Genomic DNA, 57,671 nt, shown 5'->3' with positions numbered 1-57,671 from the left:
CGCGACCTCGAAGAGGACTTCGCGATCACCGAACGGTTGATCAAGGAGGCCCGCGAGCAGGAGGTACGGCTCCTCGCCCTGCCGGAGGCCTGCCTCGGCGGATACCTGCTCAGCCTCGACGACGACAGCGAACTGGACGAGGGCCCGCCCGCGCTCGCCCTCGACGGCCCCGAGATCCGCCGACTGGCCTCCCTGGCCGGGGAGATGACCGTGGTCGCGGGATACTGCGAGGCGGCCGGCGACGCCCGCTACAACAGCGTCGTCTGCGTCAACGGTGACGGTGTGCTCGGCAACCACCGCAAGGTCCACCAGCCGCTGAGCGAGGACGCCAGTTACGCCTCAGGGGACCGCTTCCACGCCTTCGACACCCCGGTCGGCCGGATCGGCATGATGATCTGCTACGACAAGGCGTTCCCCGAGTCCGCGCGGGCGCTGGCCCTCGACGGCGCCGAGATCGGCGTGGTCGTCTCCGCCTGGCCCGGCGCACGGACCAACGCCGTGACCGATCTCGCGGGCGACCGCTGGAAGCGCCGCTTCGATCTCTTCGACCGGGCCCGCGCCCTGGAGAACCAGATCGTATGGATCTCCGCCAATCAAGCGGGTACCTTCGGGTCGCTACGCTTCGTCGGCAGCGCCAAGGTCGTAGACCCCGGCGGCGAGATCCTCGCCGACACCGGCGTCGAAGCCGGCCTGGCGATCGCCGAACTCGACGTCGCCGAGGCCCTGGAGACCGCCCGCCGCTCCATGGGGCACCTGCGCGATCGGCGCCCGGAAACCTACACCTACGCAGGAGCAGTCACCACATGAGCACGATCCGGATCGCGGCCGCCGCCGCCCACTTCGGTCGCGACCTGGACTTCGACCTCGCCCGCATCGCCAAACTCATCGACGACGCACGCAAGTCGGGCGCCGGACTGCTCGTGCTGCCCGACGCCGCGCTCGGCGGCTACCTCGCCGACCTGCGCCACCCCGACCCCGAGGCGCTGCCCCCGGCCCTCAAGCCGGACGACCCGCTCATCCTCCAAGTCGCCCGCCTCGCCGCCGAGATGGTGGTCTGCGTCGGCTACTGCGAGGACGGCGGCGACGAGCGCTACAACGCCGCGGTCTGTGTCAGCGGCGACGGCGTCCTCGGCCGCCACCGCAAGGTCCACCTCCCGGCCGGGGAGACGGCCGCGTACGCGCCCGGCGACCGCTTCGACGCCTTCGACACGCCGGTCGGCCGGATCGGCATGCTCATCGACTACGACAAGACGTTCCCGGAGTCCGCCCGTTCCCTGGCCCTGGACGGCGCCGAGATCCTCGCCTGTCTGTCCGCCTGGCCCACCAGCATCACCAACCGCGCCCCGCGCATGGCCCAGGACCGCCAGGCCAAGCTCTTCGACCTCTACGACCAGGCCCGCGCAGCCGAGAACCAGGTCGTCCTCGCCTCCTCCAACCAGACCGGCGCGATGGGCGGCATGCGCTTCCTCGGCCAGTCCAAGGTGGTCGGCCCCGGCGGCGACATCCTCGCCCGCACCTGGGCCAAGGCCGGCCTCGCCGTCGCCGAGGTCGACGTGGCCGCCGAGATGGACCGGGCCCGCCGCGTCCTGCGTCACCTGGACGAGCGCTGCCCCGCCGCCTACCGGGAGACTCCCTCGTGAAGATCGCCCTGCTCAGCTACTCCACCAAGCCGCGCGGCGGTGTCGTCCACACCCTCGCCCTCGCCGAAGCACTGGCGGCGGCAGGCGCGAACGTCACGGTCTGGTCGCTGGGCCGGGGCGGCGACGACCGCTTCTTCCGGCCCGTGGACCCGGCCGTGCGGGTCCGGATCGTGCCGTTCGCCGACGGATGCGAGGACGAGACCGTCGGGGAACGCATCCTCCGCTCCATCGCCACGTTGCGCGATGCCTTCGACCCCTCCCCGTACGACATCGTCCACGCCCAGGACTGCATCAGCGCCAACGCGGCGGGCCGCTGCGTCCGTACGGTCCACCACCTCGACCACTTCACCACCCCCGAACTGGCCGCCTGCCACGAACGGGCCATCGTCGAGCCGTATGCGCACCTCTGTGTCTCGCGGTCGGTCGCCGACGAACTCACCGCCGGCTGGGGCATCAAGGCCGAGGTCATCCCCAACGGCGTGGCCTACGAGCGCTTCGCGGGCACCGACCCGGTGGCCCGCGACGCCTGGCGCGACCGCCTCGGCCTGTACGTCCTCACCGTGGGTGGCATCGAGCCCCGCAAGGGATCACTGGACCTGCTGGAGGCGTACGCGCTCCTGCGCACTCGGCGGCCGGACGTACGCCTGGTGATCGCCGGCGGCGAGACCCTCTTCGACTACCGCGACTACAGGGCGAGTTGGGAGGCACGGGCCGTCGAGCTGGGCGTGGATCCGGTGGTGCTCGGGCCGGTGGGGGAGGAGGAGTTGCCGCCGCTCGTGGCGGCTGCCGACGCGTTCGCCTTTCCCTCCGTCAAGGAAGGCTTCGGGCTCGCGGCGATGGAGGCACTGGCCGCCGGGGTACCGCTCGTCGTCCGCGATCTGCCGGTCCTGCGCGAGGTGTTCGGGCCCGCCGCCTGGTTCGCGGACACGCCCGCGGACCTCGCCACCGCGCTCGAACGGGCGCTCACCGAAGCCGACCCCGCCCGACGGGCCGCTGGCCGTGAACTCGCCGCCCGCCACACCTGGGCGGAGGCCGCCGAGCGCCACCTGGACTTCTACCGCTCCCTGAGGTGAGCGCCACCTCGCCGGGATCAGACGCCGCCCGGATATGACGCGCTCGGCCGTGGCCGACGCAGCCTGCCATGCGCGCGGAGACATGCCGTAGGCAGCCCGGAACGCCCTGCTGCAGTGAGCCGGACTGGCACCGGCGGTGCTGAATCCAGCGGCTCGCGGTGGTGCCCTGGCTCTGGAAGAGCGGTGCGAACGTGGAGGTTCGGGCGCTGGTTGATGGTAGAGACATCCTGGCTGACGCATTTACAGAGGGTCCGGGCGAAGATCCCCAGTACCTCTTGGTGTCCGGCGGACCTCTCACTGCTGCGTCGGTACCACACGAGGTACGGCTGGCCGAGGCATCCTGCACCGAAGGCTGCTGCGGCGCTCTCTACGTGACCATCCGGCGCGACGGCGATGACGTGCTCTGGGACAAGTGGCGTAATCCCGACGAGGACGAGGTTGCCCTGCCTGCCTTCCGTTTCGAGGCTCAGGAGTACGAGAAGTCGAGCGGGCGACCACGGACCGCAGCTGGGAATGGCCGGCGCGGACCGTTGCACGACTACTGGAGCAATGTCTGCGAGAACGCCCTGACTGGCTCGCACGGTGGGAATGCGAACTCGGCGCCGTGTCCGCCTGGCCCTGGGAACCAGACCAGGTCAACGTCTTCCTCTTCCATCCGGGCCGCTCGGCTATCAGTGGAGGTCGTCCTTGGCTGCAGTTCCGGATGATCCTCGCCGTCTCCAGTGACAACCCGGCAGACCAAGCTGAACGGCTCGCTGAGCAACTCGTCGCAGCTGACCCGCGCCAAGCCGCCGACGTCTGCGGTGGCTCACCAAAGTTTGCCAGGCAACTCGGTTACCTCTGGCCGCAGCGTCGCAGAGCCTGAGCACAGGGGAATACCGCGCGGGAGAAACATGTGGCTTCCGCCAGTAGATCAGGCCGAGGTGCTCGTGGCCGGATCAGGCGTATTTCGCGACGGCTACCTTTGGTGACCGGCCGAGGGTCTGTACGGGCTGCTTGGAGGGCTTGGCTGAGACCTGTCCCGTCGGGGTTCGTAGTAGCCGTCGCCGATCCGGATCGGGTTGCCGCTGTCGGGTGGCACGGACCTGGCGACAACCTCTCAGCGTCGTCTGCGGGGATGTTGCAGGTCCCGTCTGGTTCGTACGCCTCGCGTCCCGTGGCGGTCGTGTCGACTGTCGAACTGATGTGGATAAAACGCGCATGTAATGACTGTTTCGCGTGGTTTCTTCTGGCAGAGTCGCCGTGTGTTCAGAGGGCGTGAGGTGAGGCGTCCCAAGCGCCCAGTGTCAGGGAAATGCCATGAGTGATGAAGGAGGCCTCTCCGGCGGGTGCGCCAAGGGGGGTAGGGGCTCCAGTGAGCCTGATCGCCCCGGCCGGCACCCCGCTCACCGTCGTCTTCTGGTTCGACAGCCCCTGCGCCGAAGGAGGCAGCGCAGCCGCCTGCCTGCCGGTCTTGTGACGCTGCCTTGTTCCTGTCCTGCCTTCGTGGATCGGGTCAGCTCTGATAGGCAGCGTGTGGCACGGCGCCACATGAGGCCCGCCCGTCAGCCCCGGGGGAGAGGGCGGTGTCGCCGCCATCGCGTCCACATCGACCGGCCATGGCGCGCATCCCGCCGCCGAGAGGGGGCCGGCGGGGCACCCTGCCGCTCCTGCGCAGCCCGTGGCGGTGGTGGCTGGGCAGGACGGCGTCACGTCTCTCCTGCCGTTGCACCTGAGGTTATCGGCTGGGCCTGTGGCACAGTCTGAGCAGTGCGCCGAGGGCGCGGGACCGTTCACCACCCGGCTCACCTGGCGCCCTCCCGGCGGCGGTAGCGCCGTGTGGGAGTCGCGGCTCGCCCGCCGGCGCGGAGTACTGGCCCTGCGGCCCCACGGTGCGGCGGCCGCTCGGTACATCCGTGCCGACGCTGTTGCCATCGCGCGCCTGAACTGGCTCAACACCATCGCGGCGATCGCTTTCGTCATCGGCGGGGCACTCTTCGCCGCTGGCGCGGCGCTCGCCCAGTTCGGCTCTGGCGATGCCACCGAGTGCGCGTCGATCTACTTCGCGGGTGGGCTGTTCTTCAACACCGGCGGATACGTCTCACTGCTCCAGGTGATCAACGCGCCCCGCCACGAAAGCGGCGGCGAGGGCCGGCTGGTCACCGGCGGCTGGCGGTGGTGGAGTTATGAGCCGATGCGGGTGGACTGGGTGTGCACGTTCGTTCTGTTCGCGGGCACACTCGTCTTCGCCGTCGACTTGCTGGATTCCTTCCTGCAGGGTCTGGACGTCCAGCAGGTCAACCGGCTGATCTGGGTGCCCGATGTGATCGGCTGCGCTCTGTTCCTGGTCTCCGGCCACTTGGGCTTCGTGGAGATCTGTCACGGCCGGTTCTGTTTTTGCCCGCGCAGTCTCGGCTGGTGGATCGTTGCCGTGAACCAGTTCGGCTCCGTCCTTTTCATGGTGTCCGCGCTCGCTGCCTACACTCGCCCCGCCACCGACAGCCTCGTCAACGCTGATATCGCCAACTGGGGCACCCTCACCGGAGCCCTCTGCTTCTCCCTGGCTGGGCTCCTCCAACTCGGCGAGCACCCCTAGAGCTGGGAGGCGAGGTGACGCTGAGCATGACCGCCCCGTCATGGGCGCAGGATGCTTCGCGCAACTGTCAGGGGCCGTAGGTGCAAGAGAGCTCACACCGGGTCGGAAGGCTCTTCGCCGGCTGGGGGACGGCGAAGAGTCCGTCGTGTTGCCTCCCCAATGCCCAGCCGCCGAGCCGGCCTCCCCTCCACGCCCACACCCGCTTCGTAGGGCCAACGGTCGCGTTCGGGACACTCTGCGGGGTGCGCCACCGGGGCGTGCTCTCAAGAAGCTCTGGGAACAGGCCGTTGCGGCTCATCGGTGCGGGTCGGGTCTTGTTCCGGCCGGCCGACGGCGATTGCTGTGCCAGTCCAGTATCAAGACCGTGGCGTCGTCCTTGAGGTTGCCATGGCAGGCGTCGAGCACCGCGGCGGTCAGGCTCCGGACAGCTTCTCGCGGGTGTAGTGCGCGGGTGTCGTGAACGACCGAGGCCAGGTCGACGGCCGCGGCACCGCGCTCCTGCATGCCGTCGGTGAGCAGGACCAGGCGGTCTCCGGGACGCAAGTGCAGTTCCTGTAGGTGGTAGGGGGCGGGTGCCGCCACACCGAACGGCAGGTTGACGGCGAGTTCCACCTCTTCGACGGCGTTGTTACGCATCAGCAGCGGCCGGGGGTGGCCGGCGTTGACCAGTTCGCACAGGCCCGTTTCGAGGTCGACGCACAGCAGTTGTCCGGTGGCCAGGCTGCTGCTGTGGCTCAGCAGGGCCTGATGGGCATGGTTGGCCTGTTTGAGGGCGTCGCAGCCGCTGCGGCGTGCTCGCCGCAGCGCGCCGACCAGCAGGGTGGCAAGCAGCGCGGAGTTCGTGTCGTGGCCCATGGCGTCGGTGATCGACAGGTGCAGGGTGTCGCGGTCGAGGGTGTAGTCGTAGGTGTCGCCACCGATGTCGTCGGCCGGGACCAGCCCGGCGGCCAGAGTGAACTGGGCGGACTCGCAGCAGGGGGCCGAGGGCAGGAGTTGGTGCTGGATCTCCGCGGCCAGGCTGGTCTCGGTGGTGCGCCGGCCCAGGTGGTACAGGTCGGTGAAGCGCCGGTCTGTGACGATGATGTAGGCCAGTGCGTGGGCCGCGTCGCGGACCTGCCGCAGCACAGCGTCGTCCGCGGACTGCAGGGTCACCTCCAGGACGCCGATGCAGTCGCCGCGGTTGGTGACCGGCGTGATGACGCGCCGTCCGCCCTGGCCGTCCGGCTCCACATGCTGGCGCTGGCTCTGCAGCACGCTGTCGTAGACGCTGCCTTGCAGGTCGATCGGCTCGCCAGGGTCGGTGGGCTCATCGCCGGCCGCGGCGAGGCGTACCAGCCGCTGGCCGATGAGGTCGACAAACAGGAAGGACACGCTCTCGGCACCGAACCGCTTCTGCAGGTCGTGTGCCACCACGTCGACGGACTCACCGGGCGGGGCCGCTTCCGCAGCGGCCAGCAACTCGCCCAGTTCCAGGTCTCCACCCTTCACAGCAACCTCCTGTCGGTTGCCGCACCTTCTTCCCCGAGTCTGCGCAACCTCACCTCATCGGCCCATTTTGCCTGGTCAGGCCAGCAGGCCAGATCGGTACGAACAGGTCCCGGGACCGTCAGGCGGCGGGAACGAGCGCTTAGACTGTCCTCCTGGGCTACCGCCCGGTCGCTGCCTGAACCGCGCCGACGGCCGACGGTCTCGTCCGCGGCCACGTCAGGAAGACCCTGCGGGGCAAGCCCCAGCCCAACGAGCCCCGGCCGACGTCGGCCCGTGCCGTCGCCCGCTGCCCTGGTCAACTGCCCTGAGCTGGCAGCACTCACCGAGCACGTCCGCTCCTTCGCCCGCATGGTCACCGAGGTGGAGGGCGACCGACTGCCGGAATGGATCGAGTCCGCCCACGCTGCCACCGAGCTGCCCAGCCTCAGCCGGTTCGCTCAGCACCTCGAACGCGACCTCGACGCGGTCATCGCCGGCCTCATGCAGCCCTGGAATGCGGGCTTTGTCGAAAGCAGCGTCAACCGGATCAAGATGTTCAAGCCTCAAACGTTCGGCCGCACAGGTTCAAGGGCGCCAGAACCCGCTTCCATCGACGAAACCAGCAGTTGATACCCAGCAGCGGAAACATCATTTCCCCCGCTGGCTGAACGCCCTGAACAAGGGGATCCGCAAGGCCGAAGTTGCACTGATGCGACCGCGGCTCTGGCGGGCGAGCTGGGCCTCCTCGCCTTCAAGCGGGGATACGCCAGATGGTCCGAGGGCGACCGTGACGGCAAGGACGAACTCGCCGGGTACACCCTGGCGGCCCTGGACGAACTGCGTGCAGCCAGCGCCTTGCTGGGCTGACCGGCGCCCTCACTCGCCCTTCACGAAACCACGGACAGAGACGTATTCGAAGATCTCTATCGACCTCGCCGATGGCGCGGGCAATGGTGGAGCGGCCCACGCCGAACCGTCAGGCCAGCACGTCTTGAGTGCTGAGCCGGGGCCCGTGGCACCAGCCGAAGACTGCGACGTCTGTTTCGATCTGGCTGGAGTTACAGACTGCTGCGGTGGATCAGCGTGGGTCTGTGCTTGTCCCTTGCGCGGCTACCGCGGCGGCAAGCGCCAGGATCGCCTCGACCTGGGCGACCGCGATGACTGCCTTGGCGTCGTACACACGCTTCTTGACCACGGACTTGGCATCAAGCGCTTCGAGCAACTCGCGGGCGTTCTGAGCGTGGGTGGCGTAGTCAGCCATGAGACCTCCCGTGTCGGTGGCTGCACCATAGCGATCATGCAAGGTCGGCGGAGTCTCAATGGGCCAGTCAAGCGGGCTGAGCTCGATCGCTGCTGGGGAGGGCCCATTGGGCGTCCAGGTCCTGGCAGACGATGCGGATGCTGCCGGTCGTGAGTCTCAGCTCGTGTCGGCAGCCGGACTCGTGGGGCAAGAGTTCGTCCAGGCGGACGGTGTTGAAGTCGGACAGTTCAAGCACGCCGCCCCCGTCGGCTTCCACCTGGACGCTGGTGACGCCGTAGTAGTGAACTGTCAGCACGTGGTCTTGGCTGGCTGGCCAGGTGAAATGGAGCTGGAACTGATCTGTGGCGCCGGCAGTCGGGGGCAGCGCGGTGAGTCTGAGGTCTTTCACACACCGCGGGGCCGAGAAATCGTCGTGCTCAGGGTGTGTGGCAAAGGCGCGCGCCCCGGGCGGGAGGGCCGGCGCGAGTCGGGGCAACTCGGCAAGGTATGGGTGGGGATCGTGCCAGTAGGTGCCGCGAGCTCGCTGTTCGATGATCACGTATCTCAAGCTCTGCCCCCTGTGTCGACGGCTCAAAGTACCGAACTGGCCACCTACGGGCAGAGCAAGGCCTGGGGAATCTTGAATGGGCTGAGTCAGGCCGCCGCTCTGGCCACTGCCGCACCGGTGCTGATCCGGTGTACAGGCGCGGGTGGGCCTGGTTTTGCCGACGGGAGCTGGCACCAGAACCGGCAGTGTGATCTTGAGCAGCAGACATTTCCGGTGTACGGACTTTCCGGGGTGCCCGCCCGAGGCTCAGCGGACGCGGTTCGCCAGTCCGGTGGTGGTGTTGAGGAGGTACGCCAGCGGTCCGCGGTGGAAGAAGCGGGATCAGGTCGCCGCGAACAAGGTGGCTCCGACGACGAAGCAGAGCAGCAGTTCGAAGGAGGCGCGTGTGCGAGGAGTTGCAGGAGCTACCTCCGGGTGCTTTGGCACCCAGTAGCGGCTGCACCTCGTCGACCGTCAACTCCGGGATCCCAGCCGCTGTGAGAGCTGCTTGCGACCCTTGTCCCGCCCGTCGGCCCCCTCACTGCCGTTGGCACTCGCGTGCGCGTCTGCCTCCCTCGTCCGCACACGGACGCTCCATCATGTGGCATGCCGCTCCTGGCAGTTGAGGGAGCCACGGCAGGAGCAGCCCCTCTTCCAAGCCTTCATGTGCTCCCCGCGCCTGCGGGGCGCCGCTTGGCTCTCCTCGCTGACCCCCGCAGGGGCCGGCCGGCCAGGGGCTCAGCCGGTGGCGGTCGTCTGGGGCCGGACGGTGGTGTCCTGGAGGAGGACTAGGGCGGTCACGAGCGCGGCCAGCAGGGTCAGGGCGACGAGAGAGGGGACGAAGGTGACGGCGGGTCCTGCGACGAGGCAGACGGCTCCGCCGGCGAGGAGGAGCGGGGAGCGGTGGCTCGTGGTGCGGAAGAGCAGGGCTGCCGAGGCGAGGAGGAACACGCCGACGCCGCCGGGCAGGGCCCAGGCAACGAGACCGTGGAGGGGTTCGGTCAGGTCGTAGTGGCCGGTGTCGGCGATCTGCGTGAGGGCCTTCTTCATGCCGAGGGCGGTGATGACGATTCCGGCCACGAGTGGAAGGTGGAGGAAGGTGTACGCGTCACGGGCCAGCCGGGTGCGGTCGTCGCCGGTCACGGTGGTCAGCCGATGCTCGACCGGCTCGGCGAGTTGACGGAAGTACAGGCGCCACAGCCCTGCGGAAACGAGTAGCCCCAGGGCGGCACCGGCCACGACCGGGGTGCTCAGCGCGAAGCCGGAGACGCCGACGCCGATGGCGACGATCGACTCGCCGAGGGCGATGATGACGATCAGGCCATGGCGTTCGGCGAAATGGCCGGGTGAGGCGACCCGCCAGCCCGATTTTCCGGTGAGGAAGATGCCCAGGTAGTCGATGACCACGGCAGCGAGCCAGATCAGGATCTGGGTGGTGCCGGTGAACGCCGCACCGATGAGGAGCAGGGCGAACGGCGGGGCCACCGAGAGCAGGGCGGTGCGGCGCAAGACGCGGTGCAGTGCCTGATCGGTGGGGTCGGACAGCCAGTACGTGACCAGGTGAAGGACGCGGACGGCGCCGTAGCACAGGACGAAGACCAGGGGGGCGGGCAGTCCGCCGGGCGCGTCGTCGTAGATCTCGGGCACGGTCAGCGACACGATCAGGACGACAGCCATGACGGACACCAGCACGGTGAACATCGCGCCGGAGTCGGCCCGTACGACGTTGCCCAGCCAGGCGAAACAGCACCAGCACCACCACAGCAGCGCCAGCGCGACCATCCCGCCGAGCAGCCGCAACCCCCTCGGGTCGGCCGCCATCAGTGCTGTGACCTGAGTGATCGCATACACGAACACCAAGTCGAAGAAGAGCTCGGCCGGTGTCACTCGGTGGCCGCCCTCGGTCGCGACCAGCCGCGACCCCTCGCCATTCGCTACCACAACTTCCCCCTCCGGGGCGCCCCACCGCCCACCGGCGGAACGATAGCCCACTGGCTATGGCCAAAGATGATTGTTGCTGGGTACGGGAGTTCGCTTCCCGCGGACACAACGGAAGAGGGAAGTGATCCTCCGTTTCGGGCGGCCGAGCCCGGCCCGAGAAGACCCTGGAGAGACGGCGTCGGGTGTGGGGTGCGGAGCATCCGGAGACGCTGCCACGGCGTCCAACCTGTTCAGCCCGCACGGCCGCTGACGTGGCGTCAACTCACCGAGGAGCTGGTGAAGATCGCCCGCCTCTACCTGCTGGGCGTGCCGCCGGCGTGAGTCTGGACCACCCGATGCGAATGCGAGGGGCGCTTCACATTCGCCGAGGGTGGCGACATACCGGGGCGGGCTTCCAGCGCTTCCCCAGTGGGTGCGGTCGAGTTCAATGAGGCCTTCGCCGTCCATTCGCTCGCCTGGGTGTCGGCGTACGCGCCTATGTGCTAGGCCGCGTACGGGCGCATGTGCTCAGCCCGGTGTGCCGCGCGTTGCCGATCCGACCGCCGCACGGTGGGGCGATCGCGCGCTGGTGTCGGCATCACCGCAGTGTGATCTCCTGGCCGATTGACTGCTCGCGGGCAGCGGCGACGACCAGGGCTGTGGCCGCGGCGTCCTGTACAGCCACGCCGACCGACTTGTAGAGGGTGATCTGGTCCGGCGCGGTGCGTCCCGGTTTGCTGCCGCCGATGAGTTCGCCCAGCTCGGCGTGCACGTGATCGGCTGTGATGAGGCCGTCGCGGATCGGCATGAGAAGGTCGTTGCTGCCCGTCGGGGGCGGGGCAAGCGCGGCCTGTCGCGATTCAACGCATACGAGCGCCTCGGTGATTGTGGCCTCGTCGATCTCGCGACCGACCGGGTTGTACCCCACGGACGTGATGTGCACCCCGGGTGTCAGCCAGGAACGGCGGATCACAGGTTCGACGGCGTGTGTGGTCGCGGCGGCGATGTCCGCGCCATCAAGCGCCTCGGCGTAGTTGGACACAGCCTGGACGTCGGCCTCCACTACGGCTGAGAGTTCCTCGGCCAGAGCAGCAGCTTTCGCCAGATCCCGGCCGGCCACGCGGATCTGCCGGACCGCGCGGACCCGGCAGATCGCGCGGGCGTGGGACCGGGCCTGCACGCCTGTGCCCAGGACTGCCAGCACCGTCGCGTCCGCGCGGGCCAGCAGTCGCACCGACAGCGCGGAGCAGGCGCCGGTCCGCGCTGCGGTGATGGCGGTACCGTCCAGCAGCGCAGCGGGCTCGCCAGTATCGGGATCGAACGCCACGATCAACGCCTGGTGGGTAGGCAGACGTGCCCCGTCGTTGTGGGGGAAGAGTGACACCAGCTTGGTCATGAGCACCCCGGCCGACGGCAAAAAGCCCGGCATGGCCGCCAGGAACCCGTCGCGGTCAGGCACCAGAGCGGCGACGCGGTCGGGTACCGAGGCACGGCCCGCACTGAGGTCTGCCATCGCCGGGGCCAGGGCATCGATCAACGAGTCCACATCGAGGAGGGCCTCGACGTGCGAACGCCCCAGAACAAGCATGCCCACCAACCTCCTGATGCCGGTCATCTGGCCAGCGACCGCACATCCAAAGCGTCGACCGCCGACCCCCGTTGCTCAAGCTGCGACACGCTGTCCTTCGTGAGCACGTTCATGTGTACGCGCCTGAGCACATCAGCATGTACGCGGACACCTGGGTCGATGCGTGGAAGGTCGACCCCGCTCTTGTCCACCAGAAAGGCGGTGCCATCGCGATGGGGCGCCTCGGGCGGTCGTGCCCCAACGCCAACCCTCGCGAGGTGACCGCGGGCGGCCTCGGCCAGCTCCTGCGCGCCGCATGGTCCGGACAACTCCCGACCGCCTGAGGGCAGTCCGGCCAGTGACGGAGCCGGATCGCGATGGAGTCGGAACAACGTTCTGGCTGTCGAGTTTCTCGGACCTTGCACCCGGACCGGGTGACGTAGAGGACACCGGGCTCAGCCGCGGTTCACCGCCATCGCGGAGGCCCCGCGCGGTAGCCCCGTGGACAAGGCCTTCAGCGTGTCACCATCCGGGCCCGCGCGAGGTTGTCGACGCGGGCGAGTGAGGTGTGCGGATCGGCCACGACGTGGTGATCTCCGCCATCTCGCCGTCCTGGAGGCGTCGTCGGATCTGTCCACCACGCTGCCGCGTCTCCGGCGGGTGACGGCATGCCGCCGCAGTGGTAGCTCCGGCGGCATGCGTCGTTGTCCGGTGCCCCCTTCGCCACGGCTCCGGCGAAGGAGAGGTGAGGTGAGGTTGCCTGCGATGGAGTCAGAGGGGCGTGCAGGCGGTGCTGTTGAGGGTGTAGGTGGTCGGCGCGGCCGTGTTGCCGGTGTGGGTGGCCTGGAAGCCGATGGTCACGGAGGCGCCCGGCGCGATGGTCGCGCTGTGGGAGAGGTTCTTGGCGGTCACCTGGCCGGAGGTGGGCGAGTAGTCGGCGTTCCAGCCCGAGGTGATGGCCTGGCCGGCGGGCAGGGTGAAGGCCAGTGACCAGCCGTCGATCGCGGTAGCGCCGGTGTTGGTGATGGTGATGTTCGAGGTCAGACCGCTGTTCCAGGCGCTGATGGCGTCGGTGACGCGGCAGGAGGCGGTTCCCGGTGGCGGGTCGGAGGTCTGGAACTGCGTGAAGAACTTCCACACCTCTCCCGGCAGCCAGCTCCTGCCGCTGTCACCAGGGGCTCCGTCCTGCGGGGCGGCGATGTGTCCTTCGTCGAACGCGGCCCAGGCGACCGGGTGTCCGGCTGAACAGCCCGTGTAGGTGGTGACCCGGTGGGTCAGGCTGCCCTGCGCGGGTTCGGGCGGGTTCTGGGGAGTGCAGCCGTTGTTCCGGACGAACTTGTCCCGCATCGCCCGTCCGCCGGAGATGCCGAGAACGTTGTCCCTGAGCCCGTGCACTCCGAGGTAGGCGATGGGCTGCGTGCCGCCGCTGCAACCGCTGAGCTGTCCGCCGCTTTGGACCGCGACGGCGCGGAAGACGGTGGCGCGGGAGCACGCGAGGGAGTACGACATGGCGGCGCCGTAGCTGAAGCCGAGGGCGAAGCGTTGCGTGGTGTCGACGCAGAGGTCCGCCTCGATCCGGCGGATCATGTCGTCGACGAAGGTGATGTCCTCGCCGCCGGAGTTGGCCCAGCCGTTGTTGAGGCCTTGCGGGGCGACGAAGACGGCGCTGTTGTTCGCCAGCCGGTGGAGCCCGTAGTAGGCCCAGGTGCCCGTCTCCACGGTGCGGCCCGTGGCCACGTCCGTGGAGGTGCCGCCCAACCAGTGGAACCCGAAGATCAGTCGGTGGGCGCGGTCGCGGTCGTAACCGTCCGGGACACGCAGGATGAAGCTGCGGTTCTTGCCACCGCTCTGGATCGTGTAGGTGCCGCTCGTCAGGGTGGGGGTCTTGCCGCAGCCCGGGCTCGCGGCCGCGGCGCGCTGCGGTGCGGTGGCCGCGCCGGCGGCGGTGGGCGGCCGGGTGGTCTCGGTCTGGCCGCGGCCCAGTGCGGTGCCGCCCAGGCTCAGGACGACCAGGACCGCGACCACGGCGGACCGTAAGAGGGTTCTTGTCCTCGTCATGAAACTCCTTCTTGTGAAGCGTGGTTGCTCATGCGCGGGACCACTTCTGGTTGGCCTGGCCGTTGCAGGTCCACAGGACCAGTGGGGTCCCGTTGGCGGTGGCGGCTCCGTTGGTGTCCAGGCACAGTCCGGAGTGGGCGTTGCGGATCGTCCCGTCGGAGCTGACGGTCCACTTCTGGTTGTTCTGGCCGTTGCAGGGCCAGGTGATGACGCGGGTGCCGTTGGTGGTGCCCTGGTTGTAGGCGTCCAGGCACTTGTCGCCGTAGACGCGGATCTCGCCGCCCGTCCAGGTGGTCCACAGCTGGTTGGCGGCGGTGTGGCAGTCCCAGAGCAGTACGGTGGCCCCGGCGGCGGTGGAGGCGTTGTCGACGTCCACGCAGCGGCCGGAAGCGGTGCCGCGCAGGCGTGAGGTGGTGGCGGTCAGCGGGCTGCCGCCGGTCACCCGGAACACGGCGACACCGTGCGCGGGGACGCTTGCCGAGATCTGGCCGGAGGTGCTGGACGTGCCGCCGGTCCACAGGTCGGTGAGGGTGAACGGTCCGCCGGACAGGCCGACTTGGGCGGGCGTGGTGGTGACGGTCGCGGTGCTGTCGCCGCGGTTGAACAGGCCCACGGCGACCGAGCCGTCGGCGAGGGGCTTGGCGAAGACCTCGGTGGCGCCGTCGTCGCGCACCCGGCGTCCGCCCGCGCCGAGCGTGTCCTGGTTGACCGCCAGCAGGCGCGGGTTGCGCAGGATGGCGCTGACGTCGGCGGACATGGTGCGGATGTCGTTGCCCGCCATGAGCGGGGCACTCATCAGCGCCCACAGGGCGAAGTGGGAGCGGGACTCGGTCAGCGACAGGCCGGGTCGGCCGACGACGAGCATGTCGGGGTCGTTCCAGTGGCCCGGGCCCGACTGCGCGGCCAGGGGTGCGGTGACGTCCAGGACGTTGCCGACGCCCATCGGATAGCTGTTGGTGTTGCCGTTCTGCCAGATGTCGAGCAGGTCCTCGGTGGTCCGCCACAGGTCGGCGACCTCGCCCCAGTTGTACGTGGCGCCGGTGATGGCGTGGAAGCTGTTGGGGTTGATGCTGTAGACGATCGGCCGTCCGGTGGCGCGTAGGGCGTCGCGCATGAGCGTGAACCGCGCGACCTGCTCGTCACGGGTGCCGCTGGAGGAACACCAGTCGTACTTGAGGTAGTCGACGCCCCACGAGGCGAACGTGGCGGCGTCCTGGGCCTCGTGGCCCTGGCTGCCCGTCGCCCCGGGATAGGCGCCGGTGCCCTGCGCGCAGGTGCGCTCGCCGGGCACCTGGTAGATGCCGAACTTCAGGCCCTTGCTGTGGATGTAGTCCCCGAGGGCCTTCATCCCGCTGGGGAACTTCGTCGGGTTGCCGCGCAGGTTGCCTGCCGCGTCGCGCTGCGGGTCGAACCAGCAGTCGTCGACCACCACGTACTGGTAGCCGGCGTCCCGCATGCCCGAGGACACCATCGCGTCGGCGGCCTGGCGGACCTGGGTCTCGGTGATCCCGCAGCCGAAGCTGTTCCAGCTGTTCCAGCCCAACGGCGGGGTGAGCGCGGGGCTGCCGGGCGCGGCCGAAGCCGTGGAGTGAGCGGCATTCGTCACGGCCGCGGCGAGGGTCAGCGCGAGGGTCGCGAGGAGGCGGAGCAGTCGTCCGCCTGACCGTCTGGGCACGAAGGGCTCCTTCACAGGGGATCGATGTCACGTCCATGACATGAAAAGGAAGCGAGCTATGTGGTTCGAAATTTCGAGAACCATTCGGAAATCAAGACCTCACGGATACTAGGGAGGCCGTCGGGCATGTCAACACCCATCACCGCATTGCTTCTATGATCCAGCCAAGCAGAACGGCATATCGGCATAGTCTGCGCAAACAGCTCACACTGACATGGGATCAAAGCTCTTCGAATGTTTCGAAGTGAACGGCGATTCATGCGAGAGGTATTGACGGGATTCGCCGGCCTCCTGTCATCCTGAATGCTCGACGCCGATCCATGTTCGGCATTTCGCATACAGCTGGGCCGCGCAGAAGGAGAACCTCATCCATGCATATGTCATGGGCACGCCAAACGTGGCCTCGTCGGCGGGATCAGGGCGCCGGCGGCCAGCCCCGTCGTGCCGCCTCCTCCCGCCAGGTCACCCTCATGAGTGGCGTCGACACCTTCGACGGCTCGACCCTCAAGCCGCGATGGGAAGGGCATCACAACCCGGACAACACCAAATGGTCGGTGAACAACGGACTGACCCTGCGGACCGCGACCGCCACCGACGACCTCTACTGGGCCGCAACATCCTCACCCACCGCATCCAGGGCCCCCTCCACCGCCACGGTCCTGCTCGATCACTCCGCGATGCGGGACGGCGACCGGGCCGGACTTGCGCTGTTGCGTGACTCCTCCGCCTGGATCGGCCTCAAGCGCGACAGCAGAGACGGCACCACTTTCGTCCGCCTGGGCCCCGCCTTCTCCATGGGCAACGACCGGCGGTTCTTCACGGGCTACCGGTTCGCCCTCTTCAACCACGCCACCCACGCGCTCGGCGGCCGTCCGCGTCCCCCGGTTCGACCTGTCCACGCCCTGACCGATCGGAGGATCCGCACACCCAACCCCCCACCCCTCCGCACGAGGAGAAGGGTGATCCCGCGCTTCCGATGGGAGCGCTCCCCATCCACGAAAATCCCAGCCAGGAAACCGAGGTCCTGTGATGAGCCGCAGACTCCGCACCCTGGCGGCAGCGCTCTGCGCCCTGCCGCTGGCGCTCGCCGCCGCACCGTCCGCACAGGCGGCCGACCCCACCACCATGACAAGCGGGTTCTACGTCGACCCCAACTCCACGGCGAAGCGATGGGTGGCCGCCAACCCCGGCGACGGCCGGGCCCCCGCGATCAACTCCGCCATCGCCAACACCCCGATGGCCCGCTGGTTCGGCTCCTGGAGCGGCACCATAGGAACCGCCACGGGGGCCTACGTCGGAGCGGCGGACCAGGCCGACAAGCTGCCCATCCTCGTGGCCTACAACGTCTACAACCGCGACTACTGCGGCGGCCACTCCGCCGGCGGAGCCACCTCGCCGTCCGCCTACGCGAGCTGGGTCGCCCAGTTTGCCGGCGGGATAGCGAGCCGCCCGGCCGTCGTCATTCTGGAACCGGACTCCCTCGGTGACTACGGCTGCATGACCCAGGCCCAGATCGACGAACGCGAGGCCATGCTCACCGGCGCTCTCGGCGAGTTCAGCCGCCAAGCCCCCAACACCTGGGTCTACATGGACGCCGGCAACCCCGCCTGGACGGACGCGGCGACCATGGCCCGGCGCCTCCACGAAGCCGGCCTCCGCCAGGCCCACGGCTTCTCGCTCAACGTCTCCAACTACCTCACGACCGCCGAGAACACCGCCTACGGCGACGCCGTCAACCGTGAGCTCAGCGCCCGCTACGGCTACACCAAGCCCTTCGTCGTGGACACCAGCCGCAACGGCAACGGCTCCAACGGCCAGTGGTGCAACCCCTCCGGCCGCCGCATCGGCACCCCCACCCGGACGGGCGGAGGCGCCGAGATGCTCCTGTGGATCAAGACCCCGGGGGAGTCGGACGGCAACTGCGGCGTCGGAGCCGGTTCCAGGGCCGGAGATTTCCTCCCCGAGGCGGCCTACAAGATGATCTACGGCTACTGACCCCGTCGGAGCGGCGTCAGCGCGCGTCTCCGGCATCGAAGTGCGCAAACCCGCTCGGCCGCACTGCTGTTCAGCCGGGCCGCAGCGTGGAGGGCGCCGTCCGTGGTTCGGCTCGGCGCCCTCCGGTGTCGGTCGGCGGTCTTCGCGCTAGGACCAGGGCAGGACCAGCGCGCCCCAGGCGAGGACGGGGCCGAGGGCGACGATGCCGCTCGTGTAGCCGATGACCTGGCGGTAGAAGCGGCGGGTGTCCACGCCGCGGGCGTTGCTGAGGACCAGCGCTCCGTTGGTCGAGAAGGGGGAGGTGTCGACGATCGTCGTGGAGACGGCGAGTGCGGCGATCAGTCCCGCGGGGCTGAGATGGCTGGACAGCAGCAGGGGTACGGCGAGGGGGATGATCGCGGTGAGGATCGCCGTGGAGGAGGCGAAGGCGGAGGTGATGGCCACGGTGAAGCACAGCAGCAGGGCGACGACGAGCGGGGCGCCCAGGTTGGCGGCGTGCTCGGAGATCTCCTCGATGATGCCGGCCTTCTCCAGCATCGCGATGTACGTCATCATGCCCGCGACCAGCAGCAGGGTGGACCAGCTGACGCCGTCGACGGCCTTCTCCTGCCGCTTCATGTCGACCAGGGCCAGCAGAGCGCCCGCGGCCAGCGCGAGGAAGCCGATCTCCAGGTGGAAGCCGAGCGCGCCGACGACGAGGGCCACCAGGGAGGCGAGGGTGAGCCACTGCCGCCAGTCGGGCCTGGCGGAGACGGCGAGGTCCTCGTCGTCGGTCGCCTGTGCGGCGCCCTCGGCCAGCGGGGCGGGACGCTTGGCGAGCAGGATGTAGGTGAGGACCGCGAGCACGAGGTTGATCACGAAGCTGGCGCTGAACAGGGTCACGGCCGAGACGTGCACCTCCGTCTTGTCGACGAGACCGAGCACCAGCGCACCGGAGACGGCCAGCGGGGAGAACGCGCCCGCGTGCCCGCCGCTGATCACCATCATGCCGACGACCAGCGGGTTGAGCTTGTAGCGGTAGGCGAAGTTCATGCCGATCGGCGCGAGAATCGCCACCGCGGCCGGCGTGAACGTACCGAATGCCGTCAGCAGGGCGGCCACCAGGAACAGCACCCAGGGGATGAGCTCGACCTTGCCGCGTACCAGCCTGACTCCGGCCGCGACCAGCCAGTCGATGGTGCCGTTGCGGCGGGCGACGGAGAACAGGTAGGTGACGCCGACGATGGTGACGAAGAGCTTCGCCGGGAACCCCTCGAAGATCTCGTCCTCGGTGAGGCCGAGCGAGGCGGTCCCGACCGCGAAGGTGGCGACGAAGGCGAGGATGCCCAGGTTGATCGGCAGCACGGTGCCGACCACGAACATCACCAACAGGGCGCCTATGGAGATCACTTCAACAGACATCTGTGTCCTTGGTGCGGTGGGGACGGGATGGCGCGCCCCGAGGGCGCGAGGGCAGCGCGGCGGGGAGCCGGCGTGACAGGGGGAGGTCTGCCGCGGTTCAGGCGGCTTGCGGGTGGCCTGCCTGCGGTACGTAGATCCGGGCGTCGGCGAGCAGACGGGCCGCGCGTTGCACGGTGACCCGGTGCGGCAGGCCGTCCCGTACGTCGGTGCAGCGGACCGCGACGACACCGGCGGGCGTGCCGAGGCGCAGCCACTCGTCCCTCGGGCCGCCCGTGATCCGGGAGACCACGGACCCCTCCAGCAGCCCGGCCGCCGCGACGGCGACGGCCGAGGTCAGGCCGATGGCGGGGTGCGGGGCGTTCATGCTGAGCATGCGCACCGCCACGTCGTAGTCCTCGGCACCGACCGGTTCACCGAGCGTGGTGGTGTACGGCACCGGCGGGCCGACCAGGCCCACCTTGGGCACCGCGTCGCCCGGTTCCTCGCCCGGCTGGAGCAGCCCCATCAGGGGTGCGGCGGCATGGCGGACGGTGCGCAGCCAGGGGACGTCCGCGCTGAACTGCTCCAGTGATTCGGCACCGGTACGCCCGGCACTGGCGGCGTCGACGAGGACGACCGGAGCGCCTGCGGCCACCATGCTCACGCGGACCGGCTCGGCGGCGCCGACCCGCAGGTCCTGGGCAGCCCGGCCGGTGGGGAGGAGCAGGCGGTCGGTGTCATTGGCGGGGTCGCGGAAGGTGAGGCCGACCGCGACTCCGCCGGCCCGGGTGCCGGGTACGGTCTGGCTGCCGAAGTGGCGCACCACGCCTCCCAGGGTGTCGACGATCCCTTCGAGGACCGCGCCGGTATTGGTGTTGCGCATCACCACGCGGGTCTGGTCGCCGGTGACCGGAACCAGTCCTTTGGTCACCGCGTACAGGGCGACGCCGGTGGCGCAGTTGCCGCAGTTGCTCGTCCACTCCACCGAGCCTGTGCCGATGCCGACTTGGGCGAAGAGGTAGTCGACGTCGATGCCGGGCTGGGGTGAGGCACTGATCACGGCCGCCTTGGAGGTGGTCGGGGTCGCCCCGCCCACCCCGTCCAGCTCTACGGGATCGGTGGCGCCGTAGGCGGCGACCAGAAGCCTTTCGAGGTCGCCGCGGTCGGCGGGGACCTCGACCTGGTTGAACAGCCAGCACTTGCTTGTGCCGCCACGTACCAGGGTCGCGGGAATGTGCACGTCTGAGGCTCTTCCTGGATCAACGGAGGTAGGGGAAGGGGGCCGAGGCGGTGGTTACAGGCGCATGTCGGGCCGGTGAACCGCTCGGCGATTGCGCAGACCTTCGCAGAGGTGTGACTTCGGAACAATCGCAGTTCGCTTCACCTGGGTTTAGCTCAGCTAAAGTCACTGGCATGCTCAATGTGCGCCGTCTGCTGCTGCTCACCGAGGCCACCGAACGCGGTTCGCTCACGGCCGCGGCGGAGGCCCTCGGCATGACGACCTCCGCCGCCTCCCAGCAGATGTCCCTGCTGGAGCAGGAGGCAGGCCAACCCCTGATCGAGCGGCTGCCCCGGGGTATCCGCCCCACCCCGGCGGGTGCCGCGCTGGCCGAACGCGGTCAGGCCATCCGCCGGGAGCTGCGTGCCGCCCAGGCCGACTTGGACTCCTTCACCGCCCTCGACCAGGGCAGCCTGCGCCTCGGTTCCTTCCCCACGGCGAGCGCGTCCCTGCTGCCGCTGGCGCTCACACGTTTCCGACGGCGCCACGCCGGCATCCGCATCGAGGTGCGCGCCGGAGTTCTCGCGGAGCTCAGGGAGTTGCTACACACCGGTGAGGTGGACCAAGGGCTGCTCTGGGACTACGAGTGGAACCGCCTCGACGATCCGGCGCTCGCCCTCACCCACCTGCTGGACGACCCCACGGTGCTGGTCGTCCCCGCCGACTCGCCCCTGCGCACCCATCCCTCCGTGCGGCTCGGCGACCTCGCCGACCAGGAGTGGATCATCCGCGCCGACAACCATCCCGTCGCCGACGTCCTGCGCCGCAGCTGCCGCCAGGCGGGGTTCGAGCCGCGCATCGCCTACTCCTCGCACGACTACCAGGAGGCGCAGGCCATGGTCGCCGCCGGTCTCGGCATCGCACTCGCGCCCCGCCTGGCCCTCACCAGCCGACGCAGCGACGTACGACTGCTGCCGTTCGCCTCCGACGTCCCGGCCCCCACCCGCCGCATCCTCCTCGCGCGGGCCGCGGCCCGCCCCGCCACCCCGCCCGCCCAGGCGATGGCCCGCGTCCTGCGCACGGTGGCACAGAAATTCGCCGCCCCGGACCTGCACCGGGCTCAGTTGGGGGCGGTCCGGCGGGGCTGACGGCGCGGTCGTCGGCTTCCTCGGTGAGACGCGGACGAGGCGCTGCCCGGTGCCGTGGCGCGTTCCGCTCCGCCCGCGGTGGCGCCTTCCGCCACGGACACGGACACCGGCTCATTGGCCGACGGGCCAAGGACGTTGGCGAGCGGCGCACTCGTCAGTCACGAGCACGCCCGTCCCGCGGCTGGAATGGGCGGGCTCGGCCTTTCGCCGAGCCCGCCCAGTACGGCTCCCTTACCGGAGCCGGACCCGTGTCACGCCGTCAGCGCTGCAGTGTCAGCAGGCCCGGACGGTAGGGCAGGAGACCGTAGTCGCCGCCTGAGTTGGGGCTGCGCCCCTGGTAGAGGAGTTGCAGATTGCAGGGGTCGACGGTCATGGTCTGGTCGGCGCTGGTGCGGAGCAGTTCGCCGTGACTGATGTCGTTGGTCCAGGTGGCACCACTGTTGGCCTTCCCGGCGAAGGGGTTGCTCTCGGTGGCGGCCTGCGGCGTCCACGTGCCGTTGAGGCTCGTGGCCGTGAACGAGCGGAAGTAGCGGCCCTGCGAGCCGATCGCCTCGACGATCATGAGGTAACGGTTCTGGCCCTGCAGCTTGTAGACCTGCGGCGCTTCGAACAGGTTGTTCGTCGTGTCGCTCATGACCACGGTGGAGGTCGTCCCGAAGCTGCCCGGGAAGTTCCCGATCGGCATGCTGGCGCGGTAGATCTTGCCGTTGTCGCCGGCGAAGAACAGGTACATGTTCGTGCCGTCACCGATGAGCGTCTGGTCGATGGGGCCCGTTCCGGAGCCGGAGATGCTTCCGGAGAACAGCACCTGCTGCGACGACCAGCCGTTCGGGTTGGTGGGGTCGCTCGATGTCCGGTACGAGAAGGCCGTCCCGCCCCACTGATAGGCGAGCACCCAGATGTTCTTCGGCGCGAAGTAGAAGAGCGTGGGTGCGACGGTGGACGACGACATCGTGTTCTGGCTGGCCGAGGCCATCTCCGACCAGTTGGTGAACAGGCCGAAGTTCATCGAACCCCAACTCGTCCCCGTGTCGTGCGTCGTGGCGTAGACGAGCTGCTTGCCGTTGTAGGGGGCGACGGTGAAGTCCTTGAGCGAGACCCAGCCCGACTTGGGCTGCGCCAGCGCGCCGGTCGATGACCAGCGGTACGTCGACGGAAGATCGCACGCGCCGGGGGTGTCGGCGCCGACCTTGACGAGCTTCCACTGCTGGTTGGTCCCGCCCCAGTCGTCGTACTGGACGATGTTCGCGTTGTCGGCGGTGGACGCGCCCTGCACTTCGAGGGCCTTGCCGCTGTGGCGCGAGATGAGCCGCACGTAGCCGTCCGGGCTGTCGGCCAGCCGCCACTGCTGGTTGGTGGCGTTGAGGTCGGTCCACTGGACGATGGAGCCGCCGTTCGCGGTGGACCAGTTGTACAGGTCCAGTACCTTGCCCGAGAGACGGGACTTGATGCGGTAGTAGCCGTCCCCGGAGTCGACGAACTGCCACTGCTGCTGGCTCTGGTCGTTTCTGGCCCACTGGGTGATGCGGGCGCCGTCGTTGGTCGCCAGGTTGTACACGTCCAGGGCTTTGCCGCTGTTGCGGTTGACCAGCACATACGTGGCGTTGGGATCGACGGTCGCCGCGCTGGCGGGCTGGGCGCCGAGGAAGGTGGCTACCAGCAGGAGTGGCGAGAGGACGGCGAGTAAGCGTCTGAGCGGGACCGTGGAGGGGTGGCGCAACCACATCTGAGGGCCTCCTTAGGGGGCGGGGCGTGGTGGCGTCGGCGAACCGCGGAGCGGTCGAGCCGAAGAAGTTGAACTCATCGAAACTTTCGTAGAGCTAACAGATCTTTCGGCGTCACAAGATAGAAATACGGGGTCCCTCGGTCAAGGTCTGGCGCTGTTCTGTCTTCAAACAGGTCCGCCCCTCCGGCGCCGAACGAGGTGCCGCGCCCGTCGGGAGCGCACGGCAAAGGCATGGCGCGACCCTCCAGCGCAGAGGGCTTGAGCAGGGATTTGATGATGAAGTACCGGCTCTGCGTGCCGGCCTCGGGTGCGGCGCGGGCCGTGCGGCGTCCGTCCACGGTCACGCGCCGACGCCTCTTATCAGGCCTAATGGCTGTTCGAATGTTTCGTAGCGAACAAGGAAACTTTCTCGGCGAATGTATTGACGATCCACCATCAAGCCCCAATCATCCTTCACCAAGGGCCGATCAGAGTTCGAAATACCGAACCTTATGGGCCGTGCGGAACTTCTGGTGCACCACAGAGCCACGTGCACCCCGCAGGGCCCGCCTGCCCACGCACCACAGCACCTGCGCCACCCGTTTCGTTCCGGTGAGGTTCGCACCGGCGCAGCTGGCTCTTCGCGCACCTGGAGAGGTAAGCGACGCCGCGTGACGGTCCCCCGGCTGAGCCGCGTTGGAGTCACCCCGTGCCCGTGCCGAAACCGCGCAGCCGCGCGCCGAACATCACCCGGCGACCGACAAGTGCCGTGCATACCGGTCGAGAACGACCCGTTCTCACGACCGCTCCGTCCGGCCGCCCCCTGCACTTCAGCCATTCCGTGATGTCTATTTTGGAGGCACAGCCATGGGCTTGAACGCCCTTCCCAGAGCCGGAGACCGCCGCAGGACCCGCAGCGCGCCGCTGGCGCTGCTCGCCATCGGCCTCAGCGCGGTTGTCGCCCTGGTGACGCCGCCGCCCGCGCACGCCGCCGAGAGCACACTCGGCGCCGCGGCGGCGCAGAGCGGCCGCTACTTCGGCACCGCCATCGCCTCGGGCAGGCTGGGCGATTCGGCGTACACATCGATCGCGGGCCGTGAGTTCAACATGGTCACGCCCGAGAACGAGATGAAGATCGACGCCACTGAACCGCAGCGGGGCCAGTTCAACTTCACCGCCGGTGACCGCGTCTACAACTGGGCGGTGCAGAACGGCAAGCGGGTCCGCGGACACACCCTGGCCTGGCACTCCCAGCAGCCCGGCTGGATGCAGAGCCTCAGCGGCAGCACGCTGCGCCAGGCGATGATCGACCACATCAACGGCGTGATGAGCCACTACAAGGGCAAGATCGCGCAGTGGGACGTCGTGAACGAGGCGTTTGCCGACGGCAGTTCGGGCGCCCGGCGCGACTCCAACCTGCAGCGCACCGGCAACGACTGGATCGAGGTCGCGTTCCGTACCGCGCGCGCCGCGGACCCGGCCGCCAAGCTCTGCTACAACGACTACAACACCGACAACTGGACCTGGGCCAAGACCCAGGCCGTGTACGCCATGGTCAAGGACTTCAAGCAGCGCGGCGTACCGATCGACTGCGTCGGCTTCCAGTCGCACTTCAACAACGACAGCCCGTACAACAGCAACTACCGCACCACCCTGCAGAGCTTCGCCGCCCTCGGCGTCGACGTGGCCGTCACCGAACTCGACATCCAGGGCGCCTCGCCCACGACGTACGCCAACGTGACCAACGACTGCCTGGCCGTTGCGCGCTGCCTCGGCATCACCGTGTGGGGTGTGCGCGACACCGACTCCTGGCGTGCGGAGCAGACGCCGCTGCTGTTCAACGGCGACGGCAGCAAGAAGGCCGCCTACACCTCCGTCCTCAACGCGCTCAACGGAGGCACCACCACGCCTCCTCCGTCGGGCGGCGGCGGACAGATCAAGGGCGTCGGTTCGGGTCGCTGCCTGGACGTTCCCAACGCCGGCACGACCGACGGCACCCAGGTCCAGCTGTGGGACTGCAACAACGCCACCAACCAGCAGTGGACGTCCACCAGCGCCGGTGAGCTCAGGGTCTACGGGAACAAGTGCCTGGACGCCGCCGGCACCGGCAACGGCGCCAAGGTCCAGATCTACAGCTGCTGGGGCGGCGCCAACCAGCAGTGGCGCCTCAACTCCGACGGGTCCATCGTCGGTGTCCAGTCCGGTCTCTGCCTCGACGCCGTCGGGAACGGTACCGCGAACGGCACCCAGATCCAGCTGTACAGCTGCTCGGGCGGCAGCAACCAGCGCTGGACCCGCACCTGATGACGACCTGACGTGAGAGGCCGGCCGGCTGCCCACCGGCCGGCCTCTCACCCTGGTTGGTCGAGCGGTTCCGGGCGCCGCGCACATGTGAGTCTGCACAGGTGCGGCGCCGCTGCATACGTGTCACGGCGGCGCGGGTGGGGTGAGGGTCTGTGCGCACCAGATGGTCTTGCCTTCGGTGGTGTGCCGCGTGCCCCACCCCTGGGTGAGCTGGGCGACCAGCAGCAGGCCCCGGCCGCCCTCGTCGAAGGCGCGGGCCCGGCGCAGGTGCGGGGCGGTGCTGCTGGCATCGGAGACCTCGCAGATCAGGGAGGTGTCGCGGATCAGTCGCAGCATGATCGGCGGTTCGCCGTATCGGATGGCATTGGTGACCAGCTCGCTGACGACCAGTTCGGTGACGAACGCCGCTTCCTCCAGGCCCCAGGCGTCCACCTGGTCGACAGCGAGCTTCCTGACGCGCGGCACCTGCGCGGTGTCGGGCTCGACGTACCAGTCGGCGACGTGATGACGAGCCAGCGCGCGGGTGCGAACGAGCAGCAGGGCGGCGTCGTCGGTGCGGCGATCGGGGAGCATGGCGTCCATCACCGAGTCGCACAGAGGCTCCAACGACGTGGTCGCGTGGTTGAGGGCGTGCTGGAGGTCGGTGATCCGCTGGTCGACGTCGTGCTCGCGGCTTTCCACCAGGCCGTCGGTGAAGAGAGCGAGCAGGCTGCCCTCGGGCAGTTCGAGCTCGGTGGCCTCGAACGGCAGACCACCGATGCCCAGAGGCGGCCCCGGGTGGGCGGGTACCGGGGTCCTGGTGCCGTCCGGGGAGATGACCAGCGGCAGGGGATGGCCGGCACTCGCCAGAGTGAAACGCCGGGAGACAGGGTCGTAGACGGTGTACAGGCACGTGGCCCCGGACTCGCCGGTCGGCTGGAAGTGGCTCTCGGGCCGGAGCTCGCCGGCGAGGTGGAGGACCAGGTCGTCCAGGTGGGTCAGCAGCTCGTCCGGTGGCAGGTCGACGTCGGCGAGGGTGCGTACGGCCGTGCGCAGTCGGCCCATGCTGGCCGCGGCGTGCAGGCCGTGTCCGACCACGTCGCCGACGACCAGGGCGACCCGGGCGCCGGACAGCGGAATGACGTCGAACCAGTCACCTCCCACCTCCGTGCCGGTGCCCCCGGGCAGGTAGCGCGATGCCACCTCGACCGCCTCCTGGTTCGGCAGTCCCTGCGGCAGCAGGCTGCGTTGCAGGGTCAGCGCGGTCGTGCGCTCGCGCGAGTACCGGCGGGCGTTGTCGATGGCGACAGCCGCCTTGGCGGTCAGCTCCTCGGCGAGGATCAGGTCGTCGGCGGTGAAGGCCTCCGGCCGGTCCAGGCGGGAGAACGCGACGACGCCGAGCAGCGCGCCGCGCGCCCGGAGCGGCACGGTGATCCGGCCCGTCAGCCCGTCCGAGGCGAGGGACTCGTCGATCACCGGGTTGCCCGGTGGCCAGTGGGCGGGGTCGGCGGCGAGCCCGGGTCCGAAGGCCCACTCGCCGCCCTGGCCGGGGTCGACGGCGAGCTCGACCGTGGACCTGCCGGTCGCCATGCAGCGGGCGGCGACAGAACCGGGGCTGTGCGTGACCGGCTTCGTGGGCCCGGCAGCCCGGTCGGCGCCGTCCTCCGCGCTGTGCTGGGCGGCACGGATGAGTCTGATCGCCTCGTCCGGGTCGCCCGCGGACTCGGAAGGTGGTTCCTCTCCGCGCAGCACCTCGTCGAACAGATCCACGCTGACCTGGTCGACGAATCGCGGCACCGGGGTCATGGCCAGTTCTTGGGCGGTGCCGATGACGTCGAGTGTCCGGCCGATGCCGCCGCTGGCGCTGTTGAGGATGAGCAGGCGTTGCCGAGCCCAGTACTCGGCGCTCATGTCGAATCCCCAGTTGGCGATCGCGCGGACCGTGCCTTCGGCATCTCGGACCGGCCAGATGCTCGTGGCCCAGGCATTGGCGTAGTCACTGCCGCGAGGACGGAAGACAGTGATGAGACGCGTGGGCTCGCCCGTCCTCGCCACTTGGGCGAGCGCGTCGGTGTAGGGCTTGTCGTCTCTCTCGGGAAACAGTGTGCGGTCGAACTCGGGAAACAGCTCGCGGTACTTCTTGCCGAGCACCTGCTCCTCGGAGTGCGCGATCACCCGGCCCGAGGAGGCGTTGATCCACAGAAACCGCAGCTCAGGGTCGTAAACACCCAGAGCGAAGGGACACTGCTCGAAGGCTCGGTCGGCGATCACCGGGCGACTTTCCCAGAGCTGGACGGTCACCACGTGCCCCAGCGCCCGCCCGCCGGTTCCGGACAGTGGCTGAGCCGTCACTACGGCCTCCACCGTGGAGCCGTTCCGATGGCGCAGGGGGATGGGCCCCGTGTGGCCTCGGGCGCTGTCATGGCTCTCGGGGAACCCGGAGGGTGCGGGACCGGCCAGCAGATCGGTCACGGGGCGCCCGACGATGTCCTCCGCCGTCCAGCCCAGCAGGAGCCGTCCGCCCTCGCTCCAGCCGCTCACTGCGCCGTTCGGGTCGACCACGACAGCGGCAGTGGGGGCATCGTGCTCGCCGGCCCTGTCCACGAGCGGCACCTCCGTCCGGATGGCTGTGCCTGCCAAGGCACACTTCCAGCGGCTGCTTCCAGGCTAGATCCACTGAGGCCGCGCGGCGCCCTGGCCGGTGCGTTCCGGATCATCGAGGCGGGAGCAGAGAGCCCTGCGGGCGCCCTGCCCTGCGACAGGCACAGGGCGCCCGGACCGGCACCACGGTCAAGGGCCGTGGAGGAGAACCCGGGTCGGCGGCAGCCGCCGACCCGGAGCCCGCCACCGTATCGGCGACACCGTGGTGCTGCCGGTCACTGCGCGGTGAAGGTCCACAGCAGGTTGGTGCTGCTGCCGTACGTCCACTGCTTGGTGACGGAGCCCGAGGAGACGTTGCCGCCGCCGTCGAGGACCAGGCCGGTGGTGCGGTTGGCTATCGAGTAGCGGCCGTCGCCCCGGTGAGTGATCCTCCACTGCTGGTTGGTGCCGCCGTTCCAGGGAGCCTGCCGGGCCACGGAGCCGTCGGCGGTGGCGCCCCAGCCGTCGGCGACCATGCCGTTCGTGCGGTTGACCAGCCTGTAGTAGCCGTCTGCGACCGCCTCCGCCTGCCACTGGAGGTTGGGACTGCCGTTCCAGGTCCACTGCTTCAGGTCGGACCCCGACGCGACGTTGCCGCCGCTGTCCAGGGCGAGTCCGTCGGTGACGTTGGTGATCCGGAAGTACGCCGCCGGGTTGAACCGGACCCTCAGCGAGGTGATCTGGTCGTTGTTGCCGGTGACCCTGAGGTCGGGGTTCTCGGCGGTGAACGTCCAGGAGGTGCCGGTGAAGTTGTCTCCCGAGTAGCCGGTCACCTGGTAGCCGGGGGCCGGCCGGAGGGAGGAGATGCTGCGCGTGCCCAGTCCGGCCGCGGTCAGGTCGGCGGCCGTGTGGTCGCCGACGGTCAACACGGCGGCGTTGCCGGTGTAGTTGACGTCCGCGAAGGCGACGGCGCCGGCGGCCGGTCGCAGGCCGGGGATCGTTCCGGAGAAGGTGAGCTTCAGGACGTAGGCGATGGCGTTGTACGGCGCCGACGACGGCAGAGTGACCGTGAGGCCGGAGGAGTTCTGGGCCGGTGTGGGCAGGTCGATGTAGGTGCCGGCGGTGGGGCCGAGGAGCTTCACCGAGGTCAGCGAGGAGAGGTTGATCCGGTCCGAGCCGAGGGTCTTGATCGTGAGTGAACTGCCGGGCCACCCCAGGACGGTTGCGTACAGGACGTTGTCGGCCTTGTTGCGGGTGAAGCGGATGTCCTGGGCCGTTCCGGCGTGCGGGGTGGTGAAGGAGCCGCCGCCCATCTTCGTCGGGCCCTCGCCGTACGCGGTCCAGGCGCGGGTCGCGTAGATCGACTCGCCGAAGCGCCTCAGGTGGTCACCGATGCCCAGCAGGATGTCCTTCTGCGCCTGGGGGATGGTGCCGTCGGCCATGGGCGCGATGTTCAGCAGCATGTTGCCGTTCTTGCTCACCCGGTCGATGAACGAGTGCAGCATCTGCGGGATGCTGTAGTAGCCGATGCCCTGGGTGTAGCACCAGCTGCTGCTGGAGATGCTGTCGTCGGTCAGCCAGTACGGGGTGGTGAGGTCGGCCGGGCCGCCACGCTCGTAGTCGAAGACCTCGCCCTTGCCGTTCATCCCGTCCTTGTAGGTGGCGACGACCTCGCGGCCCCAGCTGCCCGCCTGGTTGTAGTAGTACGCCAGGAAGTTCAGGCGCTGTTGCTCATCGACGGCCCGCAGGTTGAAGTCCTGCCACAGGATGTCGGGCTGGGCCCGGTCGATGACCTCCTTGAGCTTGTCGAACCAGAGCTGGTTCTCCGCGGCCGAGCCCAGCTGCCCGTAGAGCTTCTTCAGGCTCGGGTCCGTCTGGGCGGGGGCGTGCTCGTAGAAGCCGGTGAAGTTGTACGCGTGGTGCATGGCCACCAGCAGCTTCAGGCCCTTGGCACGGACGGCCGTGGAGAAGAGCCCCAGCAGGTCGAGACCGGGGCCCTTGTCCACCGAGTTCCACTCGTTGACCTGGCTGTCCCACATGGAGAAGCCGTCGTGGTGCTCGGCGACCGGGCCTGCGAACCTGGCGCCGGCGTCGACGAACAGCTGCACCCATTCGTCGGGGTCGAACTTCCCGCCGGCCGACTTCAGCTTCGGCGCGAACTTCACGGTGTTGCCCGCCAGGTCCTGGGCGCCGTTGATGAAGTTGTGGTACGGCCAGGCGGACGGCTGGCCGTAGGTCGCGATGTGATGCTGGTTCGCGTTGCTTCCGGCCTGGTACATGTTGCGCGGGTACCACTCGTTGTCGTAGGCGGGGACGCTGAAGACGCCCCAGTGGAAGTAGATCCCGAACTTCGCGTCCTGGAACCACTCCGGGGCCGGCGGGTGCTGGTCCACCGAGTTCCAGTCGGGCGTGTACGTGCTGGGCGCCGCCTCGGCGACACCGGCACTGAACACGCCTCCCGCAACGGCCGTCGCGGCCACACAGGTTGCGGAGGCCAGGAACTGACGTCTTTTCATCGAGCTCGCCATGGATACATCCCTGATGCGGAAGGGGGCAGGGGGAGCGCAGTGTCACGCATGAAGGTCGGCCATGTAACCGGGGGATGTCAACCAGCGTGCAGGGATGAATGCGGTTGCCGTGTAGGGATATTTGTCCAACTCATTATGATTGTTTGCGTATTGAGATTACGCAGACATGGCATGTCTGGAGGCTTCGCTGGGCACGACGAGCTCGGGTTGCCGTCGGGGCCGCGAGGCGCACCGCCCGCCGGCCGCCGCGATCGACTTCCCGCTCCCGCACCCCACTATCATCAACGTCACCCTCGGCATGAGGCTCCGGAACAGGTCGGACGTGCTCGCGGGGCACGCTGAGGGGAGGGACACGCGGTGTCGCTGACGGACAAGGCGATCGAGCAGATCCGTGAACTGATCCGGACCGGAGCACTGCCGCCGGGGTCGAAACTCCCGCCGGAGCCGGACCTCGCCGCCCAACTGGGACTGTCCCGCAACCTCGCCCGCGAAGCGGTCAAAGCACTGGCCGTGGCACGCGTCCTGGAGGTCCGGCGCGGCGACGGCACGTATGTCACCAGCCTCCAGCCGAGTGTACTTCTGGAAGGGCTCGGTGGCGCGGTTGAGCTGTTGCAGGGCGACGCGGTCGCCCTGCAAGACCTCATGGAGGTACGGCGGCTCCTCGAACCGATGGCCACGGCCCTTGCCGCAACCCGGATCTCCGACGACCAACTGGCCGAGGTGAAGCGGCATCTGGACGCCATGCGTGAAGCGCGCGACGACGTCGAACAGCTCAACGCCCACGACGCCGCCTTCCACCGTGCCGTCGTCCTGGCCACGGGCAACGAGACCCTCCTGACCCTCTTGGAAGGGATCTCGGGCCGAACCCTGCGCGCCCGTATCTGGCGCGGCCTGGTCGACGACAAGGCCGGAGGCCGCACCCTCGCCGAGCACGAGGCCATCTTCAACGCACTGTCCACCCGTGACGCCCCCCTCAGCCAAGCGGCCGCGCTGCTGCACGTGAGCAACACCGAGCAGTGGCTGAGGGGACACCTGCGCGCCGGAGAACCTCTTGCCTCCGGGACGGCCGCGGGGGAGTGATGTCCTGCCGGTACTGGCGCTTGGAAGGGGCCCAGGCGGGCCCGGGCCCCAGGAGGGAAGGTCAACCGGCGGTCAGAGTGGTCCACTTCTGGTTGGTGCCTCCGTGGCAGTCCCACAGCTGGAGCCGCGCGCCGTCGGCTGCGGACGAGCCCGGAACATCGAGGCAGCGGCCGGAGGCGGGGTTGCGGTAGCCGCCGTTGTAGGGCTGCCAGACCTGGTTGGCACCTCCGTGGCAGGTCCAGAGCTGCGTCTTGGTGCCGTTGGCGACGGCCCCGCCGGCGGCGTCGAGGCACTTGCCCATGGAGCGCAGGGTCCCGTCGGTGTAGGCGGACCAGTACTGGTTGGCGCCGTCGCCGCAGCTCCACGTCTGGACGGCGGTCCCGTCGGCGGTGCCGGCGCCGTTGACGTCCATGCACTTGCCGGCGATGCCCGACTGAATGTGTGCGGGCGCGGGAGCGGGATTCCGCAGCCACCCTGCGCTGTCCGCGGCCTGGATGCCGCGGTGGAAGGCGTCGGCCATCTTCTGGTAGCCGGCGTCGTCGGGATGCAGGGAGTCGGCCAGGTCAGCCGTGGTCAGGCTGCTCATGTCGACGAATGCGACATGTTTGCCGGCGGCCTGTGCGTCGCCGGCGATCTGGCGGACGGCCTGGTTGTACGTGCCCCGCCACCGCTCCTCCGAACTGCTGGTGGACACGACCAGGGAGGCGAGGAGGACGGTTGCGTCGGGGGCGTCGGCGGTGACCCGGTTGACCAGTGACCTCAGCCGGGTGATGGCGCTGTCGACCTCGGACGCCCCCTGGAGGTCGTTGGTACCGATGTGCAGCGTCACCACGTTGGGCCGGTAGCGGGTCAGCGAGGCGTCGGCGAGGGCGGCGATCTGGTCGATGCGGTATCCGGAATGGCCCTCGTTGTCGGGGTCGGACATCGAACCGCCCCGCACCGTGCCGACGAAGTCCAGCGGGTGGCCGTCCGCCGCAAGCTGGTTCCACAGCGGTCCTCGGTAGCCGTTGCCGGTGCTGCTCCCCACGCCCCAGGTGATCGAATCGCCCAACGGCATGACACGTAAAGGGGTGTTGGGGGCGGCCGAGGCGGAGGTCTCACCTGTCGCCGTCACCCCGAGCGTGGCAGCGACAAGGGTGAGCAGGGACAGGATCCAGGGCTTTCTCATGCGGGTGTCCTCTTCTGCGAGTGGTTGCTGCCGTGTGCGCGGATCAGGGGGCCCTGCCTGGCGGACAAGGCGGAAGCCGCTGGTGACCGTGCCTGACAGGCACGGTCACCAGCGTTCGGTCGCGCGCCCGCGGATCAGCGCTGCAGGGTGAGCAGGCCCGGCCGGTACGGCAGTTGGATGTAGGGGGTGTTGCTCGGTGTGTTGGGGGACAGGCCCTGGTAGAGGAATTGCAGGTTGCAGGGGTCGATGGTCATGGTCTGGTCGGGGTTGTTGCGGACCAGGTCGCCGTGGCTGATGCTGTTGGTCCAGGTGGCTCCGCTGTTGGCTTTGCCTGCGAAGGGGTTGGACTCGGTGGCGGCCTGCGGGGTCCACGGACCGTTCAGGCTGGTGGCGGTGAAGGAGCGGAAGAAGCGGTCCTCGTTCGCACCGCGAGCCTCGACGATCATGAGGTACTGGTTCTGGCCCTGGACTTTGTAGACCTCCGGCGCCTCGAACAGGTTCTTGACCGTGTCGGTCATGACGGTTGTGTACGAGGAGCCGAAGCTGGCCGGGAAGTTCCCGATCGGCATGGTCGACTTGTAGATCTTGCCGTTGTCACCGGCGAAGAACATGTGCATGTTCTGGCCGTCGGCGATCATGGTCGGGTCGATGGCGCTGCCGTCGGAGAGGCTGCCGGTGAACAGCGGTTGCGCCGCGGACCAGCCGTTGGGGTTGGTGGGGTCGCTGGAGGTGCGGTAGACGAAGGGCCATTGGGTGCCCCATCCGTTCGAGGTCAGCACCCAGATGTTCTTGGGCGCGAAGTAGAACAGCTTGGGCGCCACCGCGCCCTGGCTCATCTGGGTCTGTCCGGCCGACGCCATGTCCGACCAGTTCGTGAAGGGGCTGAACCCCATCGATTTCCACGACGATCCGTCAGAGGCGGTCGCGTAGACGAGGTGCCTGCCGTTGTACGTCACGGTGGTGAAGTCCTTCAGCGCGGCCCACCCGTTGGCCGGCTGCGCCAGCGGGCCGGTCGAGCTCCACCGGTACGTCGACGGAAGGGAGCACGAGTTGGGTGAGCCGGACAGGCCGGTCCACTTCTGGTTGCTGCTGCCGGTGCAGTTCCAGAGCTGCACCGCCGTGCCGTTGGCCGTCGCGCCACCCGACACGTCCAGACACAGCCCGGATTCCACGGCGACGACCGTGCCGTCGGAGTTGACCCGCCACTGCTGGTTGGTGCCGCCGTTGCAGGACCAGATCACCGGCCGGGTTCCGGCCGTGGTGGCGTGACCGGGTACATCGAGGCACTTGTTGCCGTACACGGTGAGCTGGTTGTTGTCGGTCAGCGTCCATTGCTGGTTGGTTCCGCCATGGCAGTCCCAGATCTGCAGGTTCGTGCCGTCGGCCTGGCCGGCGCCCGACACGTCGAGACACCGGCCGGAACCAGTGCCGCGCAAGGCGCCGCTGGTGGCGGCCTGAGCCGGGTTGGTGACGAGCGTCGCCGCGGAGGCGACCAGGGCCGCGAGCGCCAGGGGCAGATGCCTGCGGCTGAACGTACGTCTGTGCATAGGGACCTCAATCCTTGAGTGAGCGGCTCGGTCGGCCCCGTCAGGGGCTGCTGGACAGGCGTACTGCGACGTTGATTCATTGTTCGACAAGCCGAACAACGGTCGAAGGGTCGGGCAGAGGGAAGAGCCGGTGAGAACTGACGCGCAGGGAGCTCGGTCGGCAGTCCTCCTATGCAAGGAGGCCTGGCGTCCGCAGGGGTCTCGGCACCGGTGGCCCATTCCATCGATACATGGGATGGATTAACAGGCATGGGCGATGCCTGTGTCTAGAGTTGCGACACAAAATCGCGGCTGCTTCCGCATGTATGTCCGGTCGACGCCCTGGAGTCGAGTCAGACATTGGATGTCCCGAGGGGTGGATTTTCGCCAACTCCGCGGCCCGGCACGGCATCCCGCCCGCACGCCCGACTCTGCTGGTCGACAGCCGACGGCCCCGCCCCCGTCGGGCGACCTCACAGAGGAGCCGCGGAGGGGGCCGGACGGCGCGATCAGTCGCCGCGACGCGGCGTACGAAGTGGACGGGGTGCGGCTCCTTTTGGGTGAGCTTGTGGAAGATCCGACACTGCGGGAAGTCTCCGTTGCCGATGAGGGCGCGGAGGGCGAGTACGGCTTCGGCGCCGGGGACGCTCCACCTGCCGGCGGTGATGTCGAGACTGCGCGGGACGCGGCAGGACCGGCTCCCGTGCCGCCAGGAAAGTGGCCGGTACTCGTCGAGCACCTGACGTAGAACCACGCGATGAGCAGCGGCCGCTGACGAGGGCGGTGGCCGCCGCCTCCCGCCCCGGCCCCCACCTGGCCGAGCACGTGGCAGCGGCAGACGCGGCGTTCACGATGCCGACTGTCCCGCCCCCCGTGAAACCCGCCAGTGACAGCGACATGGCCAGAAGCATGCACTGGACGGACGTCGCGCCGGTGCAGCTGCGCGGTCATGCAACGGGCCGGCGTCTTCACCACGTTCGCTATGTCCACGCCCGGTGGGCTCCGCCGGCTCAGCGGCTGTTGTGCTGGCTGCGGTCGCGTTTCGCGCCAACGCCCAGTTCCAGAAGCACCGTTGGTGACAAAGCCCAGGCGAGCACCGGGCTGAGGGTCAGCGCCACGACGAGGGATGCCGTCCACAGGGCGCCGCTTGGCTGCGCAACGCGGCGCGTCCGATGTCAACGGGTCGGTGACGGAAGCACCAGGCGTCCTCGCCGGGACTGTGATGTGTGAGATCCGTCCGCTCCGGGGCGGAGATGCGGCGGTTATGTCGATCAACAGGTGAGAATGATGTGTGAGGGGAATGTCAAGAAACGGGGGCAACTGTGGCGGCGGACGGGCTGGTTGGGGACGCCGGAGACCGGGCTCCGTTGCTGAGCCGGTCTGCTGAACTGGCCCGGTTCGACGAACTGCTGGACCGTGCCGTCCGCGACGCCCGTGCCACGGCGAAGGGCGAGGAAAGCCGCGGCACGGGCCGATCCCGGCTCGTCGACATCACGGGTGCGGCAGGCATCGGCAAGAGCAGGCTGCTGGGCGAGGTCTGCGCGCGGGCGCGCCGACGTGGACTGACCGTACTGCGCGGCAGAGCCACCGAGTACGAGCGGCAGGTGCCGTTCCAGGTCTTCACCGACGCGCTCGCCGACCTCGACCCGCACGCCCTGGACGGCTTCCAGGAGACCGACGCGGTGTTACCCCTGCTGCAGCGGAGCGCCGCCCAACAAGGCGACGCGGCCGACCGTTTCGGACTGCACCGGGCCACGGCGGCTCTGCTCGCGCGGCTCGCCGCCCCGTCCGGGTTGCTGCTGGCCCTCGACGACCTGCACTGGGCAGACTCCGCGTCACTGGAACTGCTGGATCATCTCGTACGCCATGCCGTGCACGCCCCTGTCGTCCTGGCTGTGACGCGACGGGACCGCCAGAGCCCCGAGTCGCTCGCGGCCAGGCTCACCCGGGGCGTCGACGACGGCACGGTGGTGAGGCTGGGACTGGGGCCGCTGAGTGCACGCGACTGCGCCGAACTGGCCGGCCCTGGCATGTCAGCCGCCGACACCACCGCACTGCATGCCGCGAGCGAGGGCAACCCGCTGTACTTCCTGACCCTTCTGCAGGCCCGCCGCGGGGGTACGACGCCCGAATCCTCGCCGCCACCGGAGCTCGGCGCCCTGCTGCTGGAGGAACTCACCGCGCTCACCCCCTCCCAGCGCGGCATCGTCGAGGCCGTCGCGGTGCTGGGCGAGCACGCCACCCCGGCGATGCTGGGCCGGGTGACCGGCCGCTCCGGCACCGCTTTCACCGACGACGTCCATGCCCTCACCCACCGCGATCTGCTGCGCTCCGACCCGCAGGGCCTGCTGACCCTGCGGCATCCGGTCGTCCGTACGCTCGTCCACGAGAGCACACCCTTCCTGAGACGCGTCGACATCCACCGGCTCGCCGCCGAGGAGCTGGCCCTCGCCGGTGCCTCCGCCGCCGAGCGGGCCCACCATGTGGAGCGGTCGCTGACCGCCTGGGACCCGGCGGCGATGGCCGTACTCGAGGAGGCCGCCGCACGAACGGCCCGCACGGCCCCGGCGAGTTGCGCCCACTGGCTCGACGTGGCGCTCCGCCATCTTCCGCACACGGGCGAACACGTCTCCCGGCGACGCGAGTTGACGCTGCGGCGGGCCCGTGCCCTGGCCGCGTGCGGGGGGCTGCGCGAGAGCCGTGACCTGCTCCAGGAGCTCATAGCCACCCCGCCCCGGTCGTCCCGTGGCCGCGCCACCGACGAGGACCAGGACCTCAGGCTGCGGGCGGTCGTTCTGTGCGCGCTGGTGGAGCGTCACCTGGGGCGCTGCACCGAAGCCGTCGCGCTGTTGCGCCGCGAGCTGGCCCGCGGCCCCGCACCGGCCGATGTCGTCCGGCTCGGTCTGGAACTCGGCTCGGCCGCGCCCCAGGGCAGCGGCATCTCGTACCCCCAGGTCCGAGCGGAGGTCGAGGCGGCCCTCGCGGCGGCCCGGTCGATGGGGAACGAGGCCGCTGAGGCGGGCGTCCTCGCGGTCGCCGCCCTGGGGGAGGCGTACGAGGGCAACATGACCGCGGCGCACGAACTCGCCGGGCAGGCCGCCGCCCTGGTCGACTCGCTGCCCGACAACGACCTCACCGCCCTTTGCGAACCCCTTGCCAGGCTCGGCTGGGCAGAGGCCTTTCTGGAGCACTACCCGGACGCGGAGCGGCACGCCGAACGCGGCCTCGACATCGCCCGCCGCAGCGGCCAGCTCTACGTCATGCCCCATCTGCTGCTCTGTCTGTCCCATGTCCGGGTGCAGACCTGCCGCGTCACCTCGGCGGTGGAACTCGCCGACCAGGCGGAGGACATCGCCCGCGGCATCGGCAGCGACCAGCTGCTCACGTTCGCGCTGGCGAGCAAGGCCTCGGCGCTCGTCGCCGCGTGCCCGCCCGGCGATCCGCGTCCCCTCGCCGTCGCCGAGGAGGCGGTGGCCGCGGCCGGTACCGGGGTGAACTGGTGGGCCTCCACCGCCTGGTGCATCTTCGGCTGGGCGGCACTCATGGCCGGCGATCCGGTCGGCGCCAGGGACGCGCTGCTCCAGGCGGGCGGCCTCGAACTGCACCGGATCCAGCCCTCGATGCGGCCGCTGTATCTGGAGATCCTGGTCACGTCCGCCCTGGTCACAGGGCGGCCCGAGGAGGCCCGTGAGTGGGCCGAACAGGCCCGTAAGGAGGCGGAACAGCTGGGGCTGCCGATGCAGCGGGCCTCCGCGCTGCGCAGCAGCGCTCATCTGCCGCTGGCACAGGGGGACCCGGCAGCGGCGGCGGAGCTGTTCTCCCAGGCCGCGGTGGAGAGCGCCCGCTGTGGGGCGGTCTTCTGGGAGGCCCTTTCTCTGCTGCTCGGCGCCCCACTGGAAGCGGCGGCGGGCCGCGGCCGTGACGGCACGTTCGCCTGGCTGAGGGGCCGGCGGCTCGCCGAGGCGGGCGGCAGCGGCATGCTGGTGGGCCTCGCCGACGCCACCCGTCCGCCCGACGGCGGATCCGAGGCCGTGTACGGCTCCCCGGACCGCGCCGAACTCGCCGAACGGCTGGCCACCCTGACCGCCCGGGAGCTGGAGATAGCCGAGCTGGTGGCCCAGGGCCTCACCAGCCGGGCCATCGCCGACCGGCTCTACGTCAGCCGGCGTACCGTCGACACGCATGTCTCCCGGGCCTTCCGCAAGACCGGGGTCTCCTCCCGCACCGCCCTGGCCACGTTGATGGCCCGCCGTCGCACCGGGAACCGCTTCGTGGACGCCAGGCCGGATCAGGGCTGATCCGGCCTGGGCACTGCTCGCCTATTTGACGTCGATGAAGTCGCCCGTGGCCGTCGCGGAACCGGTGGTGGCGGTGCCCGCGAAGGCGAACCGGTAGTAACCGTCGGAGGTTGCTTTGACGGTGGTGCTCAGGTTCCCCGTCGAGTTCGTCTTGACGGTCTTCAGGGTGGTGTAGGTACTGCTGCCCTTCTTACGAAACTGCAGCTTCACCGGCTGGGTCGAGTAGCCCGCGTACTTGCCCGTCGTCCAGTTGGCGCGGCTGAGCTTGCCGGTGACCGTGATGGTCTTGCCCTTCTTCACCGGCTCAGGGGAGGCGTTGGCGGTGAGTTTCGCGGCCCGCTTGAACTTGGCCCTGGCGACGTCGTCGTCGTAACTGGCGTTGGCGTACAGGTCGTAGGCGCCGAGGAAGAGCTTCCAGGTACCGGCGGTGCCGTTGCCGTCCTTGAAAGCGGTGGCGGGGTCGATGGTGAAGACCGTCTTGCAGCTGTAGCTCCAGCCGCCCTCGGCCGGTGATTCCGTGCAGACGGGGTCGTCGTCCGACTGGAATGAGCCGGTGATGGTGTCCGTGCTCGAACTGTCGGTGCCCTGCCACAGGAACGCCTGGGTGAGAGCGACGCCTTCCGCGTCGAAGGCGGTGAACGTGACCGGAACGGCCTTCTTGCCCGTCACCCCGAGGACGATGTCCTTGCCGCCGTTGACGACGCCGTCCGAGAACGTGGTGCCGCCCAGCGCGTCCTGGGGCTCGACGCCTGCGGAGGCGAAGGCTCCGAGAGGCGTCGCCGCCCCCGGGTGCTGTGCAGCCTGTGCGGCGCCCGGGAGAGCGAGCGCCGAGACGACGACGGTGCTGGTGAGGACGGTGGCCGTGGTGCGTATGCGCATGCAGTTTCCCATGGTGAGGTCGGTGTCTTGGTGGACTGGCTGTGGGGCAGGGCCTGTTGATCCGGTGAGAAGGCCGGTGCATGTTCGGATGCCTGCGGCGGCAGGTCAGGGTGTGGGGGAGCGGAGGATGTCGTCGAGGTCCCAGCTGTAGCTGGGTGACGGGTACAGGTCCGTCGGGTACAGGTCCGTCGGCTCGGCGCTCGGCGGGGGCACGTCGGCCGGATCCGCGGTGGGTCTGCCGTCCGGGCTGCACACCTGTGGTGCGGAGGGTTCGGAGAGTTCGTAGTCGGCGATCCGCTCCGAGCGGAATTCGACTGTGCCTCGGTCCCAGATGTCCTGGGTGCCGCCGACCTCGACCTCCTTGGGCAGTTCCTTGCTCTTGAGCGGCTTGCCCACGGTGATCGTGAGGAGGGCGCCCACGCAGGGGCTGCGGTCGTCCGCGTAGAGGGACTTGGGCAGGGCGATCTTCCGCTCGCTGGCGGCGTCCGCACGCAGCTCGACGCGTTTCACGCGGCGGATGTCGAAGTAGTAGTCGGGCCGCGACCCGTCCGAGAGCGACTCGCCGTCGTCGCCGTCCGCGACCCCGTACACCAGCTTCCAGAACTCGACCTGCACGGTGATCTTGTGGCAGAGCGGTCCGAGGTATCCCGGGATGCTGGAGAACTCCAGGTCGCCCGAACCTGAGTTCTGCTTGGGAGTGTCGACGTCGAGCTTCACCCAGTCCACGGACTCCGCCGTCGTCCACCCCTTGTTGTCGTGGCAGCCGGAGGCTCCGGTCGGATACGGGGGTGTCGGGGATGGTGTCGGCGACTCGGTGACCTCCGTGGCGCTTTGGGTCGGATCCCCCTGAGCGGAGGTGTCGTCGCCGCCCGAGCACCCCGCGCTGAACAGAACAGCCAGGGCGAGCGCCGCGGCGACAGGCGGAGCGGAACGATTCGTCCCCGCCGCGCGCCTCACCGGTCGCACCAGTTCTCGGCCTCCGCGGAGCTGAAGCCCAGCAGGCTCAGACCCCCGAAGAAGACGACCGTGACGCGTACTCCGTTCGACCGCTTGCCGGACCAAGCCCCGCACAGCATGAGCGTGACGGTGACCAGCACGGGCAGCACCGCCACGAACCGGAGCAGCCCGGCCCCTTCGTCCCGGCCATGTCCGACCGCGTCACTCACGACGAACAGCAACAGGGCGCCCACCGCCAGGCCCAGCAAGGCCTGCGCCCAGACGCCCAGCACGGCGAGCCCGACACTCCTCGGCATCTGCGGTCTCACACCCGGTGTCGTCATGAACACAAGGAAATGGCATGGATGCCGGGAACACGTCGGTAGGAGTACGTATTCCATGTACGTAGGGGCCGCCATGGCACAAGACCCGCCAGGACTTTCCGCTGCTGTCGAGTTGTCTGCGGCGCAGCCTGGTGCGGTCGACGGGCCCGCCCCTGCGCTGCCCAGGTTTCGGCCGGTGATTCGCTTCAGGTGTCGGGCGAAGACGGCCTCGGCCTCAGGGCATTCGGGTGAGCGCGACCACGTCGAGCCGCACACCGGCTGGTGCGCATGACGTCAGTGGAGGTAGCCCGCCCGCGCGCACTGCTCGCGGAGGCCTCCTGACGGTGGGTGCGGCTGCTGCCGTGGGCCGTGGCGTGCGTGCTCTGCGTCGCCCTGCTGCCGACGCCCGTTGTGGTCCTCACGGCCGACTACGGTCTCAACGGCGCCGTTGCCGGCGGGTTGGCCGTCGCGCAGGCCGCGGTGCTCCGGCTCGCCGTCGTACGGCCGCTGCGGGCCTGGTACGTGGTCTTCGTCGCGGATGTCACCGGGGCGTTCGTCCTGTTCACCGTCGACTTCCAGGAGCGACTGCTCTGGCCCCCGCCCATGGAGTTCGTCGGGTACGTCGGCCTCTGCGTCGCCCTGGGGCGTCGTCAAGGTCCATCAGGCGGCATGGACGTCCGGTACGACCTGGGCAACGACCACCGGCTCGTCGGCACCCTGTGCCCGGACATGAAGTTGACGCTGGAGCGGCCCGACCCGGTCGTCGTCACTGCGGTGACCCGGTCGGCGGACCTGCTGTGTAAGGGGCGTGGGCTCCGGCCCGACGGCTGTGTCGCCTGGGCTTTGCTCACCGGGCCGGACCTCGACGCCACCACGCTGGTGCGTGCGCTGGGCACATGGTTCGGCCGACCGGCCTGAGCACCGCATTAACAGTCGTCCAAGGTTCGCTCGGTACGAAGTAGGCATCCAGATAAGCGATGTAACCCGTATGTAGGAGGCTAGTGATGGCAGTCGACGCAGCGCCGTCCGGGGAAGCACCGGCCGGTCGGTTGGCAGGCCGGTGGGTGCCGTGGTTGGTGATTGGTTTGTGGCTGGTGCTGGCGGCGGGCATGGTGCCGCTGAGCGGAAAGTTGAGCTCGGTCACCACCGACAGCGCCGTAGACACCCTGCCGGCCAGTGCCGAGTCCACCAAGGTGGCGGTGCTGGACGACAGTCTCCCCGGCGGTGACAGCAACGCGTTCGTCTTCGTGTACCACCGCGCCGGCGGCATGACCGACGCCGACCGTGCGACGGTCGAGCGCCACTACAACACCCTTGCCAAGCGGTACCCGCCCAAGGCGACGGCGGCGGCCGGCGAGGACGACGAGGGCTCACCGACGAGCCCCTCCACCGACCGCAAGGCGATGATGTTCACCCTCGAGGTGAGCACGGCCTACGGCGCACCGGAGGACATCGTCGGCCCGTTGCGTGACGCCGCGAAGGACCGCCCCTCCGGCCTGGAACTCGACGTGACCGGACCGGGCGCGATCGACGGCGACATGGATGCTGTCTTCGACGGCATCGACGTGCAGGTCCTGCTCACCACCATCGTCGTCGTCACGATCCTGCTCATCCTCACCTACCGCAGCCCGGTGTTGTGGATCATCCCGCTGGTGGTCGTCGGCGCGGCCGCACTGACCGCGATGGCAACTGTCTACCTGCTCGTCAAGGGCTTCGGCATCGTGGTCAACGACCAGAACTCGGCGCTGCTGACGATCCTGGTGTTCGGCGTCGGCACGGACTACGCGCTGTTGCTCATCGCTCGATATCGGGAGGCACTGCACCACCATGAGAACGTCCGGGTCGCGATGGTCCACGCGCTACGCGGCGCGGCGCCGGCCATCGTCGCGTCCGCGGCCACGGTGGTCGCCGGCCTGCTCTGCCTGCTTGTCGCGGACCTGAACAGCACCAGCGGGTTGGGTCCGATCGGTGCGGCCGGCATCCTGTGCGCGCTGGTGGCCATGCTGACGCTGTTCCCGGCGGTGCTCGTGGTGCTCGGCAGGCGGATCTTCTGGCCGGCCATTCCGCGGTTCAGCACGGCCGTGGAGGAGAAGCCGGGGCTGTGGGGACGGCTCGGCACCGCCATCAGCCGCCGCCGGTGGGTGGCGGCGCTCGGCTCGCTCGGAGTCCTCGGCGTGCTCGCCCTCGGGCTGGCGGGCAACACCGGCGCCCTGCGGGAGCAGGACCAGTTCCTGTCCGCGCCGGAGTCGGTCACCGGCTTCGCCGTTCTCCGCGAGCACTTCCCGGAGCTCGGCGGCCAGCCGATGACGGTCTTCACGCGGCCGGCGCACCAGGAGCGGGTGCTCGACATCGTCAAGGACACTCGCGGTGTGGCCCTGGCCGTCCCGGAGCAGACCAGCGGTGGCTGGGCCAACATCTCCGTGTTCCCGAAGGACGCGCCGGACACCGTCGCGGAGTACGACACGATCAAGCGGGTGCGCACCGCCGTGCACGCGGTGAGCGGGGCGGAGGCGATCGTCGGCGGGCCGAGTGCGGAGAACCTCGACACCGAGGTGACCACCGAGCGCGACGAGAAGCTGGTGATCCCGCTGGTGCTCGCCGTCGTCCTGATCGTCCTCGGGCTGCTGCTGCGCGCGATCCTGGCCCCGCTGGTCCTGATGGCCACCGTGATCGTCTCATTCGCCGCCGCCTTCGGCGCCAGCGTGTTCGTCTTCGACACGATCCTCGGGTTCAAGGGGATCGACTATTCGGTGCCGCTGCTGGCATTCCTGTTCCTGGTGGCGCTCGGCGTCGACTACAACATCTTCCTGGCCAGCCGGGCCCGGGAGGAGACCGTGCGACTCGGCACCACAAAGGGCATGCTCAAAGCCCTCTCCGCCACCGGAGGCGTCATCACCTCGGCGGGCCTGGTCCTGGCGGCCACGTTCGCGGTCCTCGTCACACTTCCGCTGGTGATGCTGATCGAGGTCGGGTTCCTGGTCGCCTTCGGCGTGCTGCTCGACGCCCTGCTGGTGCGGTCGGTCCTGGTGCCCGCCCTCACCCTGCTGATCGGCCGGCGGATCTGGTGGCCGAGCCGGCTGTCCCGTCCAGCGGCGGAGCTGCCGGACGGTCAACAGCCGCTCGCTGACGACGAGGAGCCCGCGCTGCAACGGTGAGCGCGGCGGCACGGACGAGATCCGGGACGGGGCCCCAGGCCCGTCCCGGGTTTTTTTTAATGGGCTCGGACGGTGCCGCCCTTTGGTCCTGCGCCGTGCGGCCGGGGCTGGGGTCGGCGCATCGCGGTGTCCTGCCCCGGAGGTGAGCCGCGCGGGGCCATGCCCGAGGGCCGCTGTCGGCGTACAAGGTCATGCGCAGAGGCCGGTACAAGCTCACGTACAGAGCCGGGTGCCACTCGGAGTGGCCCACAGACTCCCTCATCGGGCGGCCCCACCACCCACTGCTTGTGGCTCGGTTGAGGCATTTGGATCTCTGCATTTGAGCCTGCACCGACCTGTGTACGTGAGCCAGTACCCCGGCAGCCGCCGTCCCTTGTCCTGTGCCGCGCCGACGTCGGCAGGGCGGGGCGGGTCAGCGCATCGCGGTGTCATCCCCGGCGGTGAGCCGCGCGATCGGGGCGGGCGGGGCCGCGGCCGGAAGGTCGACCCGAAGCAGCGCGCCACCGCGTGCGGAGCGGGCGACGCCGGCCCGGCCGCCGTGGGCGTCGACGACCCGCTGCACGATCGACAGGCCCAGACCGGATCCCGGCAACGCCCGGGCGCTGTCGGCACGGTAGAACCGGTCGAACACCCGCGGTACGTCGGCGGCGTCGATGCCCGGCCCGGCGTCGTCGACCTCAAGCAGCGCCGACGAGCCCTCGGCACGGAGCCGGACCTGGACCGGCTGGTCCGCGGGGGACCACTTGCCGGCGTTGTCGATGAGGTTGAGCACCGCCCGCTCGAGCGCAGCGGGACGCCCGCTCACCCACACAGAGGTCACGTCGAGCGCGACCTCGAGGTCGGGCACGCGGGAACGCGCCCGGGTCGCGGCGGCCACCACCACGTCGGCGAGGTCGAGCACCTCGGTGCTCTCGTCGCTGACGTCACCGCGCGCCAGGTCGGTCAGCTCGGCGACAAGGGTGCTCAACTCGGCCACCTGGGCGCCGAGATCGTTGAGCAGCCGGGTCCGGCTCTCCGCCGGCAGTGCGCTGTCCAGGGTGCCGCGCCGATCGAGCCGGATCAGCAGCTCGGCGTTGAGGCGCAGGCTGGTGAGCGGGGTCTTGAGCTCGTGGGCGGCGTCCTCGGCGAGCAGCCGCTGGGCCCGCCGGGAGTCCCGGAGCGCGGCGAGCATGTCGTTGATCGACTGGATCAGCCGTCGGATCTCCCCACCGCCCTCATCCGGGATGTCGGCGTCGAGATCCCGGGTGTGCGCGACACGTACCGCGGCGGCGGTCAGCCGGTCGATCGGTGCCAGCCCGGCCCGCGCCACGGTCCGCCCGACAAGAGCGCCACCGACCACGCAGAGCAGCCCGATCAGCAGCATGCCGAACCCGAACCGGTTGATCGGGCTGTCGTCGACGGCTCGGGCCACCTGGACCGCGCCGTCGCCCGCCCGCAGGGTGTAGATGAGGTAGCCGTCCTCGTCGCTGTCGTTCGACTCCATCAGGTCGGCCGACGCGCCCTGCGCCACGCGCCCGGCGTCCTCGCTGACCGGGGGCAGCGCGGGCTGGCCGGCCGGCGTCCGGATCGAGCCGTCGGGCAGGATGACCCGCACCAGCTGACCGGATCCGGGATACGGCGGTAGCTGGACCTGCGCCAGACCGGCGCGCTCCGCGTTCGCCGCCAGGACACGGGAGTCGGCGCGTAGCTGATTCTCGGAGGTCTTCTGCAGCTCCCAGCCCATCAGCTGGCTGGCCACCTGGAAGGCCATGAACACGCTGACGGCGATGGCCGTCGCCGCGATCACCGTCAGCCTGGCCCGCAGGGACCGCCGGCGCCACCATCGGGTCAGCCGGCGCGGTTCCCGGCCGGCGGGCCTGCTCACGGAGGGGTCTCCCGCAACGTGTATCCCAGGCCGCGCAGTGTGTAGATCAATCGCGGCTCACCCTCGGCCTCCATCTTGCGGCGCAGGTAGCTCACGTACACCTGGAGGTTGTTGGCGGTGGAGCTCATGCCGAAGCCCCAGATCGCCTCGAACAGCGTGTCGCGGGTCACGACCCGGGTCGCGTTGCTCACGAGGACCTGGAGGAGGGAGAACTCGGTCCGGGTCAGGCGCAGCGGCCGAGCACCCCGCCACGCCTCGAACCTGTCGGGATCGAGCCGGACGTCGGCGAACGACAGGATCTGCGACTCCTCGTCGGTCGACGTGCGCCGGCGCAGCAGGGCCCGCACCCGGGCCAGCAACTCCTCGGTGGCGAACGGCTTGGGCAGGTAGTCGTCGGCGCCCGCGTCCAGCCCCGCGACCCGGTCGGAGACCTGGTCACGGGCGGTCAGCATCAGCACCGGCAGATCCTGACCCGCGGCCCGCAACCGCCGGCAGGTCTCCAACCCGCCGAGGCGGGGCATCATCACGTCGAGGATCAGCAGATCGAGCGTGTCACCGCTGGCCCCACCGACCCCGTCGAGCACGGCGAAACCGTTGGCGACGGTGCTGGTGTCGTAACCCTCGACCTGGAGCACCCGCTCCAGCGAATCCCGGATGGCCGCCTCGTCATCCGCGATCATGATCCGCACGCCGGCCCGCCCCCCTCCAGTCGATCATTTTGCCGCTCATTGTCCCCGATCAACCTGAGGCCAACATTAGAGCGTCGCCGCTGTGGCGCCCGCGGGCCGTGCTCTTACGGATGCCTAAGATCGTGTCCTACGTGGTGAGGCGGACGAGGCGCTCGTAGCAGCAGAGGGCGGCGGCAAGTCCGAGAAATGCCAGACACCCGTAGGCACTGGGGCTTGAAGTACCGGCCGCGGTGAGAGTCGTGTCTCCTTACGTGGTCAACGACGAGAATGCATTGCTCAAACTGACCAGCGATGTGCTGGAGTTGAGCGGCGGTGAGCCGGTGACGTCGGCGATCGGCCTCAACGTCGGCGGGGCTGCCCTGATGATTGCGCTGCTGACCGACCACGGGCAAAAGGTCCTCTACATCCCCGGCCGCACCGTCCATCACGCCTCTGGATCCTACCGGGGCGATGGGAAGACGGACGCGAAGCATGCCTTCGTCATTGCGGTTCAGGCGCGCATGCGATGTGGCCTTCAGCCGGTTCACCGCGGCGACGGCATCGTGGTCGCTGCGGACTCCTGCTGGGCCTCGTCGATCGCGCAGAGGTGCGCGACGCCGTGGCCGCGTGGACCGGACGGGTCAACTCCGTCACTGCCCGCGCGGACCGGGTGGACCTCGACGCCACCACGCTGGTGCGTGCGCTGGGCACATGGTTCGGCCAACAGGCCTGAGCACCGCATTAACAGTCGTCTCAGGTTCGCTCGGTACGAAGTAGGCATCCAGATACGAGGTAACCCGTCGTGTCTTGCAGACGGATGCCGCACGGATACCGCACCACACAAAACACCTGAGGAGAAACTGACATGAAGTCCAACGCAAACCCTCTGAAGCACCTCACGACGGGACGCCGCGGCTTTCTAGCCGGCACGGCAGCACTTGGCATTGGTGCCGGCTTGTCCACGCATGCCATCGCCTCCTGCGCGGCAGCGAACGAGACTACAGATTTTTCACTGCGAGACCAGGACCTGCCCTTCATCGGCACGGAAGAGACCTTTTCCACCCGTGAGTTGATGGTGCTGAACGACAGGCTGTTCCTCGAGGACACTGGTCTTGCCGAGCTCGGCCCGCGCCGCATCGGTGCAATGGATGAGGCGGGGCTCAACGTTCAAATCCTCTCCGCACATACGCCAGGTGTGCAGAATGTCAAAGGCCAGAAGGGCATCGATTTTGCGTATCGTCTCAACAAGCTGCTCGTCGATGGACCGATGGCCACCTATCCGGGGCGGTTTAAGGCATTTGCAACCTTGCCTCTACAGAATCCGGAGGCCTCGGCAGACGAACTGGAACGCACAGTTCGGGAGGATGGCTTCCTGGGATGCTTGACCAATGGAATCATCGGGAAGAAATTTCTCGACCATCCCGACTTTGAGCCTCTGCTGGCACGCGCCGAAGCCCTTGATGTGCCGGTATACATCCATCCGGGCCTCCCGCCTGACGAGGTTTTCGAAATCTACTACAGCAATATGCGGCCGGAATATCAGAAGGAGTTCCAGGACCAGGTTCTCAGCATCTCTGCCTATGGATGGCACCAGGAAGTCGTTACTCAGTGCCTCCGAATGATCACCTCAGGAGTATTCGACAGGCATCCCAAGCTCCAGATTATCATCGGCCACATGGGAGAGGGCCTGCCGTTCTTCTACAAACGCGTCGTGGAGAAGATGAGCGAAGTTACCAAGAAGAGCCTGGAAAAGCCGTTCGAGCAGTATTTCCATGACAATTTCTGGTTCACAACCAGCGCATTCCCTCAGACTGAACTGCTCGATCTCCTGCTGAAGTACATAAGTGTGGACCGAGTGATGTTCGCAACCGACTACCCGTTCGCGAATATGAAAACTCAAACCGACTGGTTCCGGGGAGTCGCTTTGTCACGCGAAGTCAAGGAGAAAATTGCGTTCCGAAACGCGGAAAAGCTGTTCGGAATTGAAGTCTGACACGTCCCGACGGGCAGAATGATGCGCGTGAAGTGGCGCGCCAGCGTCGGCAGAAGTGGAGAATGCTTTGGCTGTAAGGCGAGAGCACAGCCAAAGCATGCGATGTGCGGCTGCCGCATCACGCGGTCTTCATGCAACGGCGGATCGTATGCTCTTCTAAAGGCAATGCCGTGACTCTGCTGGTGATCTTGGCAGGGTGGTGACGGCGGTCGCTGGTGTCGGATTCCTGCGATGACGGTCCGCACGGTGTGGGCGGCGTGTCCGAAGGGGGCGCCGGTGATGCTGATGCGGGACCGGCTGGATGTGGTGTTCGCCGACGAGGACTTCACCCATCTGTATCCGTCCGATGGCCGACCGGGCTTCTCGCCAGGGCAGTTGGTGCTGGTGTCGGTATTGCAGTTCGCGGAGAACCTCTCGGACCGGACGGCGGCGGATGCGGTGCGCACGAGGATCGACTGGAAGTACGGTTCCGGGCCCGGCTGGGCGAGGGCAACCGGGCGGATCAACTGCTGCAGTTGATGCTGGATCGCTTGGTGGCAGCCGGGCTGCTCAAGGGGCGGGGCCGACAGCGTACCGATGCCACTCATGTCCTGGCGGCGGTGCGGCGGTTGAGCCGGCTGGAGCCGGCGGGCGAGAGCGTGCGGGCTGCGCTGGAGGAGATGGCCGAGGTTGATCCGGAATGGCTGGTGCCGCTGATCGAACCCGAGTGGGCCACGCGGTACGGCCGGAAGGTCGAGATGGGGAAAGGTGCGGGCGGCACGGCAGCGGTTCGCGAGCGTGCCGAGGAGTTCGGCCGGGATGGGGAGGAACTCCTCACCGCGGTCTGGGCGTCCGACGCCCCAGACCGTCTGCGGATGCTGCGACAGGTGGAGATCCTGCGGTGGGTCTGGGATCGCGAAGGGCAACTGCGCTGGCGGGATGGCACTGCTCTGCCGCCGGCCTCGCTGCGGTTCGACTCCCGTATGACACGGACGCGCACCATTGCGTCAAACGCGATGTCCAGTGGAGCGGCTACCGGGTTCATGCCACCGAGCCATGTGATCAGGGGCCGCCGCACCTGGTGACGCATGTGGCCACCACCATTGCCCCGTCCAGGACGGGCAGTTGACCGAGAAGCTCCACGACGACCTCGCAACCCGTCGCCTGGCTCCGGCCGAACACGCCGTGGGCACCGCTTACCTTTCACCCGCGCAGATCGAGCGGGCTCAGCGCGTGCACGGCATCACACTGCTCGGCCCGGTTCGTGCGGGCGACAGCCACCGCGAGGGAGCCGATGGAGGCCGGCTGGTCAACCGAGGCGTGCGAACAGCTCCCGCAGCTGGGGCTCGCCGTTGGGCAGCAGTTTGTCGAAGGTGGTACGGCCGTCGGCCAGCAGAGCCGTGCCGTGGTGGGTGGACTTTCCTACGTCCAGGGCGCAGAACACATCGATCGACGTGAAGTTGTTGCTGGTCACCGGGTTTTCCCTCCCGGAGTCACCACCGGTGGCCCGCCCGGGCACCGGAGATCGGCAGCACATTACGCAGCCCTGCCTGGCGGGGAACACGCTTCCATCAGCGATCATCCGATGCCACCAGGACCGGCGGCAGCCCCCCCGGATCATCAAGGACAGGGGCGCGAGTCATACCGGCCCCGAAGGCCACGAACCCGAACCGGGCTCTAGGAGAAAGGCAATGGGCGTAATGGCCCTTGGGACAGCGGTGACAGGACTGAGACAACAAAGCCCACAACTGTCAGCGGGACTGCCCGGTCTCACTCTGCGTGGACGGCAACGACCGGCCGTCCCGCCATGACACCACCAGGGGGACCTCATGAAGTCGATCCGCCACAGGGCAGCCACCTCCGGCGCCCTTGCCATCCTGGCCGCGGGCGGCACGCTCGCCGCGACAGGGCCAGCCTCGGCCGCCACTGCCGGCGCCTACAACGGGGCGTGCGGCACGGGGTACGAGGTCTTCACCTCGACTCCGATCAAGTCCTCGCAGGCCACTGAGGCCGCCACCACCTACGTGGCCTACAGCTCCGCGGATAAGCAGTGGTGCGCCGTCACGGTGCGCAGCAAGCCCGGTGCCCGCGTGTTCATGGAGGTGGCCCTGGACACCTGGCCGACCAGCAGTACCCCGGCGAAGGATGGTGGCTCCTACACGACCTTCGCCGGCCCGGTGTACAAGGACCTGCCCAAGCCGGGCCTGTGCATGACCTGGAGCGGTTCGATCGACATCTACTACAACTCGGACAGCGGCCTGTGCCCCTGACCTCACGGCTGTCGGCGTGGTCGACACCCAGCTCGTCGTGATCCGTATGTCTTGTACCGGGAGGAACCATGACCGAAGGCCACAGCGACCAAGGCACCAACAACGCGGAAACCTCTGACAGAGTCGTGGACGAGCGGACCGCAGTTGAACTGGTGTACCGGCCCCAGTCTGCCGACACTCTGGCCGGCCTGCGGGTCCGCGAGCGGATCAAGCGGGCCGGGCTACTACTGCGAGGTGCAGTCCTTTTCCTGTCGATAGGACACTGGCTGCTCTCCACCGTCGTCCGCGGCAGAGTCGACGTGTTCCCGACGGCTGTGCTCCTGTTGGTTGTCTTGCTGTTGTGGGGTTACCCGCGGCTGCAAGCCGCCCAGGTGCAGCGGCTCGTAGGGTGGCAGGGCGAGTACCGTGCCACCGTGTCTCCGGCCGGGATCACCTGCCGTAACGACCACGCCACACTGATCCAGAAATGGTCCGTTTTCCAGGGATACCGGGAAACGGAAGGTCACTTTGTCCTGCTCAGCCGGGATCCCAACATCATGTGCCTCGACGTTCTGCCCAAGCGGGGCGCGCATGAGGCTGGGGACCTTGAGCGGCTACGGGCGATCCTGGACCAGTGCACCCCTCGCATATGACAAATGTCCGCCGTTGTGGCAACTATCGTGTCCCTCCCCTCGTAGCGTAAAGACCATGACTGCAGGGGAAGTTGGGAGTGATCCGAGCACGGGTGACCGGCGAGCCTGGGTGGGGCGGGACTCCGTCGGCTGTGTGGTGCCCTGGTATGCCTCCGCGCTCACCTACAGGCAGTCCGTCACGCCGAACTTCGTCCGGCATGTGCAGCTCGCCCAGAGATCCGGGCTGCCTGGCGGTACATTCGCGGAGCCTCTGACGCGGACGGAGGTCGCCACTATGATCGGGCTCAACCGTCTGCGGGCCTGCCCGGCAGGCGGCCCGAGCGTCGAGGGCAAGACCTGCGACGCATACCCGGTCGCCATCTCGCAATGGGCTGGGTTCCGGCGGACACCGTCGTTCCTTCGAGGGATGGGACCTGCCCGACGTATCCCGGAGCACTGGACCGACGGGGGGCAGCGCTTGCATGATCCCAAGGGGAGAGGACAGTTGTCAGGGCGGTACGAACACTCGAGGTGTCCCTGCCGGGACGGGTTGGGCCGCCGGCCTGAAATACGGCTGAGTCTTATGCCCTCGGGTCAGAAGCCCGTCGTTGAGACAAAGCGTATGCACCTGAGCTTGTTGGCACCGTGTCTTGAGCTGACTTGAGTGACTGGAGGAGCTCAAAACGGGGGTGCGCAGGCGATGTTGACGGGAAGAATGACCGCCATGACGTACGAAGGCTCCTCCATCGACCCGACCAAGCCCAGCATCGCCCGCGTCTACGACTACCTGCTCGGCGGCAAGGACAACTACGCCGTGGATCGTGAGATCGGCGACGTGTTCAAGCGCGACCTACCCGGCTCGGTGGCCATTGCCTTTGCCAACCGCGCGGCGCTGACCCGGGCGGTCAGAGAGATCGCGAGGACCACCGGCATTCGGCAGTTCGTCGACCTGGGCAGTGGCCTGCCGACGGCAGACAATGTTCACCAGGTAGCGCAACGGCACGCCCCCGAGTCCCGGGTGGTTTACGTCGACAATGATCCCCAAGTCCTGGTCCATGGCCGGGCACTGCTGGAGAGCAACGAACGGACCCGTGTCGTCCCGGGCGATGTGCGTGACCCCGAAGGCATCCGCACTCACCCAGATACCGCCGAACTCATCGACTTCGCTCGACCGGTGGCTGTCATCCTCAGCGCCATCCTCCATCACGTCAACGATGACGAGGACCCGGCCGGTATCGTCCGCTACTGGAGCCAACACGTACCCTCGGGAAGCTACTTCTTCATCAGTCACTTCCGCTCGGGCAACAACCCGGAGACCGCGGAGGCCGAGGCGGTCCTCCAGCAGACGTTCGGCCGCGGTCGGTGGCGCACCGAAGCGGAGATCGCCTCACTGCTGGACGGCCTGGAGATGCTCGACCCAGGGATCGTTCCGGCCTCCCTGTGGCGTCCCGATGAGACCGATACACGGGACATCGGTCAGCGGAGTGAACTCACGGTCTGGGAACATCTCATCGCGGCCGGGCTGGCCCGGAAGACCTAGACCGCCGGTCTCGGGGCTGCTGGACCACCAAGATCCACCTGGCATGTGAGCAGGGCAAGCGGTCCTTGTCGTTGATGGTGACGGCGGGACAGCGGGGCGACAGTCCACAGTTCGTGGCGGTGCTGGAGGGCATCCGTGTGCCTCGGCTCGAGGCAGGACGTCCTCGCAGACGACCGCTGCGGGTGCGGGGTGACAAGGTGTATTCCTCGCGCGCCAACTCACGCCGGCGCGGGGTCCGCTGCGCCATCCCGGAACCGGCCGACCAGGTCAGCACCGCAAACGCCGGGGAAGCAGCGGCGGACGCCCTCCAGTCTTCGACGCGAGGCCTACAAGGCCCGGCACGTGATCGAGTGCGGCATCGGCCGTCTCAAGCGCAATCGTGCGGTGGCCACCTGGTTCGACAAGCTCGCCGTCCGATTCGAGGCCACTGTCACATAGCTGCGATCAACGAATGGCCGTGACCTGACGGCGCTGTCCGCCTCGCATGCCAGGCTGACGGCAATCCGGCAGCACGTCGGCACGAGGGGGAGAACAGACCGTGGCGGCAACCTACTGCTGCGCCGACAGCGAGAACGGAACCACATCGATGACCCGTCCGAAGACGCCCTGTTCGATCTGATCAGCGAACTCGACACCGCAGACAACACCTTCGTCATCATCCAGCCCGATGAGGGCAACCCTGCCTGGTTCGCCTCCGTGGCCGTCTTGGACGGAGGTGGCTACGAGATTGTCCGCCGCGACAGCACACGACGCGAACACGAAGTCACCACCGATAACCGCATCGGCCTGATCGCCAATGACCTCATCATCTGGCTGGCCGCCCGAGACTTCCCCGGCCGTCCAGCCCAGCAGACCAACTCCTTCCAAAACACGCGCTGGACGAGTTGTTCCGATGTGGCTCAGTGGTCGTAGGCGATCAGTGACCTTGTGACGGGTGCGTCTGTATGGCGGTTGTGTCAGATCGCGCAGGTCACTGCCAGGATCCGCTGGGCGACCCGGACTCAGAGGCCTTCGATGATGCGACCGCCGTGCCGTTCCAGGTCGAGCTGGCCTTTGAGGGTGTCGTTGACCGATTTGATCAGCTGGCGGACCCTCTTGAGCAGGGGTTCAGCCGGATGCGGGGTGCCGCGGTTGCGGTAGGAGGGCCGCAACAGGCTGATGCCCCGAGCTGCGAGGAAGACATCGAGTTCGGCCGCGATGTAGCCCTTGTCCGCCAGGATCAGCAGGCAGGGCCGGGCGGCGGCCAGGTGCGGTTCGTTGTCGATCTGGGCGGCCAGGACCTGCCGTTCGTCGAACTTAGGATCCGCCAGGGCCCAGGTGAGGAGCAGGCCGACCGGGGTGCACACACGAGATGCAGTTTCAGGCCCCGGTAGAAGAGCAGTGACAGTAGCCGTAGTTTGCCCAGCTGGCCAGGTCGGAGTGTGTTTGACGGTGTCGCGGGAGCGGGCGCACTGGGGGACACTGCCGCACGGGCATCTCGGCGACCCGCGTTTGCAGATTTCCCGCTGGCGCACTGGAAGAAGATTTGGAACACCAGCCCGTGGGAACGGCTGAACTGGGAGGTCAACGACGAGCCCACGTGATCCAGTGGGGCCGCACGACGTGAGTCGCGTACCAGCCCGTCGTCGCAAGGGCAGGGCCGCCGAAGCACCACCAGCACCCTCCGAGAAGCGAGCAGGCGCGAGATGTCATGGGCGCAGCGGGCTGATGGTGTTCAGGCGCCGAATGGGAGCCCGGGCGTGTCCACGTCCGGGGCGCCTGTACGCCGAATCATCTCCACCACCTGCACCGCCTGTTGTGTGTGGGCCCACAGCCGTACCGGCCCCGCGGAGGATTCGCACTCGATCACCAGCGCGCTGGACGGGAGCCACAGCATTTCACGCAGGGTCGTTTCGCGTGCGCGGACGTAGCGCAGGTCTGTCGGGAGTTCGCGCAGCCGCGTCCGCGACCAGCGGGGCTCCCATCGGAACTCGCGTCCAGTCTGCACCCGGCCCAGGCTGTATCGGCGTCCCTCGTCCGGCATGTTGGCCCCGACCGGGAAGGAGACGGCGACCCCTGCTGCCGCTCGGGCAGCCGTCCGCCGCACGCGCCATGCCACGACTATTGACCCGATCACCATGCCGAGGAGGGTGCAGAAGGCTGTACTCATGCGCGAAGTAAAACAGGCGCCGACGAGAACGACAGGTTGATGGCTTTGACCGTGAATGCTGACGGCGGTTCGTGGCCTCGGGCCGGCTGGATGTTGGTGAATTCTGACGGCAGTCCGGATGGTGTGGGGGATGGCTTAGCGGGCGAGTTCGCGGCTGTTGCCGCCGAAGGTGAGCCGGTCGACGATGGCGGTGGAGTTCTTCTCCTCGCGTTCGGTGAGGGCCTGGAAAACCATTGGTGCCCGGCTTGCTCCGCTGATGGACTGACGTCCTTCCGTGAGTCTGCCGCGTGACGGAGGTAGTGGTTGTGACAGGCTATGACGTGCTTGCCGAGGTGTACGAATGGCTCATCTCGGATGCAAAGTTGCCTCCAGCCGAGTTCGCCGCGTCGTTCGACGACGTCCTCAATCTCCTGCCGTCAAACGCTCACGTCCTGGACTGTTCGTGCGGAACCGGACAGTTGGCGGTTGGCCTCGCCGGTCGTGGCATGCGGGTTGTCGCAACTGACGCCAGCGAGGCGATGGTTCGTCGGACTGCAGAGTTGTCTGAGGAGTTCGGGGCATCCGTCCGGGCCGTGCGGGCGAACTGGGAAGAGTTGCCGGACCATTTCCAGGACAGCACGTTCGACATGGTGTTCTGCGTTGGCAACTCGCTTCACCATGCCGCGGGCGCGACAGGCAGGGGTGCTGCTCTGGAGTCGATGTCACGGCTTCTGCGCCCCGGCGGGCGCTTGGTACTCACATCCCGCACGTGGGAACGCGTGAGGGCCAGAGGTTCCCGGTTGGAGATCGGTGACCGACTCGTCCGCCGGAACGGTCGTGATGCGGTCGTGGTCTACCGCTGGGAGATTGCGCCGCATTGGGAGGAGGAGCACCACATCGAGATTGCGATCGCGCAAGTTGATGCGACCGGCTTGGTTCTTGTCCGCTCGGAACTGCTGTCCTGCTGGCCCTACCGGTACGAGGAACTCGAAGTCGAGCTGCATCGGGTCGGACTCCAAACGGAACTGAGCACGTTCGATCTTGAGGCCGAGAACTACAGGGTGGTCGCGAGCAAGGTATAAACACCGGACTTCTCAGTCCCTGGCCGGACCGCGCGGTTGCTCGCAGGACGCTTGCGCCCTCTCATCGGTGCGGGTTCAAGCGGTCAACGCAACGCCTCGGACGAGGAGTATTCGTCGATCAGACGGCGGTAGATCCGGGGTGGCGGTGTGGCGCTGTTTCCTGGCCGCGTCCAGATCACTGAGCAGGATCTCGTCGATCAGCAGCGTGAACGGATCCGGCTTCGACGGCCGCGCCGAAGCGGTTGTCGTGCGTGGCTGCGGCCAAGCCGAGGCCAGGGCCTTGTCGACCGTGCTCCAGGTGACGCCGTACTTGCACTGCAACTGGCCAGTCGAAGGTCGAGTTGTACGCCATGCTGCGGCGCGACTCCCGCCGGCATCGGGGGTGTTCCTTTACTGAGCACCTCCAGCTTGACACCGCAACCCCCGATGGTGACGTCAGAATTCGCGAACATCCTTCTGGGCAATGACCTGGTGCCGTCAGCTTTCACGAACACTGACGTCTCCAACTACCGACAGAACCACACGAACATCCCAGTCTCAGGAGGAGGTGGGGGCTAGTGCTGTGACCGCATAGGTTTGCCGGGTCACTGAACTGCGAGCAGTAGTCTCATCGGATGATTGACTGCGGATTTTTCGACCGGACCGGACGGCACGTCACCTTACGGGAGGTGGGTGACGAGAACTGGCGTGCGGTCGCTGACATCGTGCCTCTCGACGAGCAGCGAAGTCATGTCCCCGCCATGGCAGCCCGCTACCTCTTGTTGTCGATGCGTGAGGACAGCTGGAACTCGCTGGCGGTCTACGCCGACGACGCGGTCGTCGGACACGTCATGTGGGGTCTGGACGAGGACGGCTCGCACTGGATCGGGGGAATGCTGATCGATGGCGCCGAACAGGGCAAGGGCCTCGGCCGCGCCCTTTTGCTGACCATGACGGGCTGGTTGGCGGCACAGGAGGGCTGCTGGACGATCCGGCTGGCATATCAGCCGGACAACGCCGTTGCCGGACGGCTCTACACATCGCTGGGTTTCGTGCCGACGGGAGCAGTTGATGGTGATGAGGTCATCGCCGAGTTGGCACCAAGCCGGGTCGATAATCGCTGAGAAGTGACGGGGGCGGATCACCGGGCCCGGTCATGATGCAGCTGAGTGGGGGCATCCGCTGCGGAGGCCCGACCCTTCGCCGCCACGGCCTGAACAACCCGGCGAACCTATCCGGTCGGAGCACTACTGAGGTTTTCGGTTCGGGGTGACGTCATGGCGGCGTCGTGATCAGCTGAGTTTCGGCGATGAAGCCGTCGAGCAGGTCGTGCCGGTATTGCATGCGTTTGAGGCGAGTTCGGGCCAGTCCGGCCAGGTCATCGATACTGCATGGGGCCAGATTGCCCAGGCTGTTCTTCAGGTGCGCCCACACGCCTTCGGCAGGGTTGAGGTCGGGACTGTAGGTCGGGAAACGGAAGACGGTCAGCCACGGCCGTTTCCCGATCAGCTCCCGCATGGTGGCGTCGACGTGATGGCTGTAGTTGTCCCACACCAGCACGATGTTGCCGCCAAGTTGCTGGTGGGCGGCGT

44 protein-coding genes and 4 pseudogenes (1 of these 48 running past the window's edge) are annotated in these 57,671 nt (G+C 68.4%); 24 read left to right on the top strand and 24 right to left on the bottom strand.

Annotated features, from left to right (window positions below):
- From ACFY0U_RS37765 to ACFY0U_RS37750, 4 genes are all read left to right on the top strand, one after another.
- Window positions 1-807 carry the 3' portion of a carbon-nitrogen hydrolase family protein gene (locus tag ACFY0U_RS37765; protein ID WP_388643772.1) on the top strand. The gene continues 42 nt to the left of window position 1, outside the view, so only the last 807 of its 849 coding nucleotides appear in the window; its start codon lies beyond the left edge, outside the window; the stop codon is at window positions 805-807.
- Window positions 804-1,640 carry a carbon-nitrogen hydrolase family protein gene (locus tag ACFY0U_RS37760; RefSeq protein WP_388643769.1) on the top strand — a complete coding sequence of 279 codons (837 nt, stop codon included), beginning with the start codon at window positions 804-806 and terminating at the stop codon, window positions 1,638-1,640. The genes ACFY0U_RS37765 and ACFY0U_RS37760 overlap by 4 nt, the downstream gene beginning before the upstream one ends.
- Window positions 1,637-2,713, top strand: coding sequence for an MSMEG_0565 family glycosyltransferase (locus ACFY0U_RS37755; RefSeq protein ID WP_388643766.1), 1,077 nt, complete (start codon window positions 1,637-1,639; stop codon window positions 2,711-2,713). The genes ACFY0U_RS37760 and ACFY0U_RS37755 overlap by 4 nt, the downstream gene beginning before the upstream one ends.
- 1,732 nt (window positions 2,714-4,445) lie before the next feature.
- Window positions 4,446-5,288 carry a hypothetical protein gene (locus tag ACFY0U_RS37750; RefSeq protein ID WP_388643764.1) on the top strand — a complete coding sequence of 281 codons (843 nt, stop codon included), beginning with the start codon at window positions 4,446-4,448 and terminating at the stop codon, window positions 5,286-5,288.
- A 294-nt stretch (window positions 5,289-5,582) separates the two neighbouring features.
- Here ACFY0U_RS37750 and ACFY0U_RS37745 read toward each other — a convergent pair whose 3' ends face one another.
- Window positions 5,583-6,776, bottom strand: coding sequence for a PP2C family protein-serine/threonine phosphatase (locus ACFY0U_RS37745; protein ID WP_388643762.1), 1,194 nt, complete (start codon window positions 6,774-6,776; stop codon window positions 5,583-5,585).
- A gap of 273 nt (window positions 6,777-7,049) precedes the next feature.
- Here ACFY0U_RS37745 and ACFY0U_RS37740 point away from each other — a divergent pair, with 273 nt between their 5' ends.
- The gene (locus ACFY0U_RS37740; protein ID WP_388643761.1) at window positions 7,050-7,385 is read left to right on the top strand and encodes a hypothetical protein; all 336 of its coding nucleotides are present in this window, start codon (window positions 7,050-7,052) and stop codon (window positions 7,383-7,385) included.
- Between the two features lie 448 nt (window positions 7,386-7,833).
- Here ACFY0U_RS37740 and ACFY0U_RS37735 read toward each other — a convergent pair whose 3' ends face one another.
- The 4 genes from ACFY0U_RS37735 to ACFY0U_RS37720 all read right to left on the bottom strand — a co-directional run bounded on the left by ACFY0U_RS37735 (window position 7,834) and on the right by ACFY0U_RS37720 (window position 12,050).
- Window positions 7,834-8,016 (bottom strand): hypothetical protein, encoded by a 183-nt coding sequence (locus ACFY0U_RS37735; protein ID WP_388643759.1) that lies wholly within the window; start codon window positions 8,014-8,016, stop codon window positions 7,834-7,836.
- A 67-nt stretch (window positions 8,017-8,083) separates the two neighbouring features.
- Window positions 8,084-8,554 carry a hypothetical protein gene (locus ACFY0U_RS37730; protein ID WP_388643757.1) on the bottom strand — a complete coding sequence of 157 codons (471 nt, stop codon included), beginning with the start codon at window positions 8,552-8,554 and terminating at the stop codon, window positions 8,084-8,086.
- A 726-nt stretch (window positions 8,555-9,280) separates the two neighbouring features.
- Complete coding sequence (locus tag ACFY0U_RS37725) at window positions 9,281-10,483, bottom strand: low temperature requirement protein A (RefSeq protein ID WP_388643755.1); 1,203 nt, start codon at window positions 10,481-10,483, stop codon at window positions 9,281-9,283.
- Between the two features lie 577 nt (window positions 10,484-11,060).
- Entirely contained in the window at window positions 11,061-12,050 is a 990-nt protein-coding gene (locus ACFY0U_RS37720) for an ornithine cyclodeaminase family protein (protein WP_388643752.1), read from the bottom strand.
- Between the two features lie 137 nt (window positions 12,051-12,187).
- On the opposite strand from ACFY0U_RS37720, the gene ACFY0U_RS37715 reads away from it, so the two are divergent.
- Window positions 12,188-12,373, top strand: a complete 186-nt coding sequence (locus tag ACFY0U_RS37715; protein WP_388643750.1) for a hypothetical protein — start codon at window positions 12,188-12,190, stop codon at window positions 12,371-12,373.
- 427 nt (window positions 12,374-12,800) lie between these two features.
- Here the strand turns inward: ACFY0U_RS37715 and ACFY0U_RS37710 are convergent, their stop codons facing one another.
- Together ACFY0U_RS37710 and ACFY0U_RS37705 are read right to left on the bottom strand one after the other, a co-directional pair.
- Window positions 12,801-14,087 carry a cellulose binding domain-containing protein gene (locus tag ACFY0U_RS37710; protein ID WP_388643748.1) on the bottom strand — a complete coding sequence of 429 codons (1,287 nt, stop codon included), beginning with the start codon at window positions 14,085-14,087 and terminating at the stop codon, window positions 12,801-12,803.
- A 28-nt stretch (window positions 14,088-14,115) separates the two neighbouring features.
- The gene (locus ACFY0U_RS37705) at window positions 14,116-15,762 is read right to left on the bottom strand and encodes a glycoside hydrolase family 27 protein (protein WP_388643747.1); all 1,647 of its coding nucleotides are present in this window, start codon (window positions 15,760-15,762) and stop codon (window positions 14,116-14,118) included.
- A 320-nt stretch (window positions 15,763-16,082) separates the two neighbouring features.
- Between ACFY0U_RS37705 and ACFY0U_RS37700 the strand changes: the two are divergent.
- Window positions 16,083-16,478: pseudogene (locus ACFY0U_RS37700) on the top strand (xylosidase); the annotation flags it as partial.
- 313 nt (window positions 16,479-16,791) lie between these two features.
- Window positions 16,792-17,757, top strand: coding sequence for a glycoside hydrolase family 6 protein (locus ACFY0U_RS37695; RefSeq protein WP_388643744.1), 966 nt, complete (start codon window positions 16,792-16,794; stop codon window positions 17,755-17,757).
- Between the two features lie 147 nt (window positions 17,758-17,904).
- Here the strand turns inward: ACFY0U_RS37695 and ACFY0U_RS37690 are convergent, their stop codons facing one another.
- Both ACFY0U_RS37690 and ACFY0U_RS37685 read right to left on the bottom strand, forming a co-directional pair.
- Window positions 17,905-19,158, bottom strand: a complete 1,254-nt coding sequence (locus ACFY0U_RS37690; RefSeq protein WP_388643741.1) for an SLC13 family permease — start codon at window positions 19,156-19,158, stop codon at window positions 17,905-17,907.
- A gap of 97 nt (window positions 19,159-19,255) precedes the next feature.
- Window positions 19,256-20,377 (bottom strand): PrpF domain-containing protein, encoded by a 1,122-nt coding sequence (locus tag ACFY0U_RS37685; RefSeq protein ID WP_388643739.1) that lies wholly within the window; start codon window positions 20,375-20,377, stop codon window positions 19,256-19,258.
- 173 nt (window positions 20,378-20,550) lie between these two features.
- Here ACFY0U_RS37685 and ACFY0U_RS37680 point away from each other — a divergent pair, with 173 nt between their 5' ends.
- The gene (locus ACFY0U_RS37680; protein ID WP_388643738.1) at window positions 20,551-21,504 is read left to right on the top strand and encodes a LysR family transcriptional regulator; all 954 of its coding nucleotides are present in this window, start codon (window positions 20,551-20,553) and stop codon (window positions 21,502-21,504) included.
- Window positions 21,505-21,763: 259 nt separating this feature from the next.
- Here ACFY0U_RS37680 and ACFY0U_RS37675 read toward each other — a convergent pair whose 3' ends face one another.
- The gene (locus tag ACFY0U_RS37675; RefSeq protein ID WP_388643735.1) at window positions 21,764-23,230 is read right to left on the bottom strand and encodes a non-reducing end alpha-L-arabinofuranosidase family hydrolase; all 1,467 of its coding nucleotides are present in this window, start codon (window positions 23,228-23,230) and stop codon (window positions 21,764-21,766) included.
- 846 nt (window positions 23,231-24,076) lie between these two features.
- On the opposite strand from ACFY0U_RS37675, the gene ACFY0U_RS37670 reads away from it, so the two are divergent.
- Window positions 24,077-25,513: an endo-1,4-beta-xylanase gene (locus ACFY0U_RS37670; RefSeq protein WP_388643733.1), complete on the top strand. Its 1,437-nt coding sequence runs from the start codon at window positions 24,077-24,079 to the stop codon at window positions 25,511-25,513.
- 123 nt (window positions 25,514-25,636) lie between these two features.
- Here ACFY0U_RS37670 and ACFY0U_RS37665 read toward each other — a convergent pair whose 3' ends face one another.
- Together ACFY0U_RS37665 and ACFY0U_RS37660 are read right to left on the bottom strand one after the other, a co-directional pair.
- Window positions 25,637-28,096, bottom strand: a complete 2,460-nt coding sequence (locus ACFY0U_RS37665; protein ID WP_388643730.1) for a SpoIIE family protein phosphatase — start codon at window positions 28,094-28,096, stop codon at window positions 25,637-25,639.
- A 272-nt stretch (window positions 28,097-28,368) separates the two neighbouring features.
- The gene (locus tag ACFY0U_RS37660) at window positions 28,369-30,600 is read right to left on the bottom strand and encodes an alpha-L-fucosidase (protein ID WP_388643727.1); all 2,232 of its coding nucleotides are present in this window, start codon (window positions 30,598-30,600) and stop codon (window positions 28,369-28,371) included.
- A gap of 357 nt (window positions 30,601-30,957) precedes the next feature.
- Between ACFY0U_RS37660 and ACFY0U_RS37655 the strand changes: the two genes are divergently transcribed.
- Entirely contained in the window at window positions 30,958-31,680 is a 723-nt protein-coding gene (locus ACFY0U_RS37655; RefSeq protein WP_388643725.1) for a FadR/GntR family transcriptional regulator, read from the top strand.
- Window positions 31,681-31,741: 61 nt separating this feature from the next.
- Here the strand turns inward: ACFY0U_RS37655 and ACFY0U_RS37650 are convergent, their stop codons facing one another.
- Window positions 31,742-32,848, bottom strand: a complete 1,107-nt coding sequence (locus tag ACFY0U_RS37650; RefSeq protein ID WP_388643722.1) for a ricin-type beta-trefoil lectin domain protein — start codon at window positions 32,846-32,848, stop codon at window positions 31,742-31,744.
- A gap of 134 nt (window positions 32,849-32,982) precedes the next feature.
- Window positions 32,983-34,395 carry a non-reducing end alpha-L-arabinofuranosidase family hydrolase gene (locus ACFY0U_RS37645; RefSeq protein ID WP_388643720.1) on the bottom strand — a complete coding sequence of 471 codons (1,413 nt, stop codon included), beginning with the start codon at window positions 34,393-34,395 and terminating at the stop codon, window positions 32,983-32,985.
- 1,346 nt (window positions 34,396-35,741) lie between these two features.
- Between ACFY0U_RS37645 and ACFY0U_RS37640 the strand changes: the two genes are divergently transcribed.
- Window positions 35,742-38,672, top strand: coding sequence for an AAA family ATPase (locus ACFY0U_RS37640; protein WP_388643717.1), 2,931 nt, complete (start codon window positions 35,742-35,744; stop codon window positions 38,670-38,672).
- Between the two features lie 21 nt (window positions 38,673-38,693).
- Here the strand turns inward: ACFY0U_RS37640 and ACFY0U_RS37635 are convergent, their stop codons facing one another.
- From ACFY0U_RS37635 to ACFY0U_RS37625, 3 genes are all read right to left on the bottom strand, one after another.
- Window positions 38,694-39,551 carry a hypothetical protein gene (locus ACFY0U_RS37635; protein ID WP_388643715.1) on the bottom strand — a complete coding sequence of 286 codons (858 nt, stop codon included), beginning with the start codon at window positions 39,549-39,551 and terminating at the stop codon, window positions 38,694-38,696.
- Window positions 39,552-39,656: 105 nt separating this feature from the next.
- On the bottom strand, window positions 39,657-40,277 hold the full coding sequence (locus ACFY0U_RS37630; RefSeq protein WP_388643713.1) for a hypothetical protein: 621 nt from the start codon (window positions 40,275-40,277) through the stop codon (window positions 39,657-39,659).
- Between the two features lie 227 nt (window positions 40,278-40,504).
- Window positions 40,505-40,804: a hypothetical protein gene (locus ACFY0U_RS37625; RefSeq protein WP_388643711.1), complete on the bottom strand. Its 300-nt coding sequence runs from the start codon at window positions 40,802-40,804 to the stop codon at window positions 40,505-40,507.
- 354 nt (window positions 40,805-41,158) lie between these two features.
- On the opposite strand from ACFY0U_RS37625, the pseudogene ACFY0U_RS37620 reads away from it, so the two are divergent.
- Window positions 41,159-41,464 (top strand): annotated as a pseudogene (locus ACFY0U_RS37620) (sensor histidine kinase); the annotation flags it as partial.
- Window positions 41,465-41,814: 350 nt separating this feature from the next.
- Window positions 41,815-43,965, top strand: a complete 2,151-nt coding sequence (locus ACFY0U_RS37615; RefSeq protein ID WP_388643709.1) for an MMPL family transporter — start codon at window positions 41,815-41,817, stop codon at window positions 43,963-43,965.
- A gap of 412 nt (window positions 43,966-44,377) precedes the next feature.
- On the opposite strand, the gene ACFY0U_RS37610 is transcribed toward ACFY0U_RS37615, so the two are convergent.
- Both ACFY0U_RS37610 and ACFY0U_RS37605 read right to left on the bottom strand, forming a co-directional pair.
- Window positions 44,378-45,829 (bottom strand): ATP-binding protein, encoded by a 1,452-nt coding sequence (locus ACFY0U_RS37610; RefSeq protein WP_388643707.1) that lies wholly within the window; start codon window positions 45,827-45,829, stop codon window positions 44,378-44,380.
- Window positions 45,826-46,518 carry a response regulator transcription factor gene (locus tag ACFY0U_RS37605; RefSeq protein WP_388643705.1) on the bottom strand — a complete coding sequence of 231 codons (693 nt, stop codon included), beginning with the start codon at window positions 46,516-46,518 and terminating at the stop codon, window positions 45,826-45,828. The genes ACFY0U_RS37610 and ACFY0U_RS37605 overlap by 4 nt, the downstream gene beginning before the upstream one ends.
- A gap of 227 nt (window positions 46,519-46,745) precedes the next feature.
- Between ACFY0U_RS37605 and ACFY0U_RS37600 the strand changes: the two are divergent.
- The 4 genes and pseudogenes from ACFY0U_RS37600 to ACFY0U_RS37585 form a co-directional block, all read left to right on the top strand.
- A pseudogene (locus tag ACFY0U_RS37600) lies at window positions 46,746-47,066 on the top strand (transposase); the annotation flags it as partial.
- 296 nt (window positions 47,067-47,362) lie between these two features.
- Entirely contained in the window at window positions 47,363-48,490 is a 1,128-nt protein-coding gene (locus tag ACFY0U_RS37595) for an amidohydrolase family protein (RefSeq protein ID WP_388643702.1), read from the top strand.
- A gap of 231 nt (window positions 48,491-48,721) precedes the next feature.
- The gene (locus ACFY0U_RS37590) at window positions 48,722-49,009 is read left to right on the top strand and encodes a transposase (protein WP_388643700.1); all 288 of its coding nucleotides are present in this window, start codon (window positions 48,722-48,724) and stop codon (window positions 49,007-49,009) included.
- A complete protein-coding gene (locus ACFY0U_RS37585) occupies window positions 49,009-49,554 on the top strand; it encodes a hypothetical protein (protein ID WP_388643697.1) in 546 nt (181 codons plus the stop codon). The genes ACFY0U_RS37590 and ACFY0U_RS37585 overlap by 1 nt, the downstream gene beginning before the upstream one ends.
- A gap of 224 nt (window positions 49,555-49,778) precedes the next feature.
- Here ACFY0U_RS37585 and ACFY0U_RS37580 read toward each other — a convergent pair whose 3' ends face one another.
- Window positions 49,779-49,943 (bottom strand): hypothetical protein, encoded by a 165-nt coding sequence (locus ACFY0U_RS37580; RefSeq protein WP_388643694.1) that lies wholly within the window; start codon window positions 49,941-49,943, stop codon window positions 49,779-49,781.
- Between the two features lie 355 nt (window positions 49,944-50,298).
- Between ACFY0U_RS37580 and ACFY0U_RS37575 the strand changes: the two genes are divergently transcribed.
- From ACFY0U_RS37575 to ACFY0U_RS37560, 4 genes and pseudogenes are all read left to right on the top strand, one after another.
- Window positions 50,299-50,739, top strand: coding sequence for a hypothetical protein (locus ACFY0U_RS37575; RefSeq protein WP_388643691.1), 441 nt, complete (start codon window positions 50,299-50,301; stop codon window positions 50,737-50,739).
- 68 nt (window positions 50,740-50,807) lie between these two features.
- Window positions 50,808-51,371, top strand: coding sequence for a YcxB family protein (locus ACFY0U_RS37570; RefSeq protein WP_388643688.1), 564 nt, complete (start codon window positions 50,808-50,810; stop codon window positions 51,369-51,371).
- Window positions 51,372-52,074: 703 nt separating this feature from the next.
- Window positions 52,075-52,890: an SAM-dependent methyltransferase gene (locus ACFY0U_RS37565; protein WP_388643686.1), complete on the top strand. Its 816-nt coding sequence runs from the start codon at window positions 52,075-52,077 to the stop codon at window positions 52,888-52,890.
- Window positions 52,891-53,428: 538 nt separating this feature from the next.
- Window positions 53,429-53,802: pseudogene (locus tag ACFY0U_RS37560) on the top strand (hypothetical protein).
- Window positions 53,803-53,891: 89 nt separating this feature from the next.
- Here ACFY0U_RS37560 and ACFY0U_RS37555 read toward each other — a convergent pair.
- Both ACFY0U_RS37555 and ACFY0U_RS37550 read right to left on the bottom strand, forming a co-directional pair.
- Window positions 53,892-54,236: a hypothetical protein gene (locus ACFY0U_RS37555; protein WP_388643683.1), complete on the bottom strand. Its 345-nt coding sequence runs from the start codon at window positions 54,234-54,236 to the stop codon at window positions 53,892-53,894.
- 368 nt (window positions 54,237-54,604) lie between these two features.
- On the bottom strand, window positions 54,605-55,039 hold the full coding sequence (locus ACFY0U_RS37550; protein ID WP_388643680.1) for a hypothetical protein: 435 nt from the start codon (window positions 55,037-55,039) through the stop codon (window positions 54,605-54,607).
- Between the two features lie 305 nt (window positions 55,040-55,344).
- Here ACFY0U_RS37550 and ACFY0U_RS37545 point away from each other — a divergent pair, with 305 nt between their 5' ends.
- On the top strand, window positions 55,345-56,100 hold the full coding sequence (locus ACFY0U_RS37545) for a class I SAM-dependent methyltransferase (RefSeq protein ID WP_388644017.1): 756 nt from the start codon (window positions 55,345-55,347) through the stop codon (window positions 56,098-56,100).
- A 75-nt stretch (window positions 56,101-56,175) separates the two neighbouring features.
- Here ACFY0U_RS37545 and ACFY0U_RS37540 read toward each other — a convergent pair whose 3' ends face one another.
- Window positions 56,176-56,421 (bottom strand): hypothetical protein, encoded by a 246-nt coding sequence (locus ACFY0U_RS37540; RefSeq protein ID WP_388643678.1) that lies wholly within the window; start codon window positions 56,419-56,421, stop codon window positions 56,176-56,178.
- 293 nt (window positions 56,422-56,714) lie between these two features.
- Between ACFY0U_RS37540 and ACFY0U_RS37535 the strand changes: the two genes are divergently transcribed.
- Complete coding sequence (locus ACFY0U_RS37535; protein ID WP_388643675.1) at window positions 56,715-57,203, top strand: GNAT family N-acetyltransferase; 489 nt, start codon at window positions 56,715-56,717, stop codon at window positions 57,201-57,203.
- 151 nt (window positions 57,204-57,354) lie between these two features.
- On the opposite strand, the gene ACFY0U_RS37530 is transcribed toward ACFY0U_RS37535, so the two are convergent.
- On the bottom strand, window positions 57,355-57,671 hold a 317-nt coding region (locus tag ACFY0U_RS37530), incomplete at its 5' end, for a transposase (RefSeq protein WP_388643672.1).

The sequence above is a fragment of the Streptomyces sp. NPDC001536 genome, from assembly GCF_042894505.1.
Classification (GTDB): Bacteria; Actinomycetota; Actinomycetes; order Streptomycetales; family Streptomycetaceae; genus Streptomyces.
Note: the sequence above shows the minus strand (reverse complement) of the source record. Positions and strands in the feature narration are given on the sequence as shown.

Bases quoted from the DNA above. Each gene is read 5' to 3' on its own strand.
- ACFY0U_RS37650 (WP_388643722.1), bottom strand. From the start codon at position 32,848: ATGAGAAAGCCCTGGATCCTGTCCCTGCTCACCCTTGTCGCTGCCACG.
- ACFY0U_RS37595 (WP_388643702.1), top strand. From the start codon at position 47,363: ATGAAGTCCAACGCAAACCCTCTGAAGCACCTCACGACGGGACGCCGC.
- ACFY0U_RS37645 (WP_388643720.1), bottom strand. From the start codon at position 34,395: ATGCACAGACGTACGTTCAGCCGCAGGCATCTGCCCCTGGCGCTCGCG.
- ACFY0U_RS37565 (WP_388643686.1), top strand. From the start codon at position 52,075: ATGACGTACGAAGGCTCCTCCATCGACCCGACCAAGCCCAGCATCGCC.
- ACFY0U_RS37570 (WP_388643688.1), top strand. From the start codon at position 50,808: ATGACCGAAGGCCACAGCGACCAAGGCACCAACAACGCGGAAACCTCT.
- ACFY0U_RS37550 (WP_388643680.1), bottom strand. From the start codon at position 55,039: ATGAGTACAGCCTTCTGCACCCTCCTCGGCATGGTGATCGGGTCAATA.
- ACFY0U_RS37680 (WP_388643738.1), top strand. From the start codon at position 20,551: ATGCTCAATGTGCGCCGTCTGCTGCTGCTCACCGAGGCCACCGAACGC.
- ACFY0U_RS37675 (WP_388643735.1), bottom strand. From the start codon at position 23,230: ATGTGGTTGCGCCACCCCTCCACGGTCCCGCTCAGACGCTTACTCGCC.
- ACFY0U_RS37715 (WP_388643750.1), top strand. From the start codon at position 12,188: ATGTACGCGGACACCTGGGTCGATGCGTGGAAGGTCGACCCCGCTCTT.
- ACFY0U_RS37670 (WP_388643733.1), top strand. From the start codon at position 24,077: ATGGGCTTGAACGCCCTTCCCAGAGCCGGAGACCGCCGCAGGACCCGC.
- ACFY0U_RS37625 (WP_388643711.1), bottom strand. From the start codon at position 40,804: ATGCCGAGGAGTGTCGGGCTCGCCGTGCTGGGCGTCTGGGCGCAGGCC.
- ACFY0U_RS37690 (WP_388643741.1), bottom strand. From the start codon at position 19,158: ATGTCTGTTGAAGTGATCTCCATAGGCGCCCTGTTGGTGATGTTCGTG.
- ACFY0U_RS37535 (WP_388643675.1), top strand. From the start codon at position 56,715: ATGATTGACTGCGGATTTTTCGACCGGACCGGACGGCACGTCACCTTA.
- ACFY0U_RS37735 (WP_388643759.1), bottom strand. From the start codon at position 8,016: ATGGCTGACTACGCCACCCACGCTCAGAACGCCCGCGAGTTGCTCGAA.
- ACFY0U_RS37590 (WP_388643700.1), top strand. From the start codon at position 48,722: ATGACGGTCCGCACGGTGTGGGCGGCGTGTCCGAAGGGGGCGCCGGTG.
- ACFY0U_RS37710 (WP_388643748.1), bottom strand. From the start codon at position 14,087: ATGACGAGGACAAGAACCCTCTTACGGTCCGCCGTGGTCGCGGTCCTG.
- ACFY0U_RS37720 (WP_388643752.1), bottom strand. From the start codon at position 12,050: ATGCTTGTTCTGGGGCGTTCGCACGTCGAGGCCCTCCTCGATGTGGAC.
- ACFY0U_RS37585 (WP_388643697.1), top strand. From the start codon at position 49,009: ATGCTGGATCGCTTGGTGGCAGCCGGGCTGCTCAAGGGGCGGGGCCGA.
- ACFY0U_RS37615 (WP_388643709.1), top strand. From the start codon at position 41,815: ATGGCAGTCGACGCAGCGCCGTCCGGGGAAGCACCGGCCGGTCGGTTG.
- ACFY0U_RS37575 (WP_388643691.1), top strand. From the start codon at position 50,299: ATGAAGTCGATCCGCCACAGGGCAGCCACCTCCGGCGCCCTTGCCATC.
- ACFY0U_RS37660 (WP_388643727.1), bottom strand. From the start codon at position 30,600: ATGGCGAGCTCGATGAAAAGACGTCAGTTCCTGGCCTCCGCAACCTGT.
- ACFY0U_RS37635 (WP_388643715.1), bottom strand. From the start codon at position 39,551: ATGCGCATACGCACCACGGCCACCGTCCTCACCAGCACCGTCGTCGTC.
- ACFY0U_RS37760 (WP_388643769.1), top strand. From the start codon at position 804: ATGAGCACGATCCGGATCGCGGCCGCCGCCGCCCACTTCGGTCGCGAC.
- ACFY0U_RS37695 (WP_388643744.1), top strand. From the start codon at position 16,792: ATGAGCCGCAGACTCCGCACCCTGGCGGCAGCGCTCTGCGCCCTGCCG.